The organism is Pseudomonas sp. SST3 (assembly GCF_003325755.1).
The window spans coordinates 1-57,671 of sequence record NZ_QORI02000021.1; the positions used below are offsets into that span (position 1 = coordinate 1).

The window sequence follows — 57,671 nt, forward strand, 5'->3', positions numbered from 1 at the left end:
CTCCATTGGCAAACCTGCCTACTACGAGCAGAAGCCAGCCGTGGACAAGGAAATCGTCAAGGCGTACGGCCTGACTATCCAGTATTTCGCAGCAAACGAGCGCATCGTGCTGATCGATCAGGCGAAAGTGGTGCAGGAAGGCAATACTTTCGAAGGCGAAAAGATTGTCTATGACACTCAGCGGCAGATCGTCAACGCCGGCCGTGCTACCAATGCCGATGTCACCACGCCACGCCCTCGCGTGGATATGGTCATCCAGCCGCGCAAGAAAGAGCAGGCAGCGGAGCAGACCGAGTAATGGCAATCCTGAAGGCCCAGCATTTGGCGAAAAGCTACAAGAGCCGCCAGGTCGTACGCGATGTCAGCCTGTCCATCGAAAGCGGACAAATCGTCGGCCTTCTAGGGCCCAACGGTGCAGGCAAGACGACGTGCTTCTACATGATCGTAGGCCTGGTCAAAGCCGATCAGGGGCGGGTATTGATCGATGAGCAGGATGTCACCCATCTGCCGATGCATGGCCGCGCCCGGGCCGGTATCGGCTACCTGCCGCAGGAAGCTTCAATCTTCCGCAAGCTGTCAGTGACCGACAATATCATGGCGATCCTGGAAACCCGCAAGGATCTCGATCGCAGCGGTCGCCAGCAGGCGCTGGAAGGGCTGCTGCAGGAGTTTCACATCCACCATATCCGCGACAGTCTCGGCATGAGCCTTTCCGGAGGCGAGCGGCGTCGCGTCGAGATCGCTCGCGCGCTGGCCACGGCGCCCAAGTTCATCCTTCTTGACGAGCCATTCGCCGGTGTCGACCCGATCTCGGTTGGTGACATCAAACAGATCATCCATCATCTGAAGGCCAAGGGCATCGGCGTGCTCATCACCGATCACAACGTACGCGAGACGCTAGACATCTGCGAAACCGCTTACATCGTCAATGACGGTCAGCTGATCGCCGAGGGCGACGCTGAGACGATCCTGGCCAACCAATTGGTGAAGGAAGTCTACCTCGGACACGAATTCCGCCTCTGATCCTACTTTTTTCCACCGAGACGCACGCCTAGGGCTAGGCAAAGGCTTCTTCAGCAGGCATATAATTTGCTTACATCGGCGCCAGCAGCGCCAGCGAAATCGGAACAGGCGCGGTTGCGCCGGCAAACAAGGTTCGAAGTCCTCTGCCATGAAACCATCGCTAGTCCTGAAGATGGGCCAGCAGCTGACGATGACACCGCAGCTGCAACAAGCCATACGATTGCTTCAGTTATCCACGCTCGATCTTCAGCAGGAGATTCAGGAAGCGCTGGACTCCAATCCCATGCTCGAGCGCGAAGAGGACGGAGACGACTTTGATAACTCCGACCCGATGGCCGAGTCGATCGAGAAAAAGCCGGAAAACACCTCCGCCGAGCAGAGCGAGCCGGACAATCACTACGAGGAACCCATCAACACGGTGGAGAACCTTGAGGAAGGCGACTGGAGCGAGCGCATCCCTAACGAGCTGCCCGTGGACACGGCCTGGGAAGACATCTACCAGACTAGCGCCAGTAGCTTGCCCAGCAATGATGACGATGAGTGGGATTTCACCAGCCGCACCTCCACCGGCGAAAGCCTGCAGAGTCATCTGCTCTGGCAACTCAATCTGGCCCCAATGAGCGACACTGACCGTCTCATCGCGGCCACCCTGATCGATTGCATCAACCCACAGGGTTATCTCGACGAAACCCTCGAGGAGGTGCTCGAGTCGTTCGATCCGGAACTGGAAATCGAACTCGACGAGATCGAAGTGGTGCTGCGCCGCATCCAGCAGTTCGAACCGGCCGGCATCGGCGCCCGTGACCTGCGCGAGTGCCTGTTGTTGCAGCTTCGCCAGCTTCCCGAGCGAACCCCCTGGCTGAGCGAGGCAACGCGACTTGTCAGCGATCACCTGGATATCCTCGGCAGCCGCGACTACAGCCTGCTGATGCGCCGCATGAAGCTCAAGGAGGACGAGCTGCGCCAGATCATTGATCTGATCCAGACGCTCAATCCCCGCCCCGGCTCACAGATCGAAGCAGGCGAGCCGGAGTACGTCGTGCCTGACGTGATCGTGCGCAAGCACAATGGCCGCTGGCTGGTCGAGCTGAATCAGGAAGCGATGCCGCGCCTGCGGGTGAACGCGCAGTATGCAGGCTTCGTCAAACGTGCCGACGCCAGTGCCGACAATACCTTCATGCGTAACCAGTTGCAGGAAGCGCGCTGGTTCATCAAGAGCCTGCTCAGCCGTAACGAAACACTGATGAAGGTCGCCACGCAGATTGTCGAGCACCAGCGCGGCTTCTTCGAACACGGCGATGAAGCCATGAAGCCGCTGGTGCTGCATGACATCGCCGAGGCGGTAGGGATGCACGAGTCAACGATCTCCCGGGTCACGACGCAGAAATTCATGCATACGCCCCGCGGCATCTACGAACTGAAATACTTCTTCTCCAGCCACGTCAGCACAGCCGAGGGCGGCGAATGCTCGTCCACAGCGATACGGGCGATGATCAAGAAGCTGGTCGCGGCGGAAAACGCCAAAAAGCCATTGAGTGACAGCAAGATCGCTGATCTACTGGAGGCACAGGGTATTCAAGTTGCGCGTCGCACCGTCGCCAAGTACCGCGAGTCACTCGGTATCGCGCCATCCAGCGAACGTAAGCGACTGATGTAAATGCCAGGCACCTGATTGATGTCTTCCGGTGGCGGGTCCTCAGCCCACCAATCCGTTTGTGGCAAAAAGGAGATGCAGTATGCAAGTCAACATCACTGGCCTTCACCTGGAAATCACAGAAGCCCTGCGTGACTACGTCGACGAGAAGTTCGATCGACTGGAGCGGCATTTCGATCGCATCATTGCCATTCAGGTCATCCTTCAGGTCGAGAAACTCAAGCAGAAAGCCGAAGCCACGCTGCACGTAGCCGGGCGCGAAGTCGTCGCCAATGCCGAACATGGCGACATGTACGCAGCCATAGACCTGCTTGTCGACAAGCTGGACCGACAGCTCATCAAGCACAAAGAAAAACAGCTCGACCATAACCAGGGCGCCCTAGCTCGCTGACCCATCATGATCCGAATCGAAAACATACTGACCCCCGGACGTTCTCTGGTGAACGTACCGGGCGGCAGCAAGAAACGCGTCCTGGAACAGATCGCCAAAGTGCTCGGCCGAGACCTTCCAGACCTCGACTCCCAAGCCATCTTCGAAAGTTTCGTTGCTCGTGAGAAGCTCGGCTCTACCGGCTTCGGCAACGGAATTGCTATTCCTCATTGCCGGATGCCCGGCTGCACGTCACCGCTCAGCGCGGTGCTGCGGCTCGATACACCAGTGGATTTCGATGCCATCGATGGTGCGCCGGTCGATCTGCTGTTCGTTCTGCTGGTGCCGGAAGCAGCGACCGACGAACACCTTGAACTGCTTCGGCAAATCGCCAGCATGCTGGACCGCGACGAGGTCCGCGAACGCCTCCGCCAGGCCAATACGGGACCGGACCTGTATCAGGCCGTCGTCGATATTCAGAGCGGTCGCTAGGGCCTGTTGACGTTTCGCTGTGGCCGCAACCGAGGCCCTGACGAAACGGCATTCATCGCCCTACGCTGAGTGAGGAAGAGACGTGCCCAAAACCTGCAAACTCCCACCCTACCCGCGCTGCGTACAGCATGGCTGTCAGGCCCGCGTCCTGTCGAACGTGACACTGCAATGCGCCTGATCATCGTCAGCGGCCGCTCCGGTTCCGGCAAGAGCACGGCGCTCGATGTGCTCGAGGACAACGGCTTCTACTGTATCGACAACCTGCCCGCCGGCCTTCTACCGGAGCTGGCAGAACGGGCGCTGCTGCACACGGAGCTGCTGCAGCCGCAGGTCGCAGTCTCTATCGATGCGCGCAATCTACCCAGCCAACTGAAGCGCTTCCCCGAACTGCTCGAGGATGTCCGCGCCCGCTATATCCAGTGCGATGTGCTGTACCTCGACGCCGCAGACGAGACGCTACTCAAGCGCTTCTCCGAAACGCGCAGGCGTCATCCGCTGACCAACCAGAACCGCTCCCTGGCCGAAGCCATCCGTGACGAAGAGCTGCTGCTGGCCCCCATCATTGATCACGCCGATCTGAAGATCGACACGACGCACCTCAACCTGTATCAACTGCGCGACACGCTGAAGCTGCGCCTGCTCAACAAGCCTGAACCGGGCACGGCGTTTCTCTTCGAGTCATTTGGCTTCAAGCGCGGCATGCCGGTTGACGCCGACCTGGTGTTTGATGTCCGTTGTCTGCCCAACCCGTACTGGAAGGCAGATCTGCGCGATTTTTCGGGACTGGACCAGCCCGTCATCGATTACCTGGCCACGCAAGCAGATGTTGAAGAGATGTTTCAGGACATCCTTGCCTATCTGAGCAAATGGCTTCCGCGCTTCGCGGCCAGCAATCGCGCCTATGTCACTGTCGCTATCGGCTGCACAGGTGGGCATCACCGCTCGGTCTACCTGGCTGAGCGGCTCGGGCAGGCACTGCGCGAACCCCTGAAGAACGTTCAGGTCCGTCACCGCGACCTGGCTTAGGAACCTACATGCCTTCGTGCGAAATCACAATCATCAACAAGCTGGGCCTGCATGCCCGCGCAGCCGCCAAGTTTGTCGGTGTCGCTAGCCGTTTTCCGTGTGACATCCGGGTCGGGCGTTGCCCCGCCAGCCTCATCGATGGCAAAAGCATCATGGCCGTCATGATGCTTGCCGCCAGCAAAGGCACCACGCTTCACCTGCACACCCAGGGCGAACAGGACCAGGAGGCACTCGAGGCGTTGACCGCGCTGATCGAAGACTATTTCGAGGAGGGCGAGTAGCCGAGCTGGAAGCTGGAAGCTGGAAGCTGGAAGCTGGAAGCTGGAAGCTGGAAGCTGGAAGCTGGAAGCGAAACAGTGTCGAGCCCGGCCAAGCCCTTTCAACCTTTTAGCTTCAAGCTTGCAGCTGCTATTCCGTCCAGCTTTCCATCTGCTTCCCGATTGCGGCTTAACTCCCCGCCACCTTCATCCGCTCGATCAGCACTGACCCGGTGTGAATGCTGCTACGCGTCTCGACATCGCAACCCACCGCGACGATCTGACGGAACATTTCGCGCAGGTTGCCGGCAATGGTGACTTCCTGCACCGGGAACTGGATTTCACCGTTCTCGACCCAGAAACCGCCGGCACCACGCGAATAGTCGCCCGTAACCAGGTTCAAGCCCTGCCCCATCAGCTCGGTGACCAGCAATCCACGTCCCATACGACGAATCAAAGCCGCCTGATCTTCATCACCGTGAGTGACGAAAAGGTTGTGCACGCCGCCGGCATTGGCAGTGCTGGCCATGCCCAACTTGCGCCCGGAGTAGGTGCCCAACACATAGGAGAGCAGTTTGCCGTTCTCGACGAACGGCTTGGCATAGGTCGCCAGGCCATCGCCGTCATAGGCCGAACTGGCCAATCCGCGCGGCAGATGCGGACGCTCGTCGAGACTTAACCACTCGGGAAATAGCGTTTGCCCCAACGCGTCTTCCAGATAAGACGACTTTCGGTAGAGATTGCCGCCCGAAATCGCAGCGAGGAAATGGCCGAACAGCCCCGTCGCCAGCTCCGACGAGAACAGCACCGGTACATCGCAGGTCGGTACGGGACGAGCACCCAGGCGGCGAACCGCGCGCTCGGCGGCACGTCGACCAATGGACTCGGCGGACGCCAGGTCACCAGCGACTCGGGAGACATCGTAGTGGTAATCCCGCTGCATCTGCCCTTCGGCCTCGGCGATCATCACGCTACTAAGACTGTGGCGAGAGCTGCAGTAGGCTCCGATGAAGCCATTGCTATTGCCGTAACCCCGGCAGCCCTGGTGGGTGCTCAAGCTGGTACCGTCAGCGTTGAGGATGCGCTTGTCGGTAGCGAAGGCTGCCGCCTCGCAGCTGAGCGCCAGCTCTACCGCCTCGTCGGGGGAAATGCTCCAAGGGTGGTACAGATCCAGATCCGGCACGCCCTTCGCCATCAACGCCGGATCGGCGAGACCGGCAAACTCATCTTCGGAGGCATGTTTGGCGATCGCTAGCGCGGCAGCCACCGTTTCTCGAATCGCCTCTTCGCCGCTGCCGGTGGTACTGGCCGAACCTTTGCGCTGGCCGACGTAGAGGGTAATACCGAAGCCCTGGTCGCGATTGAACTCGACCGTCTCTACTTCGCGCTGACGGACCGTCGTTGACAGGCCCTGCTCCATCGAGACGGACACTTCGCAGGCACTTGCGCCCTGTCGACTGGCCTCCTCTATGATCCGCGCGACCTTTTCGCGCAGTCCGGGTAACGCGTGCGGACCGATCCCCTCAATTTCACTCATAAACACTCCAACAACTGATTCGATCAAGTCGCAGCCAAGGGTGCTCGATTGAGCTCCGCGGCAAGGCTGCTGTTATCATGGCGGCATTTCCTACTGGACCAGCCCCATGCCTGATATTTCCGATCTCGACGGCTTCGAGGAGAAAAGCAAAACCCAGGTCAAGCGTGAGCTGCACGCCCTCCAGGAGCTGGGTGAACGCCTCACGACTCTCAAGCCCGATGTACTAGACCGTCTGCCACTCACCGATGCACTGCGCAAAGCAATGGCCGATGCGCCGAAGCACACGGCCCATATCGCGCGCAAACGCCATCTGCAGTACATCGGCAAGCTGATGCGCGATCAGGACGTCGACGCCATTCTGGCTCTGGTCGACCAACTCGATGCCTCAACCCGCCAATACAACGAGCGCTTCCATGCACTGGAACGCTGGCGCGACCGTCTGATCGCCGGCAACGACGAGACCCTCGAAGCCTTCGTCACTGACTACCCCGAGGCCGACCGTCAGCACCTGCGTGGGCTGATTCGCCATGCCCAGCACGAAGCGGCGCGAAACAAGCCGCCGGCCGCCAGCCGCAAGATCTTCAAGTACATCCGCGAGCTGGACGAGACCCAGCGCGGGCTGCGCTAACCAAGCAGCTGCAAGCTTTACGCTTCAAGCGACACAGTAACAAAGCGCACCTTGCGCTGGCTTGAAGCTGAAGCCCTCGTCAGGCCCCTGTTCCTCCCACCGTTATGCCGTCTATCTTCAAGGTCGGCTGACCGACGCCGACCGGCACCGACTGGCCATCCTTGCCGCAGGTGCCGACACCACTGTCCAGAGCCAGGTCGGTACCGACCATCGAAACCTTGTTCATCACCTCCGGTCCGTTGCCGATCAGGGTAGCGCCCTTCACTGGCGCGGTAATCTTGCCGTCCTCGATCAGATAGGCCTCGCTGGTCGAGAACACGAACTTGCCGCTGGTGATATCCACCTGTCCGCCACCGAGGCTCGCGCAGTAGATGCCCCTCTTCACCGAGCGGATGATTTCCTCCGGGTCGCTTTCGCCCGCCCGCATATAGGTGTTGGTCATCCGTGGCATCGGCAGGTGCGCGTATGATTCGCGCCGGCCGTTGCCGGTGGGAGCAACGCCCATCAAGCGCGCGTTGAGCTTGTCCTGGATGTAGCCTTTGAGTATTCCGTTCTCGATCAGCGTGGTGCACTGAGTCGGTGTGCCTTCGTCATCGACGCTCAGCGAGCCGCGCCGGTTGGCCAGGGTGCCGTCATCGACGATGGTGCACAGCTTGGAGGCAACCTGCTGGCCGATCCGGCCGCTATAGGCTGAACTGCCCTTGCGATTGAAATCGCCTTCCAACCCGTGACCGACGGCCTCGTGTAGCAACACGCCCGACCAGCCCGGCCCCAACACGACTGGTAAAGTACCCGCTGGCGCCGCAACGGCTTCGAGATTCACCAGCGCCTGTCTCAGCGCCTCCCGAGCATAGCTCATCGCTCGGTCTTCGCTGAGGAAGTAATCGTATCCGGTACGGCCGCCGCCACCATGCCCGCCGCGCTCGCGGCGCCCGCTCTGTTCGACGATGACGCTGACGTTGAAGCGCACCAGCGGGCGTATATCGGCCGCCATGCCGCCGTCCAGACCGGCCACCAGAATGTGCTCCCAGACGCCTGCCAGGCTCACAGTGACCTGTTTGATGCGTGGATCCAGCGCTCGCGTGGCGACGTCGATCCGCTTGAGCAGCTCGACTTTCTCCGCCCGGCCGAGCCCATCCAACGGGTTGTCGCGGTCATACAAAGAGGTGAACGCAGCCTTGGACAGCACCTGAACGCGGCCCTGCTGACCGCCGCGAGCGATCGAGCGGGCCGCTTCGGCGGCCTGGCGCAGCGCATCGGCAGTGATCGCATTGCTGTAGGCGAAGCCGGTCTTTTCACCGGATAGCGCGCGGACGCCCACGCCTTGCTCGAGGTGAAATCCGCCTTCTTTGACGATGCCGTCTTCCAGCACCCAGGACTCGGTCACCTGATCCTGAAAATACAGATCCGCGGCATCGATACCGGGACCAGCCAGTTCGCCGAGCAAGCCTGGCAGATCATCGAGCCCCAGCCCGCCCGGCGTCAGCAGGCGCTCGGTAACAGGTAACAACAGTTCACTCATATTTGCTCCAAAGTGTCCGAGACCATGCAGGGCGCGGTGAATCGGCGATGGTCCAGCACTGGCATGCGCTGGCGCGTATCCGCCTGTCCCGCCGGGTCTCGGTCGGCAACCAGTGCCGCTTCGCCAGATGTATGTGTGCTCAGCACGCGTCCCCAATGATCCACGATAGACGAATGACCGTGGGTAAGCCGCCCGCCAGGATGTTCACCGCCCTGCGCTGCCGCCAGCATATAACATTGAGTCTCGATGGCCCGCGTGCGAATCAGCATCTCCCAATGCGCCTGGCCTGTCACGCTGGTAAAAGCCGATGGCGCGCTGATCAACTCAGCGCCGGCCAGGCGCAGCGCCGAATACAGCTCGGCGAAACGCAGGTCGTAACACACCGTCATGCCGAGTCGGCCTACCGGGGTATCGACCACCACCAGGCGCTCTCCCGCCGCGTAGTCATCCGATTCCCGATAACGCCCACGCGCATCACTGACTTCCGCGTCGAACAGGTGCAGCTTGTCGTACCGCGCAACACGCTGTCCCTGGTCATCAACCAGCAGCGAGGACGCCCTGACTTTCGATCGCGGCTGGCCATCCGGCGGCAGCGGCAGCGTGCCGGCGACTATCCATAACCTGAGGTCACGTGCAGTCCGTTTCAACCATGGCAGGATTGGCCCGATCCCCTCGGCTTCGGCACGGCCGATCGCCGGCAAGTCGGTCCGCCCCATTGCGGCAAAGTTCTCCGGCAACACCGCAAGCCGTGCACCGGTCTCGGCGGCCTGCTCCAACAAGCGCCTGGCGACCGCTAGATTCGCCTGAATGTCGGCCTGGCTGATCATTTGAATAACGGCTAGGGTCATAGATGAATACGCTCCGCATGCTCGGCCCACTGCAGAACACTACAGTCAGTTGGGCTTCTCGAAAGGCTTGTCGAAGGTAATTTTGGGCGCCTGCCAAGGGCCCTCGACCTTGTACTGGACCGTCGCAAAGCGCGCGACTTTGTCTCCCAGCAACTTGTCGACGACAAAAAGGGCGCCGCCAATGGCCGGTGCGCCAACAATCAATGCGGCCAGCGGCAGGTTGTTGCTGACCGGAAGCGTGACCAGCAGCTTGGCGTCGATACGATCATTTACCATATCCAGTTTGCCATCCAGCTCAAGATTGCTGGACGGCCCGGTGACCGTCAGCGGCTGAGAGGTCACGTAGATACCGTCGGTCGCGACCAGCTCGGCCTTGATCCGGTCGTAGCTCAAGCCCTTGCTGAACAGATCCGAGAAGTCCAGCCGCAGCCGCCGACCGATTGAATCGAAATTGAGCAGACCAAACACCCGCAGCGCCTGCGCGCCGCCATCCACCTCGCGAAGTTGGCCATTGCGCAGCCGAGCGTCGAGTTGGCCGGACAACCGATTCAGCGCGAAGAATGCCGGCGAGCCCGGCCAGCTGGCGTCCACGTCCAAGCGAAAATCCTCGCTGGTAGTTGAAGGCGCGAAACCCCAAGCCAGCAGTACATCGGCGAGATTCGCCCCCTCCAGCCGCCCTTTGTACCAGGTTCGCGATCCACTCCAGCCACCGTTGCCACCAAGTTTCAAACCCTTGAGATCCAGATCGAGATCTGAGAACGCCACCCCCTCCGCGCTCGGCCGCACCTTCAACGACCATGCACCCAGCGACTCCTCGCCCCGCAGCAACTCGGCTACGGCAATATCCATGGCCGGCAGGCGCTTCGGATCGACATCGGCCAGCGCATCGCTGGGCTGCGCCTGCGCCTGATCCGTGGCGGCCGCTGGCAGACGCAATCGCGACAGATCCAGCGCGATGGGCTCACTGCCGTTATCCGGCAGGCGAACGGCGCCGATGACGGTCTCACTATCCAGTCCGAGCAACCAGCCTGTGGGAAGTCGCTGCACGGCGACTCCGAGATTGTCGATCTGAGTGCCGAAGCCCTCGAAGGTGCCGATATCGAGCTGGACCTGGCGCAACATCGAGGCCCCCGTCTCATTCGTCGAGGCCTCGCCGTAGGTCGCCAGCAGCGCTTGCCATTCGCTCAGATCGAAGCGCGAAATATCGCCGCGAACATAAAGGCCCTGGTCTGTGCGCAGGTTCGCCGCCGCGCCGCCCAACACCAGTTCACCGCCGCCCTCGCTCCAATTGCCGGTCGGCGCGACGAAGGTCAGCGCCGCCAGTGCGTCGTGTCTGAGCGTGTAACGCTGGCGCTCGCCACCCAGGGTCATTCGCAGCGTGGTATCACGCCGCTCCTTGGATGCCTTGCCGAACGGCGCCGGAAGCGCCAGCTCGGTACCCAACAACGACGAATCCACCTGAAGACGGTTCTCGGTACCGCCCAGTAAAAGCGTCAGCCGCAGCGGCAGATCCCCCGAAGCCGGCAGCGGTTGTTCGATTTTTCGCCACGCCAGAAGGCGATCCAACGTTACCGTGCCGGACGCCTCGATCCGTGTGGATGGCTTGCCTGGCTTTCCAGTGGCGATTGCCTTGCCTTGTACCGAGGCGCCCAGCGTACGGCCACGAAATGTCTTTGCACTGAAACCTTGCTCACTGTCATAGCGAAACTCACCGCCCAGCGCTTCGAGCTGCAGATCCGCCTGCGCGATGAACAGTGACGCATCGCTGCTGGCAAACTCGGCCACAACCTGAGGCCGACCGCCCTGGGCCAGTGGAATACCCAGTTCGAGCGTCCCGCTCAACGGGCCATCACCACGCCAGCCGGCGAACAGTTCACCGGTGCCGATCGGCGCCACCTGCATCAGCGCCAACGCATCTCGCAGGTAGCCATCCACCTGACCCTCGACATCTAACCGCAGTGGCTGAGCGCCACGGTTGCGAGGAACTTCGGCCGTAGCGTCATGTACAAGGCTGTCGAGCATGCGTGCCTCAGCCAGGCGTACCCGCACGCCCCTATTTTCGATCAGCACCTCGCCGCGACCTTCGCGCAACACCGGCCAGCCGGGTTGAAACGCAAGCTCGGCATCTTTCACCTTGAAATAGAGGCTCAGGCTCCGCGCGGTGTCGTCAGCGCCCGCAGCCAGCGCGCCCTGATACTGAAAGTAGCCCTGCTCGACCGTGCCACCGCGAATCGCCGTATTCAGCCACTCGCTCAACGCCGGGCTCAGCGCGGGCGAACGTGTCGGCAGATACTTTTGCGTGTAGCGAGCATCCCCGTCAGAGATGCCGACCCGCAGGTCCATGTAATCTTCTACCGCCGGATCGCGCATCAGGCGGATCAGGAAATCGCCGGCGATGCGCCCCTCTTCACCGTCGACCTGCAGATAGGGCGCGGCGAGCGTGACGGCCTGGTCATCCAGCGTCCAGCGTAGGCTGCCACGGGCACGATGGTACTCCCAGGGACGCGGGAATAGCTGGGCCAGATGCAGCGCGAAATCACGATTATCGAAACGCAGCTCGCCCCCGGAAAGAGTGCCCTGTACGGCGCCGCTGACGTTGCGCACGGCAGGCACCCAGTTGTGTGCACTGATGCTGACCGAATCGAGATTGGCAGAGAACACCAATTGCTCGGCGCTGGGCGCCGCCGGGCGATAGTCGAGCTGCAGATTGCGCAGCGTTCCGCTCGGTGCCAGCCCGAGCAGGTACTCGTTTGCCAGCTCAGGCAATGGCGCCACGGCGTGAACCAGAGCCGCCACCGGCCCGACAGCAAGGTGATCGGCCTGCAGACGCCAGCGATCTTCGGCGGCGTGTTGTTGGATCACTACTGCGGTATCCCGCCAGCGCTCCCCTTCGAGCGTGAAGGCCAGACCATCGAGCTGCAAGCGATAGCCATCAGCCGCCCGATCGAGATAAGCGTTCACAGCCAGATCCTCAATCAGCATGGGATCACGTTGCTGTCGCCTCAATTGCAGTGTCGGCGCATTCAATCGAGCCACCGCACGCGCCAATCCCTGTGCGCGCCAGTCAATCCATATCTCGCCGCCAGCCTGGAGCTGCTCAAGGCTCCAGCTGCCGGCCAGGCCCGCCGGCACCCAGGCGGCCCAATCGCTCTGCGGCAGGCTCAGATAGAGCTTGGCCTCACTGGCCTGCCAGTCGTTTGTTTGCACCAGTGCCTGGGCCCCCAGGCTCAGTGGCTGGCCATTCGGCAGCAATACACGACCATCCAGGCGCAAGCGCTCGCCGGCGATGCGCAGCTCCAGGTTGGCATACGTCAGGGTCAGCGGCGCTTCGGCATGCGCCTCGAAAGTAATCTGGCTATCCAGAAGCCGCAGACTTCGAATTCGCTGCAGCTCGGCAAAAAGCTTTGCCGGGTCGGCCGGCGACTGTTCGTCGCGTTCAGGCAGCCCATCGATACGCCATTTGCCTTCGGCGTTTTGCACCAGACTCAGATGGACACCGGTGAACTCGATGGCCTTCAGTTGCAGCTGACGGGACAGGAGAGTGGCCGCAACGTCCGGCACCAACGCCAGGCGATCCAGCCGCACCGCTGCATCGCCTTCGCCTAGAATCACATCGTGCCCCAGTAACCGCGGCGAAAAGCCCTCCCAGCGACCTTCCAGCCTGCCGAGCGCGACCGGCATATCCAGCAGCTCATGCGCCTTGTCCTGGATTTCGAGGCGATACTCGGCTACCAGCGGGACCAATTGCCGGCCAAGACTCACATAGAGCGCAAGCAGCATCAGCCCGATTGCGCCCAGCCAGAGGCTGCGGCGCAGGAAAACGAGCACAAGGGCCAGAAGCCGACTCATACGGATGCGCTCCACCCTTCCAGGGCCGGATGGCTAGGTTTGCATCTATTCAGAGCAGCACCACGTCGTACTGTTCCTGGGAGTACATGGTTTCGACTTGGAACTTGATCGAACGACCGATAAAGCTTTCGAGGTCCGCCACATTGCCCGACTCCTCATCGAGCAGCCGATCGATAACCTTCTGGTTCGCCAGCACACGGTAGCCTTCGGGTTGGTAGGCGCGCGCCTCGCGCAGGATTTCACGGAAGATCTCGTAGCAAACGGTTTCCGGCGTTTTCAACTTGCCGCGCCCTTGGCAGCACAGGCAGGGCTCGCACAGCACCTGCTCAAGGCTCTCGCGCGTGCGCTTGCGGGTCATCTGAACCAGGCCCAACTCGGTAATGCCGATGATGTTGGTCTTGGCGTGGTCACGCTCCAGCTGCTTTTCCAGCGTACGCAAGACCTGCCGCCGATGTTCCTCGTCCTCCATGTCGATGAAGTCAATGATGATGATCCCGCCGAGATTGCGCAGCCGCAACTGGCGAGCAATGGCGGTGGCCGACTCCAGGTTAGTCTTGAAGATGGTTTCCTCAAGCGTCCGATGACCAACAAAGGCGCCAGTATTTACATCGATGGTGGTCATCGCCTCGGCCGGGTCGATGATCAGGTAACCGCCGGACTTGAGCATGACCTTGCGTTCGAGCGCCTTCTGGATCTCGTCCTCGACGCTATAGAGATCGAAAATCGGCCGTTCGCCTGGGTAATGTTCAAGATGCTCACTCAGCTCGGGCATCAGCTCGCCGACGAACTGGCTGACCTTCTGGAAGTTCTCGCGCGAGTCGATACGAATCTTCTCGATACGCGGATTGACCAGATCGCGGAGGGTGCGCATGGCGAGCGACAGATCTTCATAGATGACCGAGGGCGCGCCGGCGGTTTTCATCTGGCCGTCGATCTGCTCCCACAGGCGGCGCAGATAGCGAATGTCCATCAGGATTTCGTCGCTGCCGGCCCCCTCGGCGGCGGTGCGCAGGATGAACCCGCCAGTTTCCTTGATGCCTTCGGCCGCGACGCACTCGGCGACCACCTGTTTGAGTCGGTCACGCTCGGCTTCTTCTTCGATGCGCAGGGAGATCCCGACATGGCTGGTCTTGGGCATGTAGACCAGATAGCGTGAGGGTATCGACAACTGCGTGGTCAGCCGCGCGCCCTTGGTACCGATCGGGTCCTTGGTGACTTGCACCACCAGCGCCTGCCCCTCATGGACCAGCGCGCTGATGGGTTCGACCGCATTGCCTTCACGGCTGGATATTTCCGACGCATGAATAAAAGCCGCGCGCTCGAGGCCGATGTCGACAAACGCCGCCTGCATACCGGGAAGCACCCGCACTACCTTGCCCTTGTAGATATTGCCGACGATGCCGCGGCGTTGGGTACGCTCGACGTGCACCTCCTGCAGGACGCCGTTTTCCACCACCGCCACCCGGGACTCCATGGGGGTGATGTTCATCAGGATCTCTTCGCTCATTGTTATTCTCGGCCGATGGGCGGGTGAACAGCCGAAGCTGACGAGTTTGGCTCGATTCTAACGGCATACGCCGCCGAGCCACAGGCTCTAGACGGAGCTTTTAGTCCAGTACCCGATGCCATAGGCGTCTAGCATTTGAGCCGTTTCGCATAATGGCAGGCCGACCACACCCGAGTAGCTGCCTTCCAACGTGCTGACGAAGATTGCGCCCCAACCCTGAATGGCGTAGCTGCCTGCTTTGTCCTGGGGCTCGCCGCTGGCCCAATAGGCCTCCATCTCGTCGGGCCGGATCGAACGGAAGCGCACCCGACTGGTGACCAGCCGAACCACGCAATCCGACTGGCTGGCCAGCGCGACCGCCGTCATCACCTGATGCTCGCGACCGGACAACGCCTGCAGCATCGCTAGTGCGTCCGCCTTATCAGCCGGCTTGCAGAGGATCTGCTGATCCAGCACCACCGTGGTATCGGCACCCAGCACGCAGGCCGAGGCGTCACCGACCAGCGCCAGTCCCGCCAGCGCTTTCTCGCGCGCCAAGCGTTGCACGTAGGCGTCTGGCGATTCGGCCACAGCGGGCGTCTCGTCGATCGAGACCGAAAGAAGGGAAAACGGAACGCCGATCTGCGTCAGTAGTTCACGGCGTCGTGGTGACGCGGAGGCAAGAAACAATGCGGGCATGCCGGCTCCTTGGAGAAAAGAGCGAAGCAGGTTCGCATATCCAGGCGATGCCCGAAAGCACGACGGGTCAGTAGACGTTGAAGCGACGCCGCGCCCATTGCAGGGCGACGAACACCCAGGGCCAGAGCAGCGCACTGACCGGCACAGGAATGAGGAACAGCAGCGTCGGCGGACGATTGCCAGTCAGCGTATTGAGCCACAGCTGCACCAGCTGAGCGATCCCCAGAATCACCAGTAGCACCAGGCTCTGTTGCAGGAGTGGGAACATGCGCAGGCGCTGCTGCAGACTCAGCACCAGGAAGGTAAGCAGGATCAGCGGAAGACCGTTCTGCCCGAGCAAGGTGCCGGACAGGACGTCGAGCATCAGGCCGAAGAAAAACGCCGCACCCATGCCACCGCGATGGGGCAAGGCGATCGCCCAGTAGGCGATGAACATGCCGAGCCAGAGGGGACGCGCTAGCCCGAAGCTAGCCGGCATGGGTGCCACGCTGAGCAGCAACGCCAGCATCAGCGATAGCCAGATGACCCAGCCGTTGTTCGGCCGCCCGTTGATCATGGCCGAACCTCGCTTGCCGGGGGTGCCGCGTCCGGTACAGTCGGGGCGGCTTCCGGTTCTTGTGATTCCGGGGCCGCTTCAGCAGGGGCAGGTGCTGCCTGCTCGGCGGCCTCGCGATCGGCCGACTCCTGAGCTTGCGCCGCGGCCGTGGCACGCTCCTCGGGACTCCGCGAATCGCTGAAAACCAGCAAAAGATAGCGGCTGCGGTTGAGCATCGCGGTGGGAATGGCGCGGACGATCAGGAACGGCTGACCGGAGCCGCGTACCACCTCGGTGACCTGAGCAACCGGATAACCGGAGGGAAAGCGCTGCCCCAGTCCGGAACTGACCAACAGATCGCCTTCTTTGATATCGGCCGTCTCGGCGACATGACGCAACTCGAGGTAATCGGGACTGCCGGTGCCGACCGCAATCGCCCGCAGGCCGTTGCGATTGACCTGCACCGGAATGCTATGGGTGACATCCGTCAGCAACAGCACCCGGGCGGCGTAGGGCATGACTTCGACAACCTGCCCCATCAATCCGCTGGCGTCGAGCACCGGCTGGCCGAGAAACACGCCGTCGCGCTCGCCTTTGTCGATCAGAATACGGTGTGTAAAAGGGTTGGGGTCCAGGCCTATTAGCTCGCCGACGATCACCTTGTCATCGACCAGAGCTGCAGAGTTGAGCAGCTCGCGCAGGCGCACATTCTGCTCAGTCAGCATCGCCAGCTTTTGCAGCCGCCGCTGCATCAGCAGCGCTTCGGCCTTAAGCTTCTCGTTCTCCGCCGCCAGGCTGGTACTGCTGCTGATCTGCTCGGTCGCACGCTGCCAGGTGCGTACCGGTAGATCGGCCAGCCAGTAGAAAGGCGTCAGCACCAGCCCCATCTGGCTGCGCAAGGGCTTCAGCGTCTCGAAGCGAGCGTCGACCACCATCAGCGCGACACAGAGCACGGAAAGCACCAGCAGGCGCACTCCGAGCATGGGTCCTTTGGCGAATAGTGGCTTGATGGGCGGATCCTCGCAGCTGCAGGCTTCAAACTAAACGCGACAAGCCGAGAGCAGAGCTGACCCTGCTTTCGGCTTGCGCTTGGAGCTTATCGCTTGTAGCTCACTCCGTGGACAGCAGGTCCATGGCATGACGGTCCATCATTTCGAGTGCCCGACCGCCACCGCGTGCAACGCAGGTCAACGGCTCTTCGGCGACGATGACCGGTAGACCGGTCTCTTGTGCCAGCAGCTTGTCAAGATCACGCAACAACGCACCGCCGCCGGTCAGCACCAGACCGCGCTCGGCGATATCCGACGCCAGCTCGGGTGGCGATTGCTCCAAGGCACTCTTGACCGCCTGGACGATGGTCGCCAGGGATTCCTGCAACGCCTCGAGGACTTCGTTGGAGTTGAGGGTGAAGCTGCGCGGTACACCTTCAGCCAGGTTACGCCCGCGAACGTCGACTTCGCGAACATCGCTGCTCGGGAACGCGGTGCCGATTTCCTGCTTGATGCGCTCGGCGGTGGATTCGCCGATCAGGCTGCCGTAGTTGCGGCGCACATAGGTCACGATGGACTCGTCGAAGCGATCGCCGCCAACACGTACGGATTCAGCGTAGACCACGCCGTTAAGCGAAATCAGCGCGATCTCGGTGGTGCCGCCACCGATGTCTACAACCATCGAACCGCGGGCTTCGTCGACGGGCAGGCCGGCACCGATCGCGGCAGCCATGGGCTCCTCGATCAGGAAGACTTCGCGCGCGCCGGCACCGAGGGCCGACTCACGAATTGCGCGGCGCTCGACCTGCGTGGACTTACAAGGGACGCAGATCAGAACGCGGGGGCTGGGCTGCAGAAAGCTGTTTTCGTGAACCTTGTTGATAAAGTACTGCAGCATCTTTTCGCAGACGCTGAAGTCTGCGATCACGCCGTCTTTCATCGGGCGGATGGCGTTGATGTTGCCAGGGGTACGGCCGAGCATGCGTTTGGCGTCAGTGCCCACCGCGACGACACTTTTCTGGTTGCCGTGGGAACGGATGGCAACCACAGACGGCTCGTTCAAGACGATGCCGCGATCGCGCACATAAATAAGGGTATTGGCAGTGCCCAGGTCGATCGACAAATCGCTGGAAAACATGCCACGCAGTTTCTTGAACATGGAGAAAGGGCCCTGGGGCAAACGCGTGGGGAAAAAAGTGCCGCAAACTCTAACAATGGTGCGAACTTAGGGCAAGGCGCACGTCGGCGCTCATCGGGCCAGACGTGAGCCACTGCTCGATAAATGAACAGATGCAATAAATGGCCGGACGGACGGCAAGCCGCGGCCGCGCTACCGACAAGTGACATAGGCATGTAAGATTGACGGCTTTTCCGGGCCTGAATGCCCACCGCCGCGGCTCGACCGCTGCTGCGCTTGCGTCGGCCTTAGCCGACGGAAGGTGTACTCGACTCGCTTCCCGCTGGAGAATCCCGATGGCGCTTGAACGCTCCGAAGTGGAAAAGATCGCTCATCTGGCCCGCCTGGGTCTGAATGAACACGACCTGCCCCGCACCACCGAGACCCTGAACAACATCCTCGGCCTGATCGACCGCATGCAAGCGGTCGATACCGCCGGCATCGAGCCGCTCGCCCACCCGCTGGAAACCCACCAGCGTCTGCGTGCAGATGAAGTCACCGAGCACAACCAGCGCGACGCCTATCAGACGGTCGCACCGGCCGTGGAAGACGGCCTGTACCTGGTTCCGCGAGTGATCGAGTAATGAAGGACGCCGACATGCATCAACTGACCCTCGCCGAGATCACCCGTGCACTGGCCGACAAGCAGTTTTCGGCAGAAGAGCTGACCCGCTCGCTGCTGGAACGCATCCAGACGCTCGACCCGCAACTGAACAGTTTTATCACCGTCACCGAAGAACAGGCGCTTGCCCAGGCAAAAGCCGCCGATGCCCGCCGCGCCAATGGCGAGAACGGCGCGCTATTGGGTGCGCCGATCGGTCACAAGGACCTGTTCTGCACCCAAGGTGTGCGCACCAGCTGCGGCTCGAAGATCCTCGATGGTTTCAAGTCACCCTATGACGCCACGGTCGTCGAGCGGCTCGCTGCAGCGGGCGCCGTATCGCTGGGCAAACTGAACATGGACGAATTCGCCATGGGCTCAGCCAACGAGTCGAGTTTCTACGGTGCGGTGAAAAACCCCTGGGACCTCACCCGCGTGCCTGGCGGCTCCTCCGGCGGCTCGGCGGCGGCGGTTGCCGCTCGCCTGCTACCGGCGGCAACCGGCAGCGACACCGGCGGTTCGATCCGCCAGCCTGCGGCGTTGACCAACCTCACCGGTCTCAAGCCCACCTACGGACGCGTCTCGCGCTGGGGCATGATCGCCTATGCCTCCAGCCTCGATCAGGGCGGCCCGCTGGCCCGCACCGCCGAGGACTGTGCGTTGATGCTAGGCGCCATGGCCGGCTTTGATCCGAAGGATTCGACCAGTGTCGACCAGCCGCTGGACGATTACCTGGCCGCTCTGACCAAGCCACTGACTGGCCTGCGCATCGGTCTGCCGAAGGAATACTTTGGCGATGGCCTGGATGCCAAGATTGCTACGGCAGTCATGGCCTGCGTCGAGGAGCTGAAGAGGCTCGGCGCCACGGTGAAGGACATCAGCCTGCCGAACATGCAGCACGCCATCCCTTCCTATTATGTAATCGCCCCAGCCGAGGCCTCCTCGAACCTGTCGCGTTTCGACGGTGTGCGCTTCGGTTATCGCTGCGCGGACCCGGTCGACCTGACCGATCTCTACAAGCGTTCCCGTGCCGAAGGGTTCGGCGACGAGGTCAAACGGCGCATCATGGTCGGCACCTATGCGCTCTCGGCCGGTTATTACGATGCCTACTACCTGAAGGCGCAGAAGATCCGCCGCCTGATCAAGAACGACTTCGTCAACGCCTTCGATGAGGTCGACGTGATTCTCGGCCCGACCACGCCGAACTTGGCCTGGAAACTCGGCGAGAAGAACGCCGATCCGGTCTCCGCCTACCTCGAAGACATCTACACCATTACCGCCAACCTCGCGGGGATCCCGGGGATCTCAATGCCGGCGGGCTTTATCGACGGCCTGCCGGTAGGCGTTCAGCTGCTCGCGCCATACTTCCAGGAAGGTCGCCTGCTCAACGTTGCGCACCAGTACCAACAGGTCACCGAGTGGCATAAACAAGCACCGGCCGGTTCTGAGGAGATTGATGATGCAATGGGAAACCGTAATCGGGCTGGAGATTCACGCACAGCTCGCCACCCGTTCGAAGATTTTCTCCGGCAGCGCCACCACATTCGGCGCCGAACCCAACACCCAGGCCAGCCTGGTTGATCTGGGTATGCCGGGCACCCTGCCGGTGCTCAACGCAGAAGCCGTGCGCATGGCCTGCAAATTCGGCTTGGCGATCGATGCCGAGATCGCCGAGAAGAACGTCTTCGCGCGCAAGAATTACTTCTACCCGGACCTGCCCAAGGGTTACCAGACCAGCCAGATGGACCACCCCATCGTCGGCAAAGGCTTCCTCGACATTACCCTGGAAGATGGCACGCAGAAGCGCATCGGCATCACCCGTGCGCACCTGGAAGAAGACGCCGGCAAGAGCCTGCATGAAGATTTCCACGGCATGAGCGGCATTGACCTCAACCGTGCCGGCACGCCGCTGCTGGAGATCGTCTCCGAACCGGACATCCGCAGCGCCAAGGAAGCAGTAGCTTACGTCAAAGCCATCCATGCCCTTGTGCGTTATCTGGGCATCTGCGACGGCAACATGGCCGAAGGTTCGCTGCGCTGCGATTGCAACGTCTCGGTACGCCCGAAGGGACAGGCTGAGTTCGGCACGCGGGCCGAGATCAAGAACGTCAACTCCTTCCGCTTCATCGAAAAGGCAATCAACCACGAAGTGCAGCGGCAGATCGAGCTAATCGAGGATGGTGGCAAGGTCGTTCAGGAAACTCGTCTGTACGACCCGAACAAGGACGAAACGCGCTCCATGCGCAGTAAGGAAGAAGCCAACGATTACCGCTACTTCCCCTGCCCCGATCTGTTGCCGGTGGTCATCGAGCAGCGCTTCCTCGACGAAGTGCGCGCCAGCCTGCCGGAACTACCGGTGGAGAAGCGCGAGCGTTTTCAGCGCGAATACGGCCTGTCCGCCTACGACGCCGACGTGCTGGCTGCGAGCCGGGAAATGGCCGATTACTTCGAAGGGGTGCAGCAGGTCTGCGGCGACGCCAAACTGGCCGCCAACTGGGTCATGGGCGAACTCTCCAGCCTGCTCAACAAAGACAATCTTGATATTGACCAGTCGCCAGTATCGGCTGAGCACCTTGGCGGCATGATCCAACGCATCAAGGACAACACCATCAGCGGCAAGATCGCCAAGATGGTGTTCGAGGCGATGGCGGCAGGCGAAGGCTCGGCCGACGAGATCATCGAGAAGAAGGGCCTCAAGCAGGTGACTGATTCCGGTGCGATCGAGAAGATGCTGGATGAGGTGCTCGCCGCTAACGCCGAGCAGGTCGAGCAGTACCGCGCCAGCGACGAAGCCAAGCGCGGCAAGATGTTCGGCTTCTTCGTCGGTCAGGCCATGAAGGCCTCTAAGGGCAAGGCCAATCCTGCGCAGGTCAACCAACTGCTCAAGACCAAGCTCGAGGGCTGATCGGGCGAGGCGGTCCGCCCAGGGCCGCCTCGTTTCCATTGGACCGCCGCATTTGCCACCGCGCACCAAACCGTTGAACGGCTGCGTCCAGTAGCGCTCAAAGTTTTTCGAGGCCATAGAACCCATCCGCTGGCCGGCATCAGATTGGTCCCGCTCGGAAGGATTGGCTCATGCGAAGACTGCTGCTTGTTCCGCTGTTCCTCGGTCTGTTTGGTGGCTGCGGCGATAACCAGGATGCTCACTCCAAAGCCGAGACCACCTTTACCCAGCAGGGCAAGGCCTCGTATTACGCGCGCGCCTTTCATGGCGAGGAGACCGCCAGCGGCGAAACCTTTAATCAGAACGAACTGGTCGCCGCACACAAAACCTTGCCATTCGGCACGCGGGTGAAGGTAACCAACCTGGACAATGGCAAGCAGGTCACGGTGCGTATCGTTGATCGCGGTCCCTTCGAGCCGGGACGCATCATCGACCTTTCGCGGGTCGCCGCCGCCAGGCTCGACCTGCTCGACGACGGCATAGTCGACGTGAAGATCGAAGAACTGAACTGACAGAACCCGCAGATTCAATCACACGGAGCTTTGATGAGTTTGATGATATTCGCCTACCTGATCGGCGGGCTGGTCTTGCTGGTAGTAGGTGCGGAGGCGCTGGTACGCGGCGCTGCGAAACTGGCGGCACGCTTCGGTATCTCGCCATTGATCATCGGCCTGACCGTTGTCGCGTTTGGCACCAGCGCGCCGGAAACGGCGGTGAGCATCCAGGCCTCCATGAACGGCAATGGCGACATTGCCGTCGGCAACGTGATCGGCAGCAACATCGCCAACATTCTGCTAATCCTCGGGCTATCGGCACTGGTGGCGCCTCTGCTGGTATCGCGCCAGCTCGTGCGCCTCGACGTGCCGGTGATGATTGGCGCCGGGCTACTGACCGTTGCGCTCGCCTGGAACGGCAACGTCAGCCGGCTGGACGGCTGCATCCTGCTGGCGCTTCTGCTGCTCTACACGCTATTCCTGGTCATCGCCAGCCAACGCGACAAGCAGCGCATGCAAAGGGATGAATTCACCTTCGAGTATGGCCCCGAGGACCAGACCAAACCATTCGACTGGGCGCTCCAACTATTGCTGATCCTGCTTGGGTTGGGCCTGCTGGTGCTCGGATCCAATCTACTGATCGAGGGCGCGGTAGCCCTGGCACGTGCGCTTGGCCTGTCGGAGCTGGTGATCGGCCTCACCGTCATCGCCGTCGGGACCTCGATGCCCGAGTTGGCGACCTCGCTGCTGGCGGTTTACCGCGGCGAGCGCGATATCGCGGTGGGCAACGTGGTTGGCAGCTGCATTTTCAACCTGCTGTTGGTACTGGGTGCTGGGGCGCTGATTTCGTCCGACGGGCTGTCCATCTCGCCTAATGCACTGGCCTTCGATCTGCCGGTCATGCTGGCGGTATTTGCGGCCTGCCTGCCGATCTTTTTCTCGGGATATCGCATCAACCGCTGGGAAGGCACGATGTTCCTGGGCTACTACTTCGCCTATACGCTCTATCTGGTGATGTTCTCCACGGGCCTGCCGGCTATCAACCTGTTGCGCCATGCAATGACTTGGTACGTATTGCCCTTGACCGCCATCACGGTTTTGGTGATCTTTCTGCGCGCCTGGAAACACCAGCGCTGAGCCTTCTGCTTTCCTTCCCTGGAGCGACCTTTTCGTGACCCTGATGACCTTTGTGTACTTGATAGCCGGCCTGGTGCTGCTCGTTGCTGGCGCCGAAGTATTGGTACGAGGGGCGGCCAAGCTGGCCGCGCAGTTCGGCATCCCACCATTAATCATCGGGCTCACCGTGGTGGCCTTCGGCACCAGCGCGCCGGAAACGGCGGTGAGCGTGCAGGCGTCACTGAACGGCAGTGGGGACATCGCCATCGGCAACGTGCTCGGGAGCAACATCGCTAACGTGCTGCTGATTCTCGGCATGACATCCCTGGTTGCGCCGCTGATCGTCTCGCGTCAGCTGATCCGCCTCGATGTACCGATCATGATCGGCGCCAGCTTGGTTACCTACGCACTGGCCTGGGACGGCGCATTGAGCCGACTTGATGGTGCGTTGCTATTCGCTGCCGTAATCGCCTACACACTGTTCCTGATCATCAGCAGCCGCCGCGCCAACGCCGCCGCGACAGCGGACGATGAATTCGCCAAGGAGTTCGGCCTCGATGCCCAGCCCAAGCCCTACGCCAGCCTGATCAACGCCGGCCTCGTACTTGCTGGCCTGGTGCTGCTGGTAACCGGCTCAAACTTTCTGGTGGAGGGCGCCGTGTCGCTGGCCCGGGCGCTGGGCCTGTCGGAGCTGGTGATCGGCTTGACTGTCATTGCCGTGGGTACCTCGCTCCCGGAGCTGGCGACCTCGATACTTGCAGCCATCCGCGGTGAGCGCGATATCGCCGTAGGCAACATCGTCGGCAGCAATATCTTCAACCTGCTCTGCGTGCTGGGACTGGCATCGCTGGTATCGCCGCAGGCCATCGGCGTCGCGGCCAACGCGCTGGCCTTCGACTTCCCGGTCATGATCGCTGTGGCATTGGCCTGCCTGCCGATCTTCTTCACCGGCTACAGCATCAACCGCTGGGAAGGCCTGCTATTCCTGGCCTATTACGTGGCCTACACCGTCTACCTGGTGATGATCAGCACGGGGCGCCCATTTGCTGAAACCTTTGGCGACGCAATGATCGGTTATGTCCTACCGCTGACTGCGGTGACCTTGATGGTGATCGCCAGCCGCGCCTGGAAGCAGCAGCGCTGATCCGATAGCGCTCACGCAAAGCGGCTCAAACCAGCTGAGTGCCGGATCTTCGTCCGGCAATCTCTGGCTTCAACCCTCGCCAACTTGCAGCCGCGGCAGCTCGACGACCTGCCCGGTCTCCTCGTCGTCATCCATTCGATTGAGCGTGCCGTCGACGACGGCACCGTTCTCCATGCTCAACTGACGATAGCGGATATTGCCGCGCACTCGCGCGTTGGAATGCAGTTCGAGCAGGTGCTCGACAACCAGGTCGCCGACGATGGTGCCGTCGATCAGCGCATCGTAGCTGCTGACGTTACCTTCTATCCGTCCTTCGGCGCTCAGTGCCAGCAAGCTGTGCGTCCCTGGCTTGTGGCAGACGTTGCCGCACACCGTGCCGCTGACCTTCAGCCCCTCTTCGAATGCCATGTCGCCCACCAGCGAGACGTTACCGGAAATCAGGCTCGAGAACTGGTCAATGATGACCCGAGGCACCGGCTTTTTCTTGTTGAACATCATGTACTCCAATGAATTAACGGGCTTTCTTCTGCTGACGGAAGAAAGCCAGGTCTGTCTGCAAGCGCTCGATCTGCGCGGACAACTTGGCGATACGCCCGAGCAGTTGCTCTTGTGTCGCCTCGGCTTCCTGATGTTGAAGGGCACCCTGTGCAAGAGCGTCCTGAAGCGATTGATTCTCCGCTGTCAGTGCGATGAGCTGCTGCTCATGGGCGGCACCCTCGCTGATACGCAGATTCACCAACGCGGCGATCATGCAGAGCATGACCAATACTACCCAGAGCCACGAGCGCGACCGGCGCGTGATCAGCAGCCGATGCTCGGCACGAACCAGCTGGCGCGTATCGGGCGTTCTAGTCTTCAGCCAGAGCATTGCTGACCCGCTCCAGATCACCCAGGGCAAGGAAACGCTGAGGGTCGACGAATCGCCCCTTATGCAGCACCTCGAAATGGAGGTGCGGGCCAGTGGAGCGCCCGGTCGATCCGACGGCTCCAATCAGCTGCTCTGGCGTGACCACATCGCCTCTCTTAACGTGCATCCGTGACAGGTGCGCATAGCGAGTCACGAGCTGATTGCCGTGATCGATTATCACCAGCTTGCCGTATCCGCCACGAGTGCCGGCGAAGCGAACCCGACCGCCTGCGGCGGCGAGCACATCCGAGCCGGAGCGCAACGAAAAATCCACTCCCGAATGGAAAGCGGCCTGCTTTTTGAACGGATCGATGCGGTTGCCATAGGCCGAACCCAGGCGCGCCTCACCGACAGGCCGGCGGGACGGAATGGCCATCAGCGCCGCATTGCGTTCTGCTACGCGCTGCATCATTTCATCCAGCACAGCACGCATGCAGCTGGCGGACGTCTCGGTGCGCTCCAGATCGGCCAGCGATACGTTGTCCGCTGTCAGCAACAGCTCACCCGAGCAGCCTTGCGGTGGTAGCAAGATACCGCCCTGCCCTGCGCTGCCACTGTGCGAATCCTTCGGCAGCAACAGTGGCAACAGGCTTGGATCAAGAGCCGAAAGTTGTGCGCTCAGAACGCGCTGCTCGCCCATCATCTGCTGCAGTGCGAGCACATCGGACTCCAGCGACTTTAGCCGTCCCACAACTTTGCCGACACGCGCAATGGCGAAACGTCCTTCGTTGCCAAGGCCCGGCTCTTCCAGGCTTACAGGTTGCTGTACAGCATCTAGATCCCGCCCGATCCAAACGCCACCGGCGAAGGTGCCGAGATTCAGCAGCAGTAGCAACGCCAGACCGGGACCGAGCTTGCGGCGTAGGTTGACGACGCGATTGGCATCGCGGGTCAGCGAACGGCTCGAAGGTGTAAATAGCGACATCATGCGATTCCCAGAACTCAAGGCGGCCGGCCCCTGATTGGTAAGCCGTCGATTGTCCGAGGCAATGTGACGGAAACGGGTATTTTTTTCTGAGGCCTATTGATGATTACGACCGCCCTAGGCTTTTCTTAAGCTGCAAAAGCCGACACCGATCACAACAACGACAGGCGGAGCCTAGGGTCTGTTCCCGTTTCGTCGCGGCCGCGACGGAGCCGGTTATTGCGCGAGACAAGGCACGAGTCGCGCAGTTTGGTCGTTCCAAATAAGCGACGAGAAACGCCGTATCGCACAAAAACCGGCCCGTCCCTACGGGTTGCGCGGCAAATCTCGCCATGCGGCGTTGCGGGACTTGGTAAGGGAGCGACCATTACCTGCGTCCCGCGCCTTGCCTGGCGAGATTTGGCGCAGCAACGCGGTCCGCAGCGAAACGGCAACAGACCCTAGATCCACCCCAGCCAGCCGAGCAGGAACAGCCCGGCATTGATGCTCACCGCGGCCATGAGTGTGGTGATCACGATGATGACCGCGGCCAATTGATGATTGGCGTTGACCGCCCGCGCCATGACGAAGCTGGCCGAGGCCGTCGGGCTGGCGAAATACAGAAACAGGATGCCCAGCTCCGCGCCGCGGAACCCAAAGAGCCCGGCGCCAAGCGTGGCGAGCGCGGGGAGCCAAACCATTTTCATCAGGCTTGAGCTCATCGCCATACGGCTGCTCTCGCGCAGAACCGAAAGTGACAGCGTGCCGCCGATGCAGATAAGCGCCAACGGCAGGGTCATCTGGGCGAAGTACTGGCCGGAGGTCATTAGCCAGTCCGGCAACGGAATCTGCCAATAGGCAACGGGAACGGCAGCCGTCACGCCGATCACCAACGGGTTACGCAGGATGCTGAACAGAATGGCGCCAGCACTGACACGTCCGTCCGGGCTGTAGATGGCCAGAATCAGCGCCGACAGGCTGTTGTAGACGAGTATCACCACACCGGCCAGAACGCCGCCCAGCGACAAGCCATAGTCACCATAGAGGCTGGTTGCGAGCGCCAGGCCGACGATGCCGTTGTTGCCGCGAAACGCGCCTTGGATATAGACGCCGCGATCCGCCTGCGGGCAGCGCCAAAGTGCCCAAACCCACGCCAGAAGAAAGGTCGCCACGGTGGCCATGACGTAGTAGAACAACAGGCCCGGCTGCAGCGCAGCGTCCAGGTCGGCATTGATAATCGAGAGAAACAACAGGGTCGGCATCGTGGCCTTGAACACCAGAGCCGATGCGGTCTGGACGAACGCCGCATCGATCCAGCCCAGCCGCTTGAGCGCAACACCGATGAACAACATGATGAAGACCGGAGCGGTGATGCCCAGGGTCTGAATGGCAACGGAAAGCATGAGCGAGCTCGAGTGCGAAGAGGCCGCCTATGGTAATCGCTTACGAGCTGGAAGCTGGAAGCTGGAAGCTGGAAGCTGGAAGCTGGAAGTATGGGCTGCCCCAAACCGCTTACAGCTTGAGGCTGCTTTTCTACCGCCTTACCGGGCGCTTTTGCAGTTTGCGCTGCAGCGTCCGGCGGTGCATGCCCAGTGCCCGTGCCGTGGCGGAGATGTTACCGTCGTGCTCGGCGAGCACGCGCTGGATGTGCTCCCATTGCAGGCGATCCACCGACATCGGGTTCTCCGGCACCAGCGTATCCAGGTCGGCATGCTTGGAGAGCAGCGCGGCCAGCACATCGTCAGCATCGGCGGGTTTGCACAGGTAATTGCACGCGCCACGCTTGATGGCTTCGACGGCGGTGGCGATGCTCGAATAACCGGTAAGAATCAGCACCTTCATTTCCGGGTCCAACTCGAGCAGCTTGGGCAACAGGACCAGGCCGGAGTCGCCCTCCATCTTCAGGTCCAGCACTGCGTAGTCGGGCAGGTCCTGCTTCGCCATTTCCAGGCCTTCCTCAGCCGACCCGGCGATGCTGACCTGTAAACCGCGACGGCTCATGGCTCTCGCCATGACTCGGGTAAACGTCGGATCATCATCCACCAGCAGCAGATGGGGCTGTTCTTCGCCTTCGTGCTGCAACTCTTCGGTCATGCTTAGATTCCTCGCGTTAGGGTCAGACCCGCACCGAGCCATGCGGCAGGCGCAACTCGGTCAGGGTGCCACCGTCTTCATGATTGTAGAGCTTCACCGTACCGCCAGCGCGCGTGACGCTGGCCTGGCTCAGGAACAGGCCGAGGCCGAATCCCTTGCCCTTGGTTGTAATGAAAGGTCGGCCGATTTGTTCCGCGATGGCCAAAGGCACACCGGCGCCGTGATCGCGAATCGTCAATTTGATCCACTGCGCATCCCAATCCAGACGGATATCGAGGTTGTCCGGACTGGCATCGGTCGCATTGTTCAGCAAGTTAAGCAACGACTGGCCCAGATCCGCCGGGGGCATCAGACGAGGTGGGGTACCCTTGCCCAGACACTGGAAGCGATAGGTTGCCTCGGGGTGCATCAGATGCCAACGCTGCAGGACCGACGCAACCCATTCCCGCACGGTCTGTTCAACGACGGCCTGACGGCGATCCGCCTCGGCTGCGCGCACCAACTGGCGCAGACTCTCCTTGCATAGCTGAACCTGTGACTGGAGCAGAGCCAGGTCTTCGTTCAGCTGAGGTTGCTGGTATTCCTGGCGCAACTCTTTGAGCAGCACGCTCATGGTCGCCAGCGGCGTGCCCAGTTCATGCGCGGCACCGGCAGCCTGGGTTGCCACGGCCAATAACTGCTGGTCGCGCATGCTCTCTTCGCGGCGCTGGGCCTGGAACTGTTCCTGGCGTCGCAACTGTTCGGCCATGCGCGCAACGAAGAAGGTGATCAGCGCCGCGGCCAGCGCAAAGCTCAGCCACATCCCGTAAACCAGCAACGTCGTGCGATCGACGGGCGGTGCGATGACCGGGTCGTACCACACCAGCATCAGCGTATAACCCACCAGTGCCAGGCCGGACAGTACGATCGAATACAACCACGGCAGCGTTGCCGCGGCGATGGTGAGCGGCACCAGATAGTAGGAAACAAATGGATTGGTCGAGCCGCCGGAGTAATACAGCAGCGCGCTGTGAATCAGCAGGTCGGCGGCCAGGTGCACCGCGTATTCGAGCTCGGTCACCGGCCAGGGTCCACGCAGCCGTAATGCCGTGCCCAGGCAGATCAACGCGGAGACGGCCAATGTGATGCCCAGATGCAACCATGGCAGGGCAAACAATTGAGTCGCATAGGCGAGCCCCACTGCACCCGCCTGAGCAGCGAGCACGAGGATGCGGATCAGGGTGAGCAGACGGAGGTTCTGACGGCTGGCAGACAGCAGATGAACGGATGCGTACATGGGGTCTCCAAAGGAGTCGCGAGTATAACCAAGCCATCGGAAAGACAGCTGATCTGCGGCAACGCGACGCACGGAAAATCTGCGGCGCTCGCACCAAAGGGCTAAAGTCTCTGCGCCGCACCGTTGGTGCATCGAACTCAGGAGCCTTCATGTTCGTATCCGCCCCCCGCAGCATTGCGCTGCTGGCCTGCATCGCCTGCCTTCCCGCTGTTGCCGACGAGCAACGCTACAACCAGATTTCGCTGCGCGCCGAGGCCAGCAGCGAGGTGGCACACGACCGCATGCACGTCACGCTATACAGCGAAGCTCAGCATCAGGACCCGGCGCAATTGGCCGCGCTAACCACCGAAGCCATGAATAAAGCCTTGCAACGGGCACGGCAGGCGAAAGGCATCGTGGTCAGCCAGGGCAGCCGCAGCAGCTATCCGGTCTATGAGGAAAAGGGCCAGCAGATCACCGCCTGGCGCGAGCGTGCCGAGCTGCGCCTGGAAAGTGGCGACTTTGCCGCTCTGTCCAAACTGACCGGTGAGCTGATGCAGGGCCTGAAGATGGGCAGCATGCACTTCAGCGTTTCCGATGCCATCCGCAAGCAAAATGAAGATGCCCTGCTGAAGGACGCCGTCGACGCCTTCCGCGCCCGTGCACAACTGGCTACCGAGGCGCTAGGCGGTTCCGACTACCGCATCGTCAATCTCAACCTGGGTAGCGGTGGCGGTTACCAGCCGGTAATGCGCAACTTCGCCATGAAAAGCATGGACTCGATGCCGACCCCGGAGGTCGAGGCCGGGAGCCGCCAGGTCAGCATCAGTGCCGACGGCATGATCGAAGTGCTGATGCCATGACATTGTGAATGCCAGTTTGGTAGCGCTGCACGCCTGCTAAAGAGGCGTCAGATACACCGGCGCCCTCGAGCGTGTCCCTCGGGCGCCGCGACTCCACGCTATCGCATTGCGCGCGGAGACTCGCCACCCAGGCGCGACGCCCGCCATCCACGCTCGCTACAGCCTGAAATCGCTCCGCAGCCCCGCCAGAACACAATCGCAACAAATTGACACATAACCGCAACGCCTGGCCCGTCCGGGCATCGAGGCGTTCCAACGCGGTTGTTCATGAAATTCTGATGCGAATCATGTTTAGCTGCGGGCGAGAATCACTATCATGCGGGCTGCGAATAATTCTTGATAGTAAGGAGCCATGGATGTACGCCCCCTTCGCCCGCACCGCGCTCGCCAGCGCCGTATTAGTTTTTAGCCTCGATGTCATCGCAGCTGATCCTGTCACGCTAAGCGACACCGTTGTCAGCGCCTCGGGTTTCGAACAGAAAATTACCGAGGCGCCAGCCAGCATCAGCGTGATCAGCCAAGAAGATCTGCAGCAGAATCGCTATAGCAACTTGGCGCAGGCGATTGACGGGGTCGAGGGCGTGGATATCCGGCAAAGCACTGGCAAGACAGGCGGCCTCAATATCAGCATTCGCGGCATGCCCAGCGAATACACCCTGATTCTGATCGACGGCCGCCGACAAAACCCTGCCGGCAGCGTTACCCCGAACGGCTTTGGCGATACATCCACTAGCTTCATGCCGCCGATGTCAGCCATCGAGCGAATTGAAGTGATCCGCGGCCCAATGTCTACCCTGTACGGTTCGGACGCAATGGGCGGCGTGGTCAATATCATCACCAAGAAGGTCGCGTCCGAATGGGGCGCCTCCATCAGCCTGGACCATACTTTCCAGGAAGATAGTAGTTACGGAGACTCCAGCAACACCAGCTTTTACACCAGTGGTCCGCTGATAGACGACTTGGCCGGGCTGACCCTTCGCGGCAGTCTGTACGACCGGGACGCATCCGATCTCACGTTCGACAACAACACCGAGGTCACCAAGCGAGGTGCCTCACCGGTGGAGGGTCGCAACTACAATATCGGTGGCCGCCTGAGCCTTACTCCTCATGAAGACCATGATTTCTATCTGGACCTCGAACGTGGCCGCCAGGCCTACAACAACGATGAATGTCAGCTAGGCACGCTCGATGGCAGGGATAGAAATTGCGCCGATTCACCCGGCACGGCAAACGGCTACGCGGACGAGCTTCGCTTCGAGCGCGACCAGTTCGCATTGGGCCATAACGCGCGCCTGAATTTCGGCACGCTCGAAAGCAGCGTGACCCACAACACCACCGAAACCATCGGCCGCACCATTGCCGGAACCGTTGGTGTTCCCTACGCACCGCCTTACGCCTCGATTGTTGGCGGTGGCGACCGTGAGCTCGAATCCACCGACCTGATATTCGATACGAAACTGGTAGCGCCGCTTGGCGACGCTCATCTGCTTTCGGTTGGCGGTCAGTATTGGGACGCTGAGTTGACTGACGGCATCGCCGGTGAAGACTTCCAGCAGACCTCCTGGGCGCTGTTCGTAGAGGATGAGTGGCGTCTGCGCGACGATTTGGCTCTGACCTTGGGTGCCCGTTACGAAGATCACGAGGCGTTCGGCGGCCATGTCAGCCCGCGTGCTTATCTGGTCTGGAACACCACCGATAGCTGGACCATGAAAGGCGGCGTTAGCAAGGGTTACCGAACGCCAAGCCTCAACCAGCTGCACGACGGCATCAATGGCGTCACCGGTCAGGGCACCATCCTGACCATCGGCAGCCCGAATCTTGAACCAGAGGAAACAACCAACACCGAGCTGGGCGTCTACTACGACAACCTCGTCGGCTTCAATGCCAACGCCACGCTCTTCCATAACGACTTCAAGGACAAGATCGATACCGGCACGCCAGTTCCGAACTGCTTTTCTGCGGCCAATCCGAACCAGCCGGGCTGCGTCGGCTATGGCAGCGGTTTTACCCAAGACAGCTTTGCCCAAGAGATCAACATCGGCGAAGCCGAAACCCAAGGCCTGGAGCTGGCGGCCAGCTGGGAATTCGCGCCGCGCTGGACGCTAAGCGGTAACTACACCTACAGCGATAGCGAACAGAAAAGCGGTGCCAACAAGGGTGCTCCCCTGACCAATACCCCCGAACATATGGCCCACGCGCGGCTGAACTGGAACGCCAGCGACCGCCTGACACTGTGGCTTAAGGGCGAATACCGCGGAGAACGAACCCGATTCACCGACACATTCGCAAACCTCGCCGCAGACGACCAGGCGCTGCAGAATCAGGTTGGCGACCTCGAGGCTTATAAAGTATTTCACCTCGGCGGCTCATTCCGCGCCTCGGAGAACCTGACCCTCAACGCGACTATCTATAACCTGTTCAACAAGGACTTCCTCGAAGGCGATTACTACACCGACAGTGCTGGCGACACCCAATGGGCATCCAGCTACGCTCACATTTCTCGAGGCGCGGCCGGGGCAGGCACCATCGAAGAAGGCCGCCGTCTCTGGCTTTCGGCGAACATCACGTTCTGATCAGCTCGTACACGGCAAAAGACGTACCCGTCTTTTGCCGTGGCTATCCCAGCGCCAAACGCGAATGTATGTCGTCTGTAAATTCCTAGCATCCGCGCGCACCCCGCCTTTAGAATCCTGCCATCCATCCCCTCGCTTTCAAGGACCACCATGCACCTTTGGCTCGGCACCCTGCGCCAATGGCACTGGATCAGCTCCGCGCTGTGCCTGGTCGGTATGCTGCTGTTCGCCGTGACAGGCATCACGCTCAATCATGCGGCACAAATCGAGGCGAGCCCTCAGGTAATCGAACGTCAGGCCCGGCTTCCCGAAGCACTGCAGCGCGAACTGCAGGCTCAACCACCCGAAGCGGGTATGCCGGAACCCCTGCGCATCTGGCTTGAAAGCGAACTGGAAATCGACCTCACCGAGCGCGATGCCGAGTGGACTGACGGCGAACTCTATGTCGCGCTGCCCCGCCCCGGCGGTGATGCCTGGCTGAGCCTCGAACTGGAAAGCGGTGAGCTGCTCTACGAATTCACCGATCGCGGCTGGATCTCCTACCTCAATGATCTGCACAAGGGCCGAAATACCGGCGTCGCCTGGAACTGGTTCATCGACATCTTCGCCGGGGCCTGCGTGGTCTTCAGCCTCACCGGCCTGCTTCTGCTGCAGCGCCACGCGGCCGGCCGCCCGACCACCTGGCCACTGGTGGGCCTGGGGTTGGTGGTGCCGGTGCTGCTGGCCCTGCTGTTCATTCATTAAGGATCTGCAATGCGAAAAACCCTGCTGTTGCCCCTCGCCCTGCTCAGCGCACCGCTGATGGCGGCCGACCTGCAAGTCTCCGTCGAAATTCCTCGATTGCAGGTCGCCGAGTACCACCGCCCTTACGTCGCGCTCTGGCTGGAACGTCCGGATCAGAGCCATGCTGCCAACCTGGCGGTGTGGTACGACCTGAAATTGAAGGATCAGGAAGGCGAAAAATGGCTCAAGGATATGCGCCAGTGGTGGCGGCGCAGCGGCCGTAGCCTGGAGATGCCGGTGGACGGCGTCAGCTCGGCCACCCGCGCGGTGGGCAGCCACACGCTGAAGTTCGACGACACCCAGGCACCGCTGAAAGACCTGCCCGCTGGCGAATACCGGCTGGTGGTCGAAGCCGCTCGTGAAGTCGGTGGCCGCGAGTTGCTGCGGGTGCCCTTCAGCTGGCCAGCAACCACTCAACAGACGCATAAGGCTCAGGGCGAAAGCGAACTGGGTGCCATCTCCGTCACTGTTAATCCCTGAATAAGGAAGCCGACATGAAACCGATGATCAAATGGACCGCGCTGGCACTTGCCGTCTGCCTGCCTCTTTCTGCCCAGGCGCACCGCGCTTGGATGCTGCCATCCGCGACCGTGCTTTCCGGCGAAGACCCGTGGATCACCGTCGATGCGGCGGTTTCCAACGACTTGTTCTACTTCGAACATTTCCCGCTGCGCCTCAAGGGCATCGGCAATCTCGATAACGCCCCTGCCGGCGGCCCGCCGGGCATGCGTCGTCCAGTGCCGGAACTGCAGCTGATCGCGCCGGACGGCTCTCAGCTCAAGGCCGAAAACGGCAATCTGGGCCGCTACCGCAGCACCTTCGACCTGCACCTGCCCCAGAAAGGCACCTACAAGCTGGCCGTTGCCAACGACGGGTTGTTCGCCAGTTGGAAAGAGAATGGTGAAACACGCCGCTGGATGGGCAGCCCGGACAGCTTCGCCAAGGATGTGCCAGCCGAGGCGGACAACCTGAAAGTGAGCCAGAACAGCAGCCGCATGGAAGTCTTCGTGACCTCCGGCAATCCCACCGAGACAGTGCTGAAAACCACTGGCAAAGGACTTGAGTTGGCACCGGTCACCCACCCCAACGACCTGTTCGCCGGCGAAACCGCAGACTTCGCCTTCCTGCTCGATGGCAAGCCCGCCGCTGGCGTCGAGATCAGCGTGATTCCAGGCGGCAATCGTTATCGCGACCAGTTGGGCGAGATCAAGGCGACAACCGACGCGCAAGGCAAGGTCGGCATAACCTGGCCGGAAGCCGGCATGTACTGGCTGGAGGCCGAGCTGAAAACGGATAAAGGCGTGAGTAAGCCTGCCACCGAACGTCGCGCCAGCTACAGCGCCACGCTGGAAGTACTGCCGCAGTAAGAGAGCAAGAATCGCAGCGGTGAAGGTAGGCTGCCGCTGCACTTTCTCGACCATGGCATAACACAAGACTGAACGTATCCGTGCTCGCGGCCATGGCGAGCATTTGGCGCATCGATTGGATGTTTTGCCCAACTACCGCTTCGCCCACTGCAGGAGACGGTCGACCTTGTTTCGCTTCCGCGCGCTCGCGCGCTATGCCCCGCTGCTGGCGTGCCTGGTGCTCGCCGCGCTGCTGTTCAGGTGGCAGCCCCCGCGGGAAGTCTCTGCGCTACTGATCGTCATCGCCTATCTCGGTGTATGCCTGGCCATCTGGCATCGCCATCGAGCGGATGCCGCCACTTCGACTCGGCCCAGTGCCGACACCCTACTGATCGCCTATGCCAGCCAGGGCGGGCAAGCCCGCGAACTGGCCGAGCGCAGCGCCGAACAGCTTCGCACTGCAGGTGTGGCGGTCGAAGTGCTGCCATTGAACGCGCTTGGTCAGACGGCACTCGCGAGACAGCGCCGCGTACTCTTCATCGTCAGCAGTTATGGCGAAGGCGAAGCGCCGGACAACGCGGCTCACTTCGAGCGACGACTGTCGAATGTGAATGTCGATCTTTCCGCGTTGGAATTCGCCCTGCTCGCTCTCGGTGACCGTCAATACCGCCGCTTCTGCGGCTTTGGCCGGCGACTCGATACCCGACTACGCGAGCTCGGCGCCATGCCGCTGTTCGATCGCCTGGAAGTCGACCGTAACGATGCCGGTGTGTTGCGCCACTGGCAGCAGCAGCTCGGTCACATCAGTGGTCGCAGCGACTTCACCGACTGGCAGCCGGTGCCGTACCAGCATTGGCACCTTGATCTGCGTGAATGTTTAAACCCCGGCAGTCAGGGTGCGCCGGTGTTTCATTTGGGTTTGAGCGCACACCACGGCACACACGACTGGCGCGCCGGGGACATCGCAGAGATCGGCCCGCGCCATTCGCTGGCCGCGATGGACGCGCTGCTGCGACGCCTGGGTCATGAGCCGCAGGCGTCAATCGCCCATCACACGCTCGCCGAAGCGCTGTCCATGCGACGGCTGCCCGAAGAAACCACGCTACGCGGGCTTGATGTCGACGGGCTAGTAACACTTCCGCTTTTGCCGCATCGCGAGTACTCCATCGCCTCGGTTCCCGCTGATGGCCAGCTGCAACTCCTTGTTCGCGAAGCGCGACATGCCGACGGTCGTCTGGGAATAGGTTCTGGTTGGCTCTGCCACCATGCCGCAACCGGGCAGCAGATCGATCTACGGGTACGCAGCAATCCGAGCTTCCACGGGCCCGCTGCCGACACGCCGATGATCCTGATCGGCAACGGGACCGGTCTTGCTGGGCTGCGCGCCCATCTGCGCGAGCGCGCCGGCACGCCGGGCTCCGTAAACTGGCTGCTGTTTGGCGAGCGCAGCGCAAAGCACGATCACTTCTTTCGTGACGAGCTACAGGGCTGGCTGCAATCGGGCCATTTGCAGCGGTTGGACCTGGCGTTTTCCCGCGATCAGCCGGAGAAGATCTATGTACAGCACCTACTGCGCGATGCGGCCGATGAATTGCGGCGTTGGGTCGATGCAGGCGCCGCGCTTTATATCTGTGGCAGCCTCGAAGGCATGGGGCGCGAAGTGCAGCAGATCCTTGCCGGCACACTCGGTGAAGAGCGGTTGCAGCAGCTGACGGAACAAGGTCTCTATAAACGGGATCTGTACTGACCCTGGCTCACCGGTGACCGTAACGCTGTCCAGCTCCATCGGTGTTGCGCTATTGGTCGCCTCTGCAGCGATACTGGCACCCGCCCAGGAGGCGACAGCGACGCCAATGGTCGATGCCAGCAGGCGACGCTGCGGCTAAAGCGGGTCGTGCGAACGTCAACGTGATGAATAGAAAAACCCGCCGAAGCGGGTTTTTCCAAGCCTAATGACTCTTAGATGTAAAAGGCCTTCAGCGGCGGGAAGCCGTTGAACTCCACCGCGCTGTAACTGGTGGTGTAGGCACCGGTGGAGAGCCAGTACATACGGTCGCCGATGGCCAGGTTCAACGGCAGGCCGTACTTGTAATTCTCGTACATGATGTCGGCGCTGTCGCAGGTCGGGCCAGCGATGACCACCTCTTCCATCTCGCCCTTCTTCTCGGTCCAGATCGGGAACTTGATGGCTTCGCCCATGGTTTCGATGAGACCGGAGAACATGCCCACATCGGTGTAGACCCAACGCTCGACGGCGGTCCGCGACTTGCGTGCCACCAGCACCACTTCGCTGACCAGAATGCCCGAGTTGGCGATCAGCGAGCGGCCCGGTTCGAGGATGATTTCCGGCAGGTCGTCACCGAAGTCTTCCTTGAGGAAGCGGATGATTTCCTCGGCGTAGGTCTCCAGGCTGTTGGTGCGGGTGATGTAGTTGGCCGGGAAGCCGCCACCCATGTTGATCATCTTCAGTTCGATGCCATCTTCTTCTTTCAGGCGCTCGAAGATCACCTTGACCTTGGCGATCGCGGCGTCCCATACGGAGATGTCGCGCTGCTGGGAACCCACGTGGAAGGAGATGCCGTAGGGCTCTAGCTTCAACTGGCGCGCCAGGATCAGCAGATCCATCGCCATATCGGTCTGGCAGCCGAACTTGCGCGAAAGCGGCCAGTCAGCCGTAGTCGAACCTTCGGTGAGAATCCGCACATAGACTTTCGAACCCGGTGCGGCCTTGGCGATGTTGCGCAGGTCGGCTTCCGAGTCGGTGGCGAACATACGCACACCCTTGTCGTAGAAGTAGCGGATGTCCTTGGCTTTCTTGATGGTGTTGCCGTAGCTGATGCGCTCCGGGCCAACGCCGCGGGACATGACTTTGTCCAGCTCGTAGATCGAGGCGATGTCGAAGTTCGAGCCCTTGTCACGCAACAGGTCGATGATCTCGACCGCCGGATTGGCCTTGACCGCGTAGTAGACCTTGGCGAACTCGAAACCGGCGCGCAGCTCGTCGTACGCCTTGTCGATGGTCTGGGTATCAATGACCACGAACGGCGTTTCGTGCTGGTCAGCGAAATCCTTCATCTTCTGGAAAGTGGGACGGGAATAGTAGTCTTCGATCTTGATCGACATGCATGGCTCCAAATCGGGAAAACGTAAAGTCGGATTAGGGGTGAACGCCTGATCAGTTTCCCCACTTTGGTTCGCCTACTTCCCAAGGCATGTCGCCGAGCATCACGGCCAGGTCCACGGCAACTGCCGCAGCGGTCTGGTGAAAATCGTGATCTCTCGTCGTCAGTACTTGAGCCGGATGGATCGTTGCCAGCATGGACGTTCGGGCGCGAACTTTAGAACCACAGCTGATTGAGATCAACGAAAAATCCGCGCTCACTCCTTTTTTTGACCATTCGGCAAACCTACCGTATTCAAACCGACCGATATGACGCGGGGATGTTCCTCAAGCAAGGCGGACGGACGCCGGTCAGAGCCCCCGATGCTCGCTCGATCACCACGCCCTTCTGCGACCCAACGGGCCCTTTGAAAAACGGGTGCCCCCGACACGACGGGTGCCTCCGGCTATTGCCATCGCTCCCACGGCATTGCGCTATAATCGCCGGCTTTTTCCGACACGCTTTCTATACCGGGACCGCCATGACCTCTCAGGCCGCCGAAGTCGCGAAGCGCCGCACCTTCGCCATCATTTCCCACCCCGATGCGGGCAAGACCACCATCACCGAAAAGCTGCTGCTGATGGGCAAGGCCATTGCCGTGGCCGGTACCGTGAAGTCGCGTAAATCCGACCGCCACGCGACCTCCGACTGGATGGAAATGGAAAAGCAGCGCGGCATCTCCATCACCACCTCGGTGATGCAGTTTCCCTACCGCGAGCACATGATCAACCTGCTCGACACCCCCGGCCACGAAGACTTCTCGGAAGATACCTACCGCACTCTGACTGCAGTGGACTCGGCGCTGATGGTCCTCGACGGCGGTAAAGGTGTCGAGCCGCGCACCATCGCCCTGATGGACGTCTGCCGCCTGCGTGACACGCCCATCGTCAGCTTCATCAACAAGCTCGACCGGGACATTCGCGACCCCATCGAACTGCTCGACGAGATCGAGGCGGTGCTGAAGATCAAGGCCGCGCCGATCACCTGGCCGATCGGCTGCTACCGCGACTTCAAAGGCGTGTACCACCTCAAGGACGACTACATCATCGTCTACACGCCAGGCCACGGGCATGAGCGCACCGACGTCAAGATCATCCAGAACCTGGATTCCGACGAGGCGCGCAAGCACATCGGCGACGAGTACGACCGCTTCGTCGAACAGCTGGAGCTGGTCCAGGGCGCCTGCCACGAGTTCGACCAGGACGAGTTCATCCAGGGCCAGCTGACCCCGGTGTTCTTCGGCACCGCGCTAGGCAACTTCGGTGTGGATCACGTACTCGATGCGGTCGTTGACTGGGCGCCGCGCCCGCTGCCACGCGCCGCAAACGAGCGGGTGGTCGAGCCGGTCGAAGACAAGTTCACCGGTTTCGTCTTCAAGATCCAGGCGAACATGGATCCCAAGCATCGCGACCGCATCGCTTTCATGCGCATCTGCTCGGGCAAGTACGAGAAAGGTATGAAGCTGCGCCATGCGCGCATCGGCAAAGACATCCGCATCGCCGATGCCCTGACCTTCTTCTCCAGCGAGCGTGAGCAACTGGAAGAAGCCTGGGCTGGGGACATCATCGGCCTGCACAACCACGGCACCATCCAGATCGGCGACACCTTCACCGAAGGCGAGAACCTCGGTTTCACCGGCATTCCGCACTTCGCGCCGGAACTGTTTCGCCGCGTACGTCTGAAGGATCCGCTGAAATCCAAGCAGCTGCGCCAAGGCCTGCAGGAACTGGCCGAGGAAGGCGCCACCCAGGTCTTCTTCCCCGAGCGCAACAACGACATCATCCTCGGCGCGGTCGGCGTGCTGCAGTTCGACGTCGTCGCCAGCCGGCTGAAAGAGGAATACAAGGTCGAGTGCGCCTACGAGGCGATCAACGTCTGGTCGGCTCGCTGGATCGAGTGCGACAACGAGAAGAAGCTCAAGGAGTTCAGCGACAAGGCCTATGAAAACCTGGCGATCGATGGCGGCGGGCACCTGACCTACCTCGCACCGACACGGGTGAATCTGGCACTGATGGAAGAGCGCTGGCCGGAAGTGAAGTTCAGGGCTACGCGGGAACATCACTAAGCGACGGACGGAGCGGCAATCGCGAGCAGCTTTTTGTAGGAGCGAGCTTGCTCGCGAACCGTCCCAAAAAGCTTCGCCAGCAAGCTGGCTCCTACAAAGCAACGACACCCCGTGGGAGGCCTGCTCGCGAATCTCGCCAGCAGCCGCAAGCGCGGCACTGGGACACAAGTTCGGTATGAATCGGAAGGACGCAACGGAATGCGCTTTCACGGACGCGATTTACGCAAAGGGCGAGTCAACCTACCCGACCAAACCTATGTACTAACCTGTGTGACGCTGGGCCGAGCCGCAGCATTTGGCGAGTGGCCGGCAGCGTCGTTGCTGGCGCAAGAGATTCATCAGACTGGACAATCGGACGCGATTCAGTCCCTGGCCTGGGTAGTAATGCCCGACCATCTGCACTGGCTTGTGCAGTTGAAAACCGGCTCGTTGAATCAGCTGATGCAGCGCCTAAAATCGCGGAGCGCAATCTCCTTGAACAGACTCCACGGCACACACGGGGCAATCTGGCAAAAGGGGTATCACGACCGTGCCATTCGCAATGAGGAAGACCTGCGCGACGTAGCGCGCTACATCGTAGCGAACCCGTTGCGGGCCGGGCTGGTCAAGCGCATCGGCGACTATCCGTTCTGGGATGCGACTTGGTTATGATGATGCTCATCCTCAAGAGCTTCGCCAGCAAGCTGGTCCTACTTGAGCAACAACCACCTCGCCCGTAGGAGCGAGCTTGCTCGCGAATCGCCCTGAAAGCTTCGCCAGCAAGCTGGCTCCTACAAAAAGCACGCGCGGACAGGGTTCGATCCCTCGAAGCAATGCCTTTGGGAGAAACAACACGGTCGAAGCAACCTAGACCCGTAGGAGCCAGCTTGCTGGCGATCCTGGGCATTCCCGACAACCGCAGAATGCTAGGAAGACAGCCGATCGCCAGCGAGCTCGCTCCTACAAAAAACAGCGTGCGCCCTCTTAGGAGCGAGCTTGCTCGCGAACTGCTTCATGTCACGACGCTCAGCAGAGGTCCTGCCGAACCTACCGTCCCAAATCCACCCCAATCACCAACGGATCATGATCCGACGCCCGGTAAGGCTCGGCGCTGTACATCAAGCTCTGCTGGCGTGGCGTCTTGAACTCCAGGTTGTAGTCCAGCACACGCGGTTCGTCGGCGTTGATGTGCCATTCGGTGGCGCCCTTGATCTGTGGCGTCAGGCTGGCGCTGGCGAGGCTGTGGTCGAGGTAGCCCGATTCGCCAGAGAATACGTACGAGTAGGCTTTGCCATCACCGAAGCGCGCCAGCAGATCGGTATAGCCCGCCGCGCGGATGACGTTGATCGGATCTTCCTTGGCGTAGGCGTTCAGGTCGCCAATGATCAGCAGGTCCGGATCGTAGGACCGGGTCGGATCGCGACCCAGCCAGTCGACCAGTGCCTGGGCCGCGCGTACGCGAGTCAGGTTGCAGTTGCCCTGGCCGTCGCCCACATCCTTGTCGCCACGATCATCGCAACTCGAGCCCTTGGATTTCAGGTGGTTGACCGCCACGGTCAGCCGCTCGCCGCTACGCCGCTCGCGGAAGGTCTGCGCCAGCGCCGGGCGGTTACGGGTGTCGTCGAAACGTGGATCGACGGATGCGTCCAGCACCGCCGCAGCCTTGTGCGGGCTGACCATGTCCTGGCGGTAGATCAGGCCGACGGCAATTGCGTCTGTGCCTAACCGGCTGCGGCGCGGGTCGATGAAGGCGTAGCGGTCCCGGTTCGGTGAAGCGGCGTTGAGTCCGGCCACCAGATCGGCGATGGCGCTGTTCTCACCGTAGCCATCGTTCTCGATTTCCATAAGCCCTATGATGTGGGCATCGGCGCCGAGTATCGCCGCGATGATCTTGTCGCGCTGGCGGTTGAATTCCTCGACGGTATCGGCGCCCCGCGAGGTCGGGAAACCGGCCCCACGACCGTCGCCGTTGAAGTAGTTGAGTACGTTGAAACTCGCCACACGCAGTCGCCCATCAATGGACGCGGGCGATCTCGGCCGGGGGTTTTTCGGCACGAACTGCGGCGTCTGCGTGGGCTGCACCCGATAGCTACCGGCCAGGTAGTGCAAGACGCCCTGCACCTCGTTGACCTCGTAACCAACCCGCAACGTGCGGTAGGCGTCGAGCTCCGGTGAGGGATAGCGAACCGGATCGGGGTTTTGCCCGCTGCGACCGTCATCAAGGACGATTCGGTTGAGATTGTTCTGCGCCTGCAGCTGCCGAGCCGGCTCGCCGGGCGAAACCTTGTTCGTGGGAATCCACAGCCGTCCGCCAGACGACAACACGACCTCACCGTAACGGCCCAGATTGTAGACCTCGCTGACGGTCAGGGTCTGGGCGAAACGCACCTGCATGCCCTCGTAGCGTTCCAGCGCATCAGGAGCGGAAACCGGCAAGCTGATCTGCGTCACGGCCGGCAGCGGCTGGGCGCGTGCCAGCACGCTGACCTGAGGCAAGGTCAGCTCGGTAAGACCGTTGTGTTCGGCAACTGTCCCGCTGACCTGGACGCGATCACCAACCTGCACGTCCGTTCCCTTGCCGGCGTCATAGACGTACAACCCTTCTGAGGTCAACGCGTCGTTGTCCGTCTCGCTGTCCGGTGCCTGGATAAAGAAACCGCCCAGCTCGCCCGCACCCTGGAAGTCGGCAACCACGATGCCTTCGACGATGACGCGCTGATCCACCAGCGGACTGACATCGTTGCGACCTTGCACCTCGGCAATCGAGCGGCGCCCCGCATCGCCACCGCCCGGCTCACCTTCACCACCGTATTGGCCGAGATAGGCAAAAGTGTTGACGGCGTAACCCTGCCACTCGGTCGATGGATCGAACGCGTCTTGCGGGTTGCGATCGCCGGTTCGGATCGATGTTCTGCGGGTCAGCGTGCGATCAGCAGTCTGCGTTTGCCCCACGCCCCACGCACTGCCCGGATCGATGCCGAGCTGGCCGATGCTATCCAGAACCTCACCGGACGGCCCGCGCAACACGATGGCATCGTCGCCGTTGTACCAACTGCCGCTGCCGCGCTGGTTCGCCGTGGCTTGCAACGCGGGGTCGCCGCTTTCGTGCGCCAGGACAAGCACGCCACCCGGTGCCACTTCGCCCGCCAGACTGATGCTTCGGCCGCTGGCGGTCGACCCATTGAAGTAGAAGTCGACCCGGTACCCGTCGAGGGAAATCGCCGTCTCGCCAACGTTATAGAACTCCAGCGCCTTGTTATTGCCGCTGCCCTCCACATATTCGGAAATCAGCAGGTCGGCCGCAGCCATTGAGCTCGCGCCCAACGAGGCGATTGCCAGCAAGGCGGCAGACAGGGGGTGCGGTTTGAATCGGACGTTGCGGCGCATGGCTATCGCTCCGTTCTCTCAGGCGTGCTGGGGTTCGAGGGTTCTGGAAAAGACCGAGGTGCCATCGATGTCGCGAAGGGTGACGCTCAAGGTGCCGCTGCGGGAGTCGATTTCGACTTCACCAAAAAACTGAAAACCGGCATAGGGCGATGCGTTGGCGGTCGGGGGCGCCTTCTGAAAGACCACTTGCGGACCGAAGGTGGCGTCCAGCGGGTTGGGACCAAAGCTACCCGCATTCAGCGGCCCGGCGACGAATTCCCAGAACGGATCGAAATCCTGGAAGACTGCGCGGTTGGGATGGTAATGGTGCGCCGCGCAATAGTGCACATCGGCGGTGAGCCACAGGGTGTTGCGCACCCGGTGGCGGCGAAGGAAGCCGAGCAGATCGGCGATCTCCAGCTCGCGCCCTGCTGCCGGACCGTCCTGCCCATTGGCGATCGCCTCCCAGCGCGCCCGGCCGGCCGCATCGGTGCCATCCGGAACGTGCAGGCCGATGGGCATGTCGGCAGCGATGACTTTCCAGGTGGCGCGTGAGCGGCGCAGTTCGCGTTTGAGCCAGGCCAGCTGCTCGGCACCGAGGAAAGCGGTCTCGGGGCCCTGTTCCGATTGCAGGTTATGGGTGTTGGGGCCGCGGTAGCTGCGCATGTCCAGCACGAACACATCCAGCTGCGGGCCGTAGGCAATCTTGCGGTAGACCCGACCGGACGCATCCCGGCCAACCAGGCGCATGGGTGCGTACTCGAGAAACGCCTGGCGACCACGACGCGCCAGCAATTCAATGTCCTTGACCTGATAGCGATCGTCCAGCTGCTTGTCCGGCGACCAGTTGTTAGTCACCTCATGATCGTCCCATTGCCAGATCTGCGGCACCTCGGCGTTGAATTGGCGCAGGTTGTGGTCGAGCAGGTTGTAGCGGTAGTTGCCGCGAAACTCGTCCAGCGTCTCGGCGACCTTGGTTTTGGCTTCGGTGACGATGTTGCGCCAGAGGCGCCCGTCCTCGGCCGTCACTTCAGCCTGGATGACGCCGTCGGCGTAGATGGCATCGCCACTCTGGATGAAGAAGTCCGGACGGCGCTGGCGCATCGCTTCATAGATGCGCATGCCGCCGAAATCCGCGTTGATGCCCCAACCCTGGCCGCAGGTATCGCCGCCCCAGACGAAACGGATATCCCGCGCTCGCCTGGGTGCAGTGCGCAGATGGCCCATCCAGGGTTCGCTGCGGACATGATCGCCAGCATCCTCGAAATAGGCCCGGTAGAAGATCGATTGATCCGATGGCAGCCCTCGCAGATCGAGGCGCGCCGTGTAGTCGAGCCGTTCATCCGTAACGGGTGAGATCATCCGTCGGGCATTGCCGAACCCGCTGGTGGTATCCCATTCCACGACCAGCCGTGCCGGCCGATCACAGCGGCTCCAGATCACGGCGCGGTCGGCCAGCACGTCGCCGGATTGGACCCCGTCAGTGATCCAGGGACGCGCAGTAGGCGCCGCGATGATCGCCGGCGATACGCCAATGGCTGGCAGCGCCAGGCCCGCGCCGATGCCTTGAACGAGGCGGCGGCGTGTCTGGTCCAGTTCGGCTTTGGTTGATCTGGTCATGTTCGGTCCCCTTCATCAGTGACTGAAGAAGGGTTTAAGCGACACGCTTGACAGAACCGTGACGCACCGACGAGTGGTAGTCAGGAAAACGTCTTGGTGAACCTCGAATTTTTCACCGCTGCAGACAACGGGAAAGGCGTCGCTGGGAGCGACGCCTTTGCTCAGCGGAGCGTTCTTGCCGCTATTGCTCGTCCTCAAGCGTCCAGGCAATCACCGAGTCGCCGATCTTGGTGCCGAACGACCCATGACCGCCCGCCACCTGCACCACGTACTGTTTGCCGGTTTGCTCCGAGACGTAAGTCATCGGCGTGGCCTGACCGCCCGCGGGCAACCGCCCTTTCCATAGCTCCTCACCGGTCTGCAGGTCATAGGCGCGCAGGTAGTAGTCCAAGGTTCCGCTCATGAAGGCCACCCCGCCGGCCGTGACGATCGGACCGCCCAGGGCCGGCGTACCCACCGGGAAGGGAATGCCCAGCGGTGCACTGTCGCGGCTGGTGCCGTTCTTGTGCATCCAGACCTTCTTCATGGTGCGCAGGTCGACGGCGGTGACATAACCCCACGGCGGGCTCTGGCAAGGCAGGCCCAGCACCGACAGGAAGGGTTTCAGACTCACCATATACGGCGCGCCAAGGTTGGGTTGCAGTCCTGTCTCGCCACCCCCGGTGCGCGCCTCGGGATCGACCCCGCTGCGCTTGAACATCTGCGAGACGAATGCCAGGTAGTTCGGCGCGCCGAACAGCAGCTGGCGGCTGGGGTCGACCGCCACGGACGGCCAGTTGAACGTGCCCACGTTGCCCGGGTAGATCAGCGAACCCTTTTCCGACGGCGGGGTGAAGTCGCCCTCGTAACGCAGTTTGCGGAACTGAATGCGGCACATCATCTGATCCAGCGGCGTGCCGCCCCACATGTCGCGTTCGTACAACGGCTCTTCAGGTGCATAGCTGAGCGCGGAAACCGGCTGAGTGGGCGCGGTGAAGTCACCGTAGTCGGTGCCCTGCGGAACAGGTATTTCCTCGACTGGCACGATGGGCTCGCCGGTGCGGCGGTCCAGCACATAGAGGTCGCCACGCTTGGTCGCCTGGATGATCGCCGGTACCTTGCCTTCCGGCCGGTCGATATCCACCAGCGTTGGCTGAGAGGGCAGGTCGCGGTCCCAGAGGTCGTGGTGCACGGTCTGGAATTCCCAGCGCACCTTGCCGGTCGCCAGGTCCAGCGCGATAAGGGCATCGGTGAAGCGCTCGGTCTGTGCCGTGCGGTCAATCGCCCATTGGTCCGGCGTTTGATTGCCGGAAGGGATGTAGACCAGGCCCAGCGCCTCGTCAGCCGTCGCCACGGTCCAGGAATTCGGCGTACTGCGCACGTAGGTTTCGCCCAATGGCAACGGCTCGGTAGCGTCCGGATTGCCCGGATCGAAATTCCACACCAGGCGGCCAGTCTTCACGTCGTAGGCGCGAATGACGCCGCCGGGAGAATCCACGGCACCATTGTCGGTGACCGAGCCGCCCACGATCACCAGCTTCTCGGTTACGACGGGTGGCGAGGTCGGCAGGTAAATGCCCAATGCGCCCTCACCCAGGCGCAACTTCAGATCGACAACACCGGCCTCGCCGAAATCCTCGCAGGGTTTGCCATCTTCTACATCGAGCGCGATCAACGTGGCGTCGTTGGTGGGCAGAAACAGCCGACGCACGCAACGTGCGGTTGGTTGGTTCGGCTGGCCGTCTGCCGAACCCGGAGAGGAATAACGGGTGCCGTCGTGGAAGGCCAGGCCGCGGCAGGTCATGTGTTGGTAGTACGCGGCATCGCGATTGATGCTCGGGTCGAAGCGCCAGCGTTCCTCACCGGTGTCGGCATCCAGGGCGATAGCGATGCTGTGTGGTGTGCAGATGAACAGGCTATTGCCAACCTTGAGCGGCGTTACCTCGTAAGTGAATTCGCCTGGATCGTTCGGGCCCGGCAAATCACCCGTGTGGTACTCCCAGGCTTTCTTCAGCTTGCCCACGTTTTCAGGGGTGATCAGAGCAGCCGTCGAATACCGATCGCCCTGCTCTGACCCGCCGTAGGAAGGCCACTCGCTGTTCGAGCGACCAGCCTGCCCCTGCGGATCGAGACCCTGCATCTGCGCGTCGCTGAACGCCCCCTTGATCGAGTGGTAATCCTGGGTCAGCGAGAACCCCGCCATCAAGGCCCCGGCCAGCAGACCGAGCCCGAGCAGGCCGCTGGCGCCGTCACGCCAGACAAGCCGGTCGCTCACGCAGCGATTGACGAAGGGCAGGATCAGCCAGAGGCCGAGGATGCACCAGAGATCAATCCGTGGCGCCAGCTGCCACCAGTCGAAACGGACCTCATAGATCGACCAGGCCAGGGTCGCCAGCAGCAACACGGCGTACAGCCAGATAGCCGCGCGACGCCGGGCGAACAGCAGACCGGCGACAACAAGCAGTCCGATACCCGCGGCCAGGTAGTACCAGGACCCGCCTAATATCGCGAGATAGCCACCGCCGACCGTCATGAGTACACCCAACACCAGCACGACAATGGCGGTCAGGGTGATACGCAAGGGACGCGGCCCGTATTCGATGCTCATCTGCAGTCTCCAACCGACTCGTTTCAAGGCAACCTGCGGCGAAACCTTCTGAAACAAACTCCCACCCGCTATCAGTGGATACGGTCGCGGGGCCTTAGTTCAGCCTTTTCAGGCAGATGCTCAGGCGACGGCCCCGACGGCAAGCGGTTGCGCCTCGGATTTCTTGATCACGGCGTAGATCACCCCGGTGAGCAGGCTGCCGGCCAGGATCGCCAGCAAATACAACAGCGCGTGATTGATGGCGTTGGGAATCAGCAGCACGAACAGCCCTCCGTGGGGCGCCAACAGCTTCGCGCCGAAGGCCATGGACAACGCGCCGGTCAGGGCACCGCCGGCGATGCTCGCCGGGATCACCCGCAGCGGGTCCTTGGCAGCGAACGGAATGGCACCTTCGGAAATGAAGCAGCAACCCAGCACCAGCGCCGCCTTGCCGGCTTCCCGTTCGGTCTGGGCGAACTTGCGTCGGGCGATAATCGTCGCAATGCCCATGCCGATCGGCGGCACCATGCCCGCCGCCATGGTCGCGGCCATCGGCGCGTAGCTCTGCGACGCCAGCAGGCCCACCGAGAATGCATAGGCCGCCTTGTTCACCGGCCCGCCGAGGTCGACGCACATCATGGTGCCGAGTAGCAGCCCGAGCAGGATGGCGTTGGAGGTGCCCATGGTGTCGAGGAATCCGGTGAGTCCGGCGAGCATTTTCGCCACCGGCGTGCCAACCACGTAGATCATCACCAGGCCGGTGAACAGGCTGGCCAGCAGCGGGATGATCAGAATCGGCTTGAGCGATTCGACGCTGGCCGGCAAGGGAATCCAGCGATTGATGGCCTTGGCCGCGTAGCCCGCGACGAAGCCGGCGATGATCCCGCCAATGAAGCCCGCGCCGAGGGTGCCGGCCAGCAAACCGCCGATCATGCCCGGCGCAAGGCCTGGCCGGTCAGCAATCGAGTAAGCGATGTAGCCCGCCAGCAACGGCACCATCAGCTGGAAGGCTGTTTCCCCGCCGATCTTCATCAAGGCGGCAGCCAGGGTGCCCTCCTCCTTGAACGCCTCGATGCCGAACACGAACGACAGCGCGATCAGCAACCCGCCGGCGACCACCATTGGCAGCATGTAGGACACGCCGGTGAGCAGGTGCTTGTAGACCCCCGTTTTCTCACCCTTCTGCTCGCCATTTGCACTGGTTGCCGCTGCATTACCGCTGAGCACTGCACCCTCTTCCAGCGCGCGATCCAGCGTCGCCTCGGGTTGCTTGAGCGCAACGCCGGTGCCGCAACGGAACACCCGCTTACCGGCGAAACGGGAGACGTCCACCTCGATATCCGCGGCCAGCAGCACCACGTCAGCCTCTTCGATGGCCTGGGGTTCGAGTACGTTGCGTGCGCCCACCGAGCCGCGGGTTTCCACCTGCAGATCGTAACCTTTGCGAATGGCGGCCTGCTGCAAGGCTTCAGCCGCCATGAAGGTATGTGCAACACCGGTCGGGCAGGCCGTGATAGCCACCAGCTTGGGCTTGCCGCTGGTGTGAGCGGCATCGGCGTCATCAGCCTCGTGCAGCTCGGTCGCCGTATCGGCGGCACTGCGCAGGAAGCCTTCAGGATCGAGCAGGGCTTCGGACGGCGTCGATTGCACGACGCGCTTGCCGACGAAGCGCTGCAACGACAGCGGCCCGGTTTTCACCACAACGACCAGACCGGCGTTAGCAATCTGCGCGGGTGTCAGCGGCGAACCGATGGCCTTGGGATCGTGGACTTCCACGGCAGTCGACCATCCCAGACGATGGGCGGCCGCTTCAAGCAGGCGTGACGTCAGCACGCTGGTGACCATTCCGTTGGGGCAGGCCGTGACGATGAGAAGATTCATTCTTTCACCTCTTATTCGAATTATTGGCTGAGCAACTGCAGGCGCACCGCAGCTTCAAGCTCGGCGAGTCCATCCGTGTCGGTGATGCCGAAGCCGACCTGCCCAACCGCCTGCGCGGCGATGGCGGTGGCGTGTGTGAGCGTGCGCTCAGCCGGCCAGCCTTCCAGCAGGCCGTGAAGCATCCCGGCCAGCAACGAGTCCCCTGCGCCAACGGTGCTGACCACCCGAACCTTGGGCGGATTGGCATGCAGTGCCGCGCTCGGCGAAAACCAGCTGACGCCGTCAGCGCCCTGCGAAACCACCACATGCTCAATGCCTTCAGCCTGCAAGCGCCAAGCCTCACGGGCTAGCGCCTCTGGCTCGACAAACTCGATGCCGCGCGCCTCGGCCAGCTCTTCTTCGTTGGGCTTGATCAGCCAGGGCGCGGTTGCCAGCCCCTCACGCAGCGCCGGGCCACTGGTGTCCAGCGCCACGCGTGCGCCAAGTCCCTTGAACGCTTGTAGCAGCTCAACGAACCACTCGCTGTCGACGCCGCGCGGCAGGCTGCCGGCCACCACCACCAGCTCATGCGCCGGGGCCAGCCGCTTGATGCGCTCCAGCAGTTCGCTACGGTGCGCATCACCGACCACAAGTCCAGGGCCGTTGATATCGGTGACCTGCCCGTCCGCCTCGGCCAGTTTGATGTTGCTGCGGGTTTCGCCCGCGACGCGGACGAACTCATCGGCGAAACCACGTGTGGCGAACAACTGCTCAAAGGCGTGCGGATTGGCCTCTCCGAGGAACCCGGTGACGGTCAGCTGGTGGCCGAGGTCGGCCAACACCTGGGCCACGTTGAGACCTTTGCCCGCAGCATGAACCTGCAGGCTTTCGCCGCGGTTGACCTCACCCAGGCGCAGCGATGGCAGCTGCACGGTCAAATCAAGCGCGGGATTGAGCGTGACGGTCAGGACGCGGGCCATCAGCAATGCTCCCCGACGAAGGCACGCACTTCATGGGCACCGGGCAGCATCAAGGCTTGCTGAGCCAATTGTTGGCAGGCGGCGAAATCCAGCTCGCGCACCCGTGCCTTGACCAGCGCGATGCTGCGTGCCGACACACTCAATTCGTCGACGCCCAGGCCCACCAGCATCGGCACCGCCAACGCATCGGCGGCCAGCTCACCGCAAACACCGACCCACTTGCCGTGCGCATGCGCCGCCTCGACCGTCATGCCAATCAGCCGCAATACCGCCGGGTGCAGCCCATCGGCCTGACCGGACAGGCTCGGGTGGCCGCGGTCGATGGCCAGGGTGTACTGGGTGAGGTCATTGGTGCCGATGCTGAAGAAATCGACTTCCTGCGCCAGCACCGGCGCGATCAACGCGGCGGACGGGATCTCGATCATGATTCCGATCTGTAAATCGGCCACGGGCAGGTCAACACGCAGACGATCGACCATGGCCTTGGCGGTGCGCCACTCATCGATGTTACCGACCATGGGGAACATGATTCGCAGCGGTCGCCCATCGGCCGACGCGAGCAAGGCACGCAGCTGGGTTTCGAGAATGTCCGGGCGCTGCAGGCTCAGGCGAATCCCGCGCACGCCGAGGAAAGGGTTTTCCTCGGCGGGCATCGGCCAATACGGCAGCGGCTTGTCGCCGCCGACGTCCAGCGTGCGCACCACCAGCGGCCGCCCTTCGAGCGCTTCCAGCACACGGCGGTACTCCGCTTCCTGGGTCGCCTGGTCCGGCGCCTGGGTGTGGTTCATGAACACCAGTTCGGTACGCAGCAGGCCGATGCCTTCGGCGCCCATCGCCACCGCTTCGGGGGTTTCGCCGGCTGCGCCGATGTTGGCAGCGATTTCCACCGGATGGCCGTCGCGAGTCATTGCCGGTTCCATCCGTCGCTCATCGGCCAAGCGCTTGCGTTGCTCGCGCGTGTCGCGTTCGCTTCTTGCCTGTTCCAACTGCGTCGCAGTCGGCGAAACCAGTAGTTCGCCGCGCTCGCCATCGAGCAACAACAAGGTGTTTCGCGCCAACCCGAGCACACCCGGCCCGGCGCCAACGATGGCCGGAATACCCAGTGCGCGGGCGATGATGGCGCTGTGTGAAGTGGCGCCACCGCCTGCGGTCAGGATGCCCGCCACGCGCTGGGCATTGAGCGTGGCAACGTCCGAAGGCGCCACCTCATCCATCACCAGGATGTAGGGTTCGTCCGGTGCCTGCTCGGCTTCGATGCCGGTCAAACAGGCCAACACGCGGCGACCCACGTCACGCAGGTCGGCGGCACGCTCGGCCAGTAGCTTGTCATGCAGGGATTCCTGCTGCTGCGCCGCGCTCTCGATTTCCTCCATCCAGGCCGCTTCGGCGCTCAAGCCTTTTTGCAGGCGAACCTGCACTTCCTCGCGCAGCGCCGGATCACGGAGCATGGCCTGATGGGTGGTGAAGATGTCGCGAATGCTTTCGACCTGGCTTTCCCTGATCAGCACGCCGATTTCGCTATGCACACGATCCAGCGCCGCATCCAGACGTTGCAATTCAATCGCCGGCGACTTGCCCCGCTTGGGGTAATCGATCACCTGCGGCTTGCGCACCAGTACCGGGCCGATGGCGATGCCGGGCGACGCCGCAATCCCGTTCACCTGATCACCAGCGCGCAATGCGGCCTGCTCGATGGCCGACTCATCTGGCTGCGCTGCGATGAACGGTTGCTCCGCGCCCTCACCCTGGGCAGGCAAGGGCTCGACTTGTTCGCCCAGCCCCTCTTCCACAGCACGTACCAGCGCCGGCAGTGCATCGCCAGCAATTGAAGGCTCGGCGATAAACTCGAGCAGCTGACCGCGATGCGCGCCCATCGCCAGCAATTTGCTCAGGCTCTTGACCGACACCCCCGCGCTTTCACTACCGGCCAGGCGCACGCGAATCTCGCCATCGAAGGCTTGCGCGACCTCGGTCAACGTCTTCGCCGGGCGCGCATGCAAACCATGGGCGTTGGCCAGCGGCACCTGGGCGCTCGGCCAGTCTGCCGGCACCTCACCGCCCAAGGCTTCGAGTACCACACGACTGGATGTCGCCTGGCTCAGCTCCTGCCCGCGTCCTTCGATCAACAGATTGCACAAGCGCTCGAGCATGGCTTGATGCGCCTCGCCCAGGCTGGCCAGCACGAACAGCCCGTTTAGCGGCTGGCCCAGATGTTCAAGGTTCGAGGCCGGCGTGACGAACGCCAGCCCCGGGCTCTGCACCGACTGCTCGCTACTGAGCCACCAAAGACCGTCACCCAGCGGCAGCGCCTGGCTCAGCGGCAGGCTGGCATTGAAGCCAGGCTCCACGCATTGCGCGCGCTTGAGCAGTTTGACGCCCTGCCAGGCCAGCTCGTCGAAGTCGTCGGCGGCGACGCCCAGCCCCACCAGCTCGCCGTCCAGCGCCAGCGCCTGCGGCGCGCCTTGCAGCAGCTCAATGATCACTTCGGCGGACTCCGCCTTCTGCAGCGCCTCGCTCAGATCGCCCTCGCCCAGCGCTCGGGTCAGCAACTGCAGCAGGCGCAGATGCTCATCCGAACGCGCGGCAATGCCGATCGCAAGATAGACCTGCTGGCCGTTGCCCCAATCGACTCCATTAGGGAAGTGCAGCAGCCGGACGCCAGTGGTGAACACCTGATCGCGGGTCTCCGGCGTCCCGTGGGGAATGGCAATACCTTGTCCCAGAAAGGTCGAACCCTGCGCTTCCCGCGCGCGCAGCCCGTCGAGGTAACCGGGCGCCACCAGCCCGTCGGCAACCAGCACCTCGCCCAGCAGGGCCAAGGCCGCGGGCTTGTCCGCCGCGGCCTGATGCATGTGGATATGCTGGGCATTCAACTCAAGCATGGAGAACTCCTTGCGGGCTCGCGATTGTTTATGTCGGCTGAGGCGCCGACACGGCCCGAATCCTGGGCTGGCGCTTATGACCGAATAGCTGCTGAAACGTTTCACCAAAGGCTGGCACATTACGCAATATTGGGTAATTCTAGAAGCCCGAGTTCATACCACCCGTCTCAGGACCCTCTGTTGAAACTGACCGACATCGCCCGCCTCGCCAACGTTTCAGTGACCACCGCCAGCTACGTCCTCAACGGCAAGGCCGCGCAGCGACGGATCAGCCAGGCGACGGTCGAGCGAGTCATGTCTGTGGCCGAACAGCAAGGCTTTCAGCTCGATCAACAAGCCGCTGGTCTGCGCCGCGGACAGTCGCGCACGCTCGGTTTCATCGTCCCGGACCTGGAAAACCCCAGCTACGCACGCCTGGCCAAACTGCTCGAGCAACGTGCCCGCCAGCGCGGTTACCAGCTGCTGATCGCAGGCTCCGATGACGAGCCGGACACCGAGCGCCAAGTCATTCAGATGCTGCGCTCGCGCCGCTGCGATGCACTGATCGTCGCCAGTTGTCTGCCGCCGGACGACGGGAGCTACCTCAAGGTCCAGGCGGGCGGGACGCCGGTGATCGCCCTCGACCGCGCGCTGGATGCCGGGCACTTCTGCTCGGTCATCAGCGATGACGGTGAAGCGGCGGCGCGGCTGACCCGCTCGCTGAACATCCCAGCCGACGCGCACATTGCGCTGATCAGCGCACGGCCGGGCCTGCATATCAGCCAGCAGCGTGAGGAAGGCTTTCGCCAAGCGCTTGCTCAGCATCAGGGAAAGATCAGCGTGTTACAGGCCGATCAGTTCAGCCGCACCGGTGGCCGCGAGCAAATGCTCGCCCTGCTCGACCACGGGCCGATGCCCGATGCACTGATTACCACCGCTTACGTGTTGCTCGAGGGCGTCTTCGATGCGCTGCGCGAGCGCGACCTGCTGTGGCCCGAAGCACTGCGCCTGGCCACCTTTGGTGATGCGCAGCTGTTGGATTTTCTGCCGATCCGGGTCAACGCGATTTCCCAGCAGCACGAGCAGATCGCGGAACGGGTGCTGGAGCAGGCGATCCGGGCCATCGAGCAGGGCGATTACCGTCCCGGTGTGCTGGCCATCGAACGCGAACTCAAGGTACGACGGCTCTGAACGCCCTGCCCCTTGCGGGCACTGGCGCACTGACGGAAGCTTATGGCCTGTTTGGCTTGATCGGTTTCCGCATCCATGGCGCCGATTCGGTGTTGCCGCTCCTTGCCTCGAACCACGAGCATCCGAACTGAGTGCATTCACCCGCCGCACAGACCATTTGCCTTAGCGAGCCCGCCTTTCCCTGATGAACATCGACCACATTACCCAACGCCTGCACGCGATCCGCGATCGTAACGACTGGCAGCGCTTTCATAGCCCAAAGAACCTTGCCATGGCCGCCAGCGTGGAGATGGCCGAACTGGTGGAAATCTTTCAATGGCTCGGCGAAGACGAATCGCGCCAGTTACCGGCCGAAACGCTCGCGCACGCCGGCCAGGAGGTCGGCGACATCCTTATGTATCTGTTGCTGATGTGCAGCGAACTGGGCATCGACATGGAACAGGCGCTGCTGGACAAGCTGGCCGACAACGAGCGGCGGTTCGCCCGATGAGCGATCGCCATTTCGACGAGCTGGCGACGCGCTTCGCCGAGAAAATCTACGGCGGCGCCAAGGGCGCGATCCGTCTCGCCGTGCTGCAGGCGGACCTTGCGGAGATACTGCCGCAGCGCCCGCTGCGGGTACTGGACGTCGGCGCAGGCCTTGGCCACATGAGCCTCTGGCTCGCGCAGCAAGGCCATGCTGTGACGTTAGCCGAACCTGCCGAACCGATGCTCGAAGGCGCTCGCGAGCGGTTCGCGGCGGCGGGCCAGGCCGCCACTTTTATCCAGGCGCCCTGGCAGGACGTTGAAAACCACGTCGCGGACCGTTTCGATCTGGTCATCTGCCACGCGGTACTGGAATGGCTAGCCGAGCCCCAGGCGATCCTGCCAGTACTGCATCGTCTGGTTGCGGCCGACGGCTGGCTGTCACTGGCCTTCTACAACCGCGATGCGCTGATCTACCGCAACCTGCTCAAAGGCCACTTCAAGAAGCTGCGCAGCCAGACCTACGCCGGTGAACGGAAGAGCCTGACACCGCAACAGCCACTTGATCCGCGCGAGCTGGCCGCGCAACTCGCGCCGCACTGGCGTGTCGAATCAACCAGTGGCGTGCGTGTGTTTCACGACTACATGCCCGCCGATTTCCAGGCCCGCACCGAGCCTGCCGAGCTGATCGAGATGGAATTGGCCTACCGCCGCCATCCCGCGTTTGCCGGCCTCGGGCGCTACCTGCACTGGTTATGCCGGCCGAGCTGAGCGCCGGCCGGAGGTATTGATGCTGACACGCGCAGGGCTGTCCCTGCTTTGCCTGAGCCTCGCGGCCTGCCAGAGCAGTAATCCTTACACCAGCGAATCCAATCCGATCCCGCCGGCGCCGCCGGTCGAGCAGGTGCAGTCGCCGACCTACCCGGCCGCACCGCGGGACTTTTCCAGCTATCAGAACTGGAGCTGGCGCAACCCGCCGGCTGGAACGGCTTCGCTCGCCGCCGAGGAGCTGCAGGACATGGTGTCCGGCGCCCTCGATCAACGCGGCCTGCGCCCGGCGCCCGAAGGCGCCAGGGGTGATGTGCAGATCAGTGCCAGCGCCAGCATGGAGACGCGGGTGCGGCAGGTCTACGATGACTATGGCACCCGCGTCGGCGCCGGTCGCTATGGCGGATACGGTCCCGGTTACGGCTCGGGCGTGGGTATCGGCGCCAGCGCGCCGTTGGTGCGCAACTACGAAGAGCAGGTCATCGCAGTGCGCATCGAAATGATCGATAGCGCGTCCGGCCAGACCGTGTGGAGCAACCGCGCCGAAGCCCTTAGCGGCAGCAGCCAGGCCGAACGCAAAGACGCAGCACGCGATGCAGTGAACCGCGCGCTCGCCGACTATCCGCCGCGCTGATCGCGCGCCCCTGCGAGGAGAACCGCCATGTTCCGCTCACTACTGATGCTTCCCTTGCTGGTGTTGCTGACCGCCTGCCAGACCACGCAGGTGCAGCGGGATTTCGATCCGCAGCGAGACTTTTCTGCCTATCGCAGCTGGAGCTGGAAAGAGCCGGCGCTGCAGTACCGCCCGGATGACCCGCGCATCAAGAGCGACCTCACCGAGCAGCGCATTCGCAGCGCGATCAGCGAGCAACTGGATCAGCGTGGCCTTCGCCAAGCCCAGCCCGGCGCTCAGCCGGACGTGCTGATTCAGGCCTGGTTCATCATCGATGAGCGCAGCCAGCAGTACACCACCACCTCAATGAGCGCTTGGGGCAGTCCTTGGCATGGTTTCTGGGGCGGGCCAACCTTCGCCGATACACGGACCATCCATTACCAGGTCGGAACCCTGCAGATCGACTTCTATGATGCCGATGACGGCAAGCTGGTTTGGCGTGGCAGTGCCGAGCAGGTGCTGCGCAACGATCCCGGCGGCCCCCAGGAGCGCGCCGGGATGTTCCGTGAAACGGTCACCGAGGTACTTTCGCAATACCCACCGCAGTAGAATGCGCTCCGTTCCGAACCCGGCCTGCCGCAGTGACGGGCTTCGGATTGCCAAAACGGCAATGCTTCGCCCCGAAAGCGGGCCTCCTGCGCTGAATCCGGCGTTTACCTTCTAACGGGTTGAGGCGCCTCGCGGCGAATTCGGCGCCTATAAACGATCTCTGACTCGCCGCAGCGATGAGCGGCGGGCGTTCTGTCTATTCAAACGGAGTAAAATTCGCATGCCTGTCGTTGCCTGGTGGCTCCTTGTCCTGCCTTTGATTGCCGGGTCATTTCTGCCGCTGCAGGCTGGCATCAACGGGCAGGTCGCCAAACACCTGAACAGCGTTATGGGCGCAGCGCTGCTGTCCTTTGCAATCGGCACCGTGGCGCTGATCTGCGTGGTTTTGATCCAGCGAGACGTGCCTTCGCTTCAGGAATTGAAAAGCCTGAACTGGTGGCATTGGACGACC

General features: G+C 62.1%; 50 protein-coding genes and 1 pseudogene (1 of these 51 running past the window's edge). 28 read left to right on the forward strand and 23 right to left on the reverse strand.

What is annotated here, in order from left to right:
• The 7 genes from lptA to DQ405_RS18450 all read left to right on the forward strand — a co-directional run.
• On the forward strand, positions 1–298 hold a 298-nt coding region (lptA, locus tag DQ405_RS18420), incomplete at its 5' end, for a lipopolysaccharide transport periplasmic protein LptA (RefSeq protein WP_168425532.1).
• On the forward strand, positions 298–1,023 hold the full coding sequence (lptB, locus tag DQ405_RS18425) for an LPS export ABC transporter ATP-binding protein (RefSeq protein ID WP_158187501.1): 726 nt from the start codon (positions 298–300) through the stop codon (positions 1,021–1,023). The genes lptA and lptB, both read left to right, overlap by 1 nt.
• A gap of 148 nt (positions 1,024–1,171) precedes the next feature.
• Positions 1,172–2,680 carry an RNA polymerase factor sigma-54 gene (locus tag DQ405_RS18430; RefSeq protein ID WP_168425533.1) on the forward strand — a complete coding sequence of 503 codons (1,509 nt, stop codon included), beginning with the start codon at positions 1,172–1,174 and terminating at the stop codon, positions 2,678–2,680.
• Between the two features lie 79 nt (positions 2,681–2,759).
• The gene (gene hpf, locus DQ405_RS18435) at positions 2,760–3,068 is read left to right on the forward strand and encodes a ribosome hibernation-promoting factor, HPF/YfiA family (protein ID WP_168425534.1); all 309 of its coding nucleotides are present in this window, start codon (positions 2,760–2,762) and stop codon (positions 3,066–3,068) included.
• 6 nt (positions 3,069–3,074) lie between these two features.
• Positions 3,075–3,539 (forward strand): PTS IIA-like nitrogen regulatory protein PtsN, encoded by a 465-nt coding sequence (gene ptsN, locus DQ405_RS18440; RefSeq protein WP_168425535.1) that lies wholly within the window; start codon positions 3,075–3,077, stop codon positions 3,537–3,539.
• Positions 3,540–3,707: 168 nt separating this feature from the next.
• Positions 3,708–4,565, forward strand: a complete 858-nt coding sequence (gene rapZ, locus DQ405_RS18445; protein WP_168425536.1) for an RNase adapter RapZ — start codon at positions 3,708–3,710, stop codon at positions 4,563–4,565.
• A gap of 8 nt (positions 4,566–4,573) precedes the next feature.
• The gene (locus DQ405_RS18450) at positions 4,574–4,846 is read left to right on the forward strand and encodes an HPr family phosphocarrier protein (protein WP_168425537.1); all 273 of its coding nucleotides are present in this window, start codon (positions 4,574–4,576) and stop codon (positions 4,844–4,846) included.
• A 166-nt stretch (positions 4,847–5,012) separates the two neighbouring features.
• On the opposite strand, the gene pmbA is transcribed toward DQ405_RS18450, so the two are convergent.
• Positions 5,013–6,359 carry a metalloprotease PmbA gene (gene pmbA / locus DQ405_RS18455; RefSeq protein WP_168425538.1) on the reverse strand — a complete coding sequence of 449 codons (1,347 nt, stop codon included), beginning with the start codon at positions 6,357–6,359 and terminating at the stop codon, positions 5,013–5,015.
• A gap of 106 nt (positions 6,360–6,465) precedes the next feature.
• On the opposite strand from pmbA, the gene yjgA reads away from it, so the two are divergent.
• Positions 6,466–6,987 (forward strand): ribosome biogenesis factor YjgA, encoded by a 522-nt coding sequence (gene yjgA, locus DQ405_RS18460; protein WP_168425539.1) that lies wholly within the window; start codon positions 6,466–6,468, stop codon positions 6,985–6,987.
• Between the two features lie 79 nt (positions 6,988–7,066).
• On the opposite strand, the gene tldD is transcribed toward yjgA, so the two are convergent.
• The 8 genes from tldD to mreB all read right to left on the reverse strand — a co-directional run bounded on the left by tldD (position 7,067) and on the right by mreB (position 18,074).
• Complete coding sequence (tldD, locus tag DQ405_RS18465) at positions 7,067–8,509, reverse strand: metalloprotease TldD (protein ID WP_168425540.1); 1,443 nt, start codon at positions 8,507–8,509, stop codon at positions 7,067–7,069.
• Entirely contained in the window at positions 8,506–9,357 is an 852-nt protein-coding gene (locus tag DQ405_RS18470) for a carbon-nitrogen hydrolase family protein (RefSeq protein ID WP_168425541.1), read from the reverse strand. The genes tldD and DQ405_RS18470 overlap by 4 nt, the downstream gene beginning before the upstream one ends.
• A 45-nt stretch (positions 9,358–9,402) precedes the next feature.
• The gene (locus DQ405_RS18475) at positions 9,403–13,206 is read right to left on the reverse strand and encodes a YhdP family protein (RefSeq protein WP_168425542.1); all 3,804 of its coding nucleotides are present in this window, start codon (positions 13,204–13,206) and stop codon (positions 9,403–9,405) included.
• Between the two features lie 49 nt (positions 13,207–13,255).
• A complete protein-coding gene (rng, locus tag DQ405_RS18480; RefSeq protein WP_168425543.1) occupies positions 13,256–14,713 on the reverse strand; it encodes a ribonuclease G in 1,458 nt (485 codons plus the stop codon).
• A gap of 87 nt (positions 14,714–14,800) precedes the next feature.
• Entirely contained in the window at positions 14,801–15,391 is a 591-nt protein-coding gene (locus tag DQ405_RS18485) for a Maf family protein (protein ID WP_168425544.1), read from the reverse strand.
• Positions 15,392–15,458: 67 nt separating this feature from the next.
• Entirely contained in the window at positions 15,459–15,947 is a 489-nt protein-coding gene (mreD, locus tag DQ405_RS18490; RefSeq protein WP_168425545.1) for a rod shape-determining protein MreD, read from the reverse strand.
• Positions 15,944–16,909 carry a rod shape-determining protein MreC gene (gene mreC / locus DQ405_RS18495; protein ID WP_168425546.1) on the reverse strand — a complete coding sequence of 322 codons (966 nt, stop codon included), beginning with the start codon at positions 16,907–16,909 and terminating at the stop codon, positions 15,944–15,946. The genes mreD and mreC overlap by 4 nt, the downstream gene beginning before the upstream one ends.
• Positions 16,910–17,036: 127 nt before the next feature.
• Positions 17,037–18,074, reverse strand: a complete 1,038-nt coding sequence (gene mreB, locus DQ405_RS18500; protein WP_025242938.1) for a rod shape-determining protein MreB — start codon at positions 18,072–18,074, stop codon at positions 17,037–17,039.
• 314 nt (positions 18,075–18,388) lie between these two features.
• On the opposite strand from mreB, the gene gatC reads away from it, so the two are divergent.
• From gatC to DQ405_RS18530, 6 genes and pseudogenes are all read left to right on the forward strand, one after another.
• The gene (gene gatC / locus DQ405_RS18505) at positions 18,389–18,676 is read left to right on the forward strand and encodes an Asp-tRNA(Asn)/Glu-tRNA(Gln) amidotransferase subunit GatC (protein WP_168425547.1); all 288 of its coding nucleotides are present in this window, start codon (positions 18,389–18,391) and stop codon (positions 18,674–18,676) included.
• A 14-nt stretch (positions 18,677–18,690) separates the two neighbouring features.
• Positions 18,691–20,136: pseudogene (gatA, locus tag DQ405_RS18510) on the forward strand (Asp-tRNA(Asn)/Glu-tRNA(Gln) amidotransferase subunit GatA); the annotation flags it as partial.
• 16 nt (positions 20,137–20,152) lie between these two features.
• Positions 20,153–21,598 carry an Asp-tRNA(Asn)/Glu-tRNA(Gln) amidotransferase subunit GatB gene (gene gatB / locus DQ405_RS18515; protein ID WP_168425548.1) on the forward strand — a complete coding sequence of 482 codons (1,446 nt, stop codon included), beginning with the start codon at positions 20,153–20,155 and terminating at the stop codon, positions 21,596–21,598.
• 170 nt (positions 21,599–21,768) lie between these two features.
• Positions 21,769–22,149 carry a septal ring lytic transglycosylase RlpA family protein gene (locus DQ405_RS18520; protein ID WP_168425549.1) on the forward strand — a complete coding sequence of 127 codons (381 nt, stop codon included), beginning with the start codon at positions 21,769–21,771 and terminating at the stop codon, positions 22,147–22,149.
• A gap of 33 nt (positions 22,150–22,182) precedes the next feature.
• Positions 22,183–23,268, forward strand: a complete 1,086-nt coding sequence (locus tag DQ405_RS18525; protein WP_168425550.1) for a calcium/sodium antiporter — start codon at positions 22,183–22,185, stop codon at positions 23,266–23,268.
• A gap of 34 nt (positions 23,269–23,302) precedes the next feature.
• Positions 23,303–24,391 carry a calcium/sodium antiporter gene (locus DQ405_RS18530; RefSeq protein ID WP_168425551.1) on the forward strand — a complete coding sequence of 363 codons (1,089 nt, stop codon included), beginning with the start codon at positions 23,303–23,305 and terminating at the stop codon, positions 24,389–24,391.
• Between the two features lie 69 nt (positions 24,392–24,460).
• Here the strand turns inward: DQ405_RS18530 and DQ405_RS18535 are convergent, their stop codons facing one another.
• The 6 genes from DQ405_RS18535 to DQ405_RS18560 all read right to left on the reverse strand — a co-directional run bounded on the left by DQ405_RS18535 (position 24,461) and on the right by DQ405_RS18560 (position 29,572).
• The gene (locus DQ405_RS18535; protein ID WP_168425552.1) at positions 24,461–24,886 is read right to left on the reverse strand and encodes a bactofilin family protein; all 426 of its coding nucleotides are present in this window, start codon (positions 24,884–24,886) and stop codon (positions 24,461–24,463) included.
• 16 nt (positions 24,887–24,902) lie between these two features.
• Positions 24,903–25,259, reverse strand: coding sequence for a hypothetical protein (locus DQ405_RS18540; protein WP_168425553.1), 357 nt, complete (start codon positions 25,257–25,259; stop codon positions 24,903–24,905).
• Entirely contained in the window at positions 25,240–26,223 is a 984-nt protein-coding gene (locus DQ405_RS18545) for a M23 family metallopeptidase (protein ID WP_168425596.1), read from the reverse strand. Before DQ405_RS18545 ends, DQ405_RS18540 begins: the two co-directional genes overlap by 20 nt.
• Before the next feature lie 440 nt (positions 26,224–26,663).
• Complete coding sequence (locus DQ405_RS18550) at positions 26,664–27,605, reverse strand: AEC family transporter (RefSeq protein WP_168425554.1); 942 nt, start codon at positions 27,603–27,605, stop codon at positions 26,664–26,666.
• 130 nt (positions 27,606–27,735) lie between these two features.
• Entirely contained in the window at positions 27,736–28,296 is a 561-nt protein-coding gene (locus DQ405_RS18555) for a response regulator transcription factor (protein ID WP_168425555.1), read from the reverse strand.
• 22 nt (positions 28,297–28,318) lie between these two features.
• Positions 28,319–29,572: an ATP-binding protein gene (locus DQ405_RS18560; protein ID WP_168425556.1), complete on the reverse strand. Its 1,254-nt coding sequence runs from the start codon at positions 29,570–29,572 to the stop codon at positions 28,319–28,321.
• Positions 29,573–29,721: 149 nt separating this feature from the next.
• On the opposite strand from DQ405_RS18560, the gene DQ405_RS18565 reads away from it, so the two are divergent.
• The 6 genes from DQ405_RS18565 (at position 29,722) to DQ405_RS18590 (ending at position 36,863) form a co-directional block, all read left to right on the forward strand.
• Entirely contained in the window at positions 29,722–30,414 is a 693-nt protein-coding gene (locus tag DQ405_RS18565; RefSeq protein WP_168425557.1) for an SIMPL domain-containing protein, read from the forward strand.
• Between the two features lie 356 nt (positions 30,415–30,770).
• On the forward strand, positions 30,771–32,987 hold the full coding sequence (locus DQ405_RS18570) for a TonB-dependent receptor domain-containing protein (protein WP_168425558.1): 2,217 nt from the start codon (positions 30,771–30,773) through the stop codon (positions 32,985–32,987).
• A gap of 150 nt (positions 32,988–33,137) precedes the next feature.
• Positions 33,138–33,731, forward strand: coding sequence for a PepSY-associated TM helix domain-containing protein (locus DQ405_RS18575; protein ID WP_168425559.1), 594 nt, complete (start codon positions 33,138–33,140; stop codon positions 33,729–33,731).
• A 9-nt stretch (positions 33,732–33,740) separates the two neighbouring features.
• Positions 33,741–34,250 (forward strand): DUF2271 domain-containing protein, encoded by a 510-nt coding sequence (locus DQ405_RS18580; protein WP_168425560.1) that lies wholly within the window; start codon positions 33,741–33,743, stop codon positions 34,248–34,250.
• A gap of 14 nt (positions 34,251–34,264) precedes the next feature.
• A complete protein-coding gene (locus DQ405_RS18585; RefSeq protein ID WP_168425561.1) occupies positions 34,265–35,137 on the forward strand; it encodes a DUF4198 domain-containing protein in 873 nt (290 codons plus the stop codon).
• Between the two features lie 166 nt (positions 35,138–35,303).
• Positions 35,304–36,863: a sulfite reductase subunit alpha gene (locus DQ405_RS18590; protein ID WP_168425562.1), complete on the forward strand. Its 1,560-nt coding sequence runs from the start codon at positions 35,304–35,306 to the stop codon at positions 36,861–36,863.
• Between the two features lie 212 nt (positions 36,864–37,075).
• On the opposite strand, the gene DQ405_RS18595 is transcribed toward DQ405_RS18590, so the two are convergent.
• Both DQ405_RS18595 and DQ405_RS18600 read right to left on the reverse strand, forming a co-directional pair.
• Positions 37,076–38,239 carry a type III PLP-dependent enzyme gene (locus DQ405_RS18595; RefSeq protein ID WP_168425563.1) on the reverse strand — a complete coding sequence of 388 codons (1,164 nt, stop codon included), beginning with the start codon at positions 38,237–38,239 and terminating at the stop codon, positions 37,076–37,078.
• Between the two features lie 52 nt (positions 38,240–38,291).
• Complete coding sequence (locus DQ405_RS18600) at positions 38,292–38,435, reverse strand: hypothetical protein (protein ID WP_168425564.1); 144 nt, start codon at positions 38,433–38,435, stop codon at positions 38,292–38,294.
• A gap of 323 nt (positions 38,436–38,758) precedes the next feature.
• On the opposite strand from DQ405_RS18600, the gene DQ405_RS18605 reads away from it, so the two are divergent.
• Together DQ405_RS18605 and DQ405_RS18610 are read left to right on the forward strand one after the other, a co-directional pair.
• A complete protein-coding gene (locus DQ405_RS18605) occupies positions 38,759–40,342 on the forward strand; it encodes a peptide chain release factor 3 (RefSeq protein ID WP_168425565.1) in 1,584 nt (527 codons plus the stop codon).
• Between the two features lie 198 nt (positions 40,343–40,540).
• Positions 40,541–40,993 carry an REP-associated tyrosine transposase gene (locus DQ405_RS18610; protein WP_168425566.1) on the forward strand — a complete coding sequence of 151 codons (453 nt, stop codon included), beginning with the start codon at positions 40,541–40,543 and terminating at the stop codon, positions 40,991–40,993.
• 375 nt (positions 40,994–41,368) lie between these two features.
• Here DQ405_RS18610 and DQ405_RS18615 read toward each other — a convergent pair whose 3' ends face one another.
• The 6 genes from DQ405_RS18615 to ptsP all read right to left on the reverse strand — a co-directional run bounded on the left by DQ405_RS18615 (position 41,369) and on the right by ptsP (position 53,595).
• Positions 41,369–43,708, reverse strand: a complete 2,340-nt coding sequence (locus DQ405_RS18615) for an ExeM/NucH family extracellular endonuclease (RefSeq protein WP_168425567.1) — start codon at positions 43,706–43,708, stop codon at positions 41,369–41,371.
• An 18-nt stretch (positions 43,709–43,726) separates the two neighbouring features.
• Complete coding sequence (locus DQ405_RS18620) at positions 43,727–45,307, reverse strand: alkaline phosphatase D family protein (RefSeq protein WP_168425568.1); 1,581 nt, start codon at positions 45,305–45,307, stop codon at positions 43,727–43,729.
• Positions 45,308–45,488: 181 nt separating this feature from the next.
• Positions 45,489–47,894 carry a membrane-bound PQQ-dependent dehydrogenase, glucose/quinate/shikimate family gene (locus tag DQ405_RS18625; protein WP_168425569.1) on the reverse strand — a complete coding sequence of 802 codons (2,406 nt, stop codon included), beginning with the start codon at positions 47,892–47,894 and terminating at the stop codon, positions 45,489–45,491.
• A 120-nt stretch (positions 47,895–48,014) separates the two neighbouring features.
• On the reverse strand, positions 48,015–49,754 hold the full coding sequence (locus DQ405_RS18630; RefSeq protein WP_168425570.1) for a fructose-specific PTS transporter subunit EIIC: 1,740 nt from the start codon (positions 49,752–49,754) through the stop codon (positions 48,015–48,017).
• 20 nt (positions 49,755–49,774) lie between these two features.
• Complete coding sequence (gene pfkB / locus DQ405_RS18635; protein ID WP_168425571.1) at positions 49,775–50,713, reverse strand: 1-phosphofructokinase; 939 nt, start codon at positions 50,711–50,713, stop codon at positions 49,775–49,777.
• A complete protein-coding gene (ptsP, locus tag DQ405_RS18640; protein ID WP_168425572.1) occupies positions 50,713–53,595 on the reverse strand; it encodes a phosphoenolpyruvate--protein phosphotransferase in 2,883 nt (960 codons plus the stop codon). Before ptsP ends, pfkB begins: the two co-directional genes overlap by 1 nt.
• A gap of 180 nt (positions 53,596–53,775) precedes the next feature.
• Here ptsP and cra point away from each other — a divergent pair, with 180 nt between their 5' ends.
• The 6 genes from cra to DQ405_RS18670 form a co-directional block, all read left to right on the forward strand.
• Complete coding sequence (cra, locus tag DQ405_RS18645) at positions 53,776–54,765, forward strand: catabolite repressor/activator (protein WP_168425573.1); 990 nt, start codon at positions 53,776–53,778, stop codon at positions 54,763–54,765.
• A gap of 184 nt (positions 54,766–54,949) precedes the next feature.
• Entirely contained in the window at positions 54,950–55,255 is a 306-nt protein-coding gene (locus tag DQ405_RS18650; RefSeq protein WP_168425574.1) for a nucleotide pyrophosphohydrolase, read from the forward strand.
• Positions 55,252–56,001, forward strand: a complete 750-nt coding sequence (locus tag DQ405_RS18655; RefSeq protein WP_168425575.1) for a methyltransferase domain-containing protein — start codon at positions 55,252–55,254, stop codon at positions 55,999–56,001. The genes DQ405_RS18650 and DQ405_RS18655 overlap by 4 nt, the downstream gene beginning before the upstream one ends.
• A 19-nt stretch (positions 56,002–56,020) precedes the next feature.
• Complete coding sequence (locus DQ405_RS18660; protein ID WP_168425576.1) at positions 56,021–56,632, forward strand: DUF4136 domain-containing protein; 612 nt, start codon at positions 56,021–56,023, stop codon at positions 56,630–56,632.
• 27 nt (positions 56,633–56,659) lie between these two features.
• Entirely contained in the window at positions 56,660–57,220 is a 561-nt protein-coding gene (locus DQ405_RS18665; protein WP_168425577.1) for a DUF4136 domain-containing protein, read from the forward strand.
• Between the two features lie 220 nt (positions 57,221–57,440).
• Positions 57,441–57,671 carry the 5' portion of a DMT family transporter gene (locus DQ405_RS18670; protein ID WP_168425578.1) on the forward strand. Its footprint extends 219 nt past the window's final position, so the window shows 231 of its 450 coding nt (coding positions 1–231); its start codon is at positions 57,441–57,443; its stop codon lies beyond the right edge, outside the window.

Coding starts and splice junctions, on each gene's coding strand:
- lptB (WP_158187501.1), top strand. CDS start 298: ATGGCAATCCTGAAGGCCCAGCATTTGGCGAAAAGCTACAAGAGCCGC.
- DQ405_RS18430 (WP_168425533.1), top strand. CDS start 1,172: ATGAAACCATCGCTAGTCCTGAAGATGGGCCAGCAGCTGACGATGACA.
- hpf (WP_168425534.1), top strand. CDS start 2,760: ATGCAAGTCAACATCACTGGCCTTCACCTGGAAATCACAGAAGCCCTG.
- ptsN (WP_168425535.1), top strand. CDS start 3,075: ATGATCCGAATCGAAAACATACTGACCCCCGGACGTTCTCTGGTGAAC.
- rapZ (WP_168425536.1), top strand. CDS start 3,708: ATGCGCCTGATCATCGTCAGCGGCCGCTCCGGTTCCGGCAAGAGCACG.
- DQ405_RS18450 (WP_168425537.1), top strand. CDS start 4,574: ATGCCTTCGTGCGAAATCACAATCATCAACAAGCTGGGCCTGCATGCC.
- pmbA (WP_168425538.1), bottom strand. CDS start 6,359: ATGAGTGAAATTGAGGGGATCGGTCCGCACGCGTTACCCGGACTGCGC.
- yjgA (WP_168425539.1), top strand. CDS start 6,466: ATGCCTGATATTTCCGATCTCGACGGCTTCGAGGAGAAAAGCAAAACC.
- tldD (WP_168425540.1), bottom strand. CDS start 8,509: ATGAGTGAACTGTTGTTACCTGTTACCGAGCGCCTGCTGACGCCGGGC.
- DQ405_RS18470 (WP_168425541.1), bottom strand. CDS start 9,357: ATGACCCTAGCCGTTATTCAAATGATCAGCCAGGCCGACATTCAGGCG.
- DQ405_RS18475 (WP_168425542.1), bottom strand. CDS start 13,206: ATGAGTCGGCTTCTGGCCCTTGTGCTCGTTTTCCTGCGCCGCAGCCTC.
- rng (WP_168425543.1), bottom strand. CDS start 14,713: ATGAGCGAAGAGATCCTGATGAACATCACCCCCATGGAGTCCCGGGTG.
- DQ405_RS18485 (WP_168425544.1), bottom strand. CDS start 15,391: ATGCCCGCATTGTTTCTTGCCTCCGCGTCACCACGACGCCGTGAACTA.
- mreD (WP_168425545.1), bottom strand. CDS start 15,947: ATGATCAACGGGCGGCCGAACAACGGCTGGGTCATCTGGCTATCGCTG.
- mreC (WP_168425546.1), bottom strand. CDS start 16,909: ATGCTCGGAGTGCGCCTGCTGGTGCTTTCCGTGCTCTGTGTCGCGCTG.
- mreB (WP_025242938.1), bottom strand. CDS start 18,074: ATGTTCAAGAAACTGCGTGGCATGTTTTCCAGCGATTTGTCGATCGAC.
- gatC (WP_168425547.1), top strand. CDS start 18,389: ATGGCGCTTGAACGCTCCGAAGTGGAAAAGATCGCTCATCTGGCCCGC.
- gatB (WP_168425548.1), top strand. CDS start 20,153: ATGCAATGGGAAACCGTAATCGGGCTGGAGATTCACGCACAGCTCGCC.
- DQ405_RS18520 (WP_168425549.1), top strand. CDS start 21,769: ATGCGAAGACTGCTGCTTGTTCCGCTGTTCCTCGGTCTGTTTGGTGGC.
- DQ405_RS18525 (WP_168425550.1), top strand. CDS start 22,183: ATGAGTTTGATGATATTCGCCTACCTGATCGGCGGGCTGGTCTTGCTG.
- DQ405_RS18535 (WP_168425552.1), bottom strand. CDS start 24,886: ATGTTCAACAAGAAAAAGCCGGTGCCTCGGGTCATCATTGACCAGTTC.
- DQ405_RS18540 (WP_168425553.1), bottom strand. CDS start 25,259: ATGCTCTGGCTGAAGACTAGAACGCCCGATACGCGCCAGCTGGTTCGT.
- DQ405_RS18545 (WP_168425596.1), bottom strand. CDS start 26,223: ATGTCGCTATTTACACCTTCGAGCCGTTCGCTGACCCGCGATGCCAAT.
- DQ405_RS18550 (WP_168425554.1), bottom strand. CDS start 27,605: ATGCTTTCCGTTGCCATTCAGACCCTGGGCATCACCGCTCCGGTCTTC.
- DQ405_RS18555 (WP_168425555.1), bottom strand. CDS start 28,296: ATGACCGAAGAGTTGCAGCACGAAGGCGAAGAACAGCCCCATCTGCTG.
- DQ405_RS18560 (WP_168425556.1), bottom strand. CDS start 29,572: ATGTACGCATCCGTTCATCTGCTGTCTGCCAGCCGTCAGAACCTCCGT.
- DQ405_RS18565 (WP_168425557.1), top strand. CDS start 29,722: ATGTTCGTATCCGCCCCCCGCAGCATTGCGCTGCTGGCCTGCATCGCC.
- DQ405_RS18570 (WP_168425558.1), top strand. CDS start 30,771: ATGTACGCCCCCTTCGCCCGCACCGCGCTCGCCAGCGCCGTATTAGTT.
- DQ405_RS18575 (WP_168425559.1), top strand. CDS start 33,138: ATGCACCTTTGGCTCGGCACCCTGCGCCAATGGCACTGGATCAGCTCC.
- DQ405_RS18580 (WP_168425560.1), top strand. CDS start 33,741: ATGCGAAAAACCCTGCTGTTGCCCCTCGCCCTGCTCAGCGCACCGCTG.
- DQ405_RS18585 (WP_168425561.1), top strand. CDS start 34,265: ATGAAACCGATGATCAAATGGACCGCGCTGGCACTTGCCGTCTGCCTG.
- DQ405_RS18595 (WP_168425563.1), bottom strand. CDS start 38,239: ATGTCGATCAAGATCGAAGACTACTATTCCCGTCCCACTTTCCAGAAG.
- DQ405_RS18600 (WP_168425564.1), bottom strand. CDS start 38,435: ATGCTGGCAACGATCCATCCGGCTCAAGTACTGACGACGAGAGATCAC.
- DQ405_RS18605 (WP_168425565.1), top strand. CDS start 38,759: ATGACCTCTCAGGCCGCCGAAGTCGCGAAGCGCCGCACCTTCGCCATC.
- DQ405_RS18610 (WP_168425566.1), top strand. CDS start 40,541: ATGCGCTTTCACGGACGCGATTTACGCAAAGGGCGAGTCAACCTACCC.
- DQ405_RS18615 (WP_168425567.1), bottom strand. CDS start 43,708: ATGCGCCGCAACGTCCGATTCAAACCGCACCCCCTGTCTGCCGCCTTG.
- DQ405_RS18620 (WP_168425568.1), bottom strand. CDS start 45,307: ATGACCAGATCAACCAAAGCCGAACTGGACCAGACACGCCGCCGCCTC.
- DQ405_RS18625 (WP_168425569.1), bottom strand. CDS start 47,894: ATGAGCATCGAATACGGGCCGCGTCCCTTGCGTATCACCCTGACCGCC.
- DQ405_RS18630 (WP_168425570.1), bottom strand. CDS start 49,754: ATGAATCTTCTCATCGTCACGGCCTGCCCCAACGGAATGGTCACCAGC.
- pfkB (WP_168425571.1), bottom strand. CDS start 50,713: ATGGCCCGCGTCCTGACCGTCACGCTCAATCCCGCGCTTGATTTGACC.
- ptsP (WP_168425572.1), bottom strand. CDS start 53,595: ATGCTTGAGTTGAATGCCCAGCATATCCACATGCATCAGGCCGCGGCG.
- DQ405_RS18650 (WP_168425574.1), top strand. CDS start 54,950: ATGAACATCGACCACATTACCCAACGCCTGCACGCGATCCGCGATCGT.
- DQ405_RS18655 (WP_168425575.1), top strand. CDS start 55,252: ATGAGCGATCGCCATTTCGACGAGCTGGCGACGCGCTTCGCCGAGAAA.
- DQ405_RS18660 (WP_168425576.1), top strand. CDS start 56,021: ATGCTGACACGCGCAGGGCTGTCCCTGCTTTGCCTGAGCCTCGCGGCC.
- DQ405_RS18665 (WP_168425577.1), top strand. CDS start 56,660: ATGTTCCGCTCACTACTGATGCTTCCCTTGCTGGTGTTGCTGACCGCC.